The following is a 56,313-nucleotide window of genomic DNA, read 5'->3' on the forward strand; positions in this document are numbered from 1 at the left end:
TCTTTCCGTGTAGCGAGCCGCCCATCATAGCCGGCTTTTCCGTTTCGTCAACACCCTAATTTCAGGCTGTTTTCGAGCCCTTTGCGCTGGTTCCGCGTCTGCGGGGCCGTTGCTTCGGGGGAGGCGAATTATGGGCCGGTCGAACGCATTTGGGAAGGGGTTTGTGAAAAAAATTTCACTGATCCTTGCCGCGAGTTTGGAAGCGTGCGCGGGCGCACGTTGCTAGCCGCCTGACGCACGTCTCCTATCTATAGAGACTACCGATTTGATCAATTAGCTCATCAAACGCTGAGGCGCTGACGACGCTCTATATAGATAGCCGCGAGCGGCACAGATCAGTTGCCTGCATCATCCCTGTTCGACCCAGGCAACTCAGCTGGTTACCAACGCAACGCGGGCAAAGTTTCGCTTGCCCACCTGGATGACGCCCTCAAAGCCGGGGCCGAACTGGCGAGCGAGGTCGTCGACCACTTCGCCGTCGATCTTGACTGCCCGCTCCTTGAGCTTGCGGGTGGCTTCGGAGTTGCTGGGTGTCAGACCGGCCGCAGTCAGCAAGCTGGCGATCCGCAGGCCTTCCGCGGGAACGCTGACCTGCTGGAGCGGCAACACGCTGGTGTCGCCCTGCCCGGTTACTACGGCATGCCAGCCGGCGATGGCCTGCTCGGCAGTGGCTGCATCGTGGAACCGGGTCGCCAGCTCGCGCGCCAGGCGCAGTTTGACGTCGCGCGGATGCAGGTTGCCCGCGGCGACGTCTTCTTTGAGACGGGCAGCCTCGGCAACGCTGATGTCGAAGGAGAGCAGGTCGATCCAGCGCCAGGTCAGCGCATCGCCGATCTTCATGGTCTTGGTGACGATGTCGATGGCCGGTTCGTTGATGCCGATGTAGTTGCCCAGGGATTTGGACATCTTGGCGACGCCGTCCAGGCCTTCCAGCAGTGGCATGGTCAGCACGACCTGTGGCGCCTGACCGTAGTGCTCCTGCAGGCCACGCCCCATCAGCAGGTTGAATGTCTGGTCGGTGCCGCCGAGCTCGACGTCCGCCTTGAGGGCCACCGAGTCATAGCCCTGCACCAGCGGATACAGGAATTCGTGGATGGCGATCGGTTGCTGGCCGGCAAAGCGCTTGGCGAAGTCGTCACGCTCGAGCATGCGCGCCACGGTGTGCTGGGCGGACAGCTTGATCATGTCCGCCGCACTCATCTGGCCGAACCATTCGGAATTGAAGCGCACCTCGGTCCGCGTGCGGTCCAGGATCTTGAAGACCTGCTCTTCATAGGTCCGTGCATTGGCGAGCACGTCCTCACGGCTGAGCGGCTTGCGGGTGACGTTCTTGCCGCTCGGGTCGCCGATCATGCCGGTGAAGTCGCCGATCAGGAAAATCACCTGGTGCCCCAGCTCCTGGAACTGGCGCATCTTGTTGAGCAACACGGTGTGGCCGAGATGCAGATCCGGCGCGGTGGGATCAAAGCCAGCCTTCACCCGCAGCGGCACGCCGGAGGTCAGGCGCGCTTCGAGCTGCTCAAGCTTGAGGATCTCCTCGGCACCGCGGCCAATGAGCGCAAGGGATTCATCGATAGTGGCCAACCACAGACTCCAGCGGCGTTCGCCGTCAACAACATGAATTAAGTTAAACGCAGGTTAATACCGCGCCAAGTGAAAATAATGAACAGGCTCAATGGTTTGACGCGCTGTTGATCGCTGTCTATGGTACCGGCGTTTGGGCTCGCACTTCGAGCCGTCCCGGAGACTTCCAACGATGCAGAACTCAGAGCAGGGCCGTGCACGCAAGCGGCGCTTCCAAGAACGCCTCCACGTCCTCCACGACACTGCACTGCATCGCAAGCTCAAGGAACACCTGCCGGCGGCGTTCAATGACCGCTGGACGCGCCGCCACTGGATCCATGCCAGCCTGTTCGCGACGATCGGCGCGATGGTGGCGACGATCGTGCCGGGCTTTTCCAATGCCATCGATGCGCCGCTTTCCAGCCATGCCACCTTGGCACTGCCGCTGCCGCCGCTGGTACCCAGCCGCAAGGCACTGGGGCCGGGCACGGACTGGGAAATCCTCAAGGTCAAGTCCGGGCAGACGCTAAGCACCCTGTTCGGGGAGCTGGGCATTCCGACGACCGTGATGTACCAGGTGCTGGCGCATCCGGGGACCAAGGAGGCGCTGACCAAGCTGCGCCCCGGCACGGAAATCGCCTTCGACATGCCCACCCCCGGTGAGTTGCGGGCGCTGCGCTTCGATCGCGACGACAGTCACCGGGTGGAGCTGCGCCTGCTGGGCGACAGCGTGCGCGAGAACGTCACCGAGCGGGCGACCAGCACCCGCACGGTGGTGGCCAGCGGCGAGATCACCAGCTCGCTGTATGCCTCGGCCAGCAAATCCGGGCTATCCCCGGCGGCGGTCGCGGTGATGACCGACGATATCTTCAAGTACGACATCGACTTCGATAAGGATCTGCAGCCGGGCGACCGCTTCAGCGTGGTGATGGACGAGACCTGGCGCGAAGGCGAGCGAATCAGCACCGGCGACATCCTGGCGGCCACCTTCACCACCGGCGGCAAGACCTATACCGGCTTCCGCTTCGAGCGCGCAGGCAAGCCGGCGGAATATTTCGACATCACCGGGCGCCCGCTGAAGAAGAGCTTCATCCGCATGCCGGTGGCCTATAGCCGGATCAGCTCGACCTTTGGCGCACGCAAGCACCCGGTACTGGGCACGATGCGCATGCACAAGGGCGTGGACTACGCGGCCGCTTCCGGTACGCCGATCATGGCGGCGGGCGATGCGCGGGTGGTGTTCGTGGGCACCCAGCGCGGCTACGGCAACGTGGTGATCCTAGACCACGGCAAGAACTACAGCACGCTGTACGGCCATATGTCGCGGTTTGGCAAGGTCAAGGCCGGCCAGCGCATCAACCAGGGTACGGTGATCGGGTATGTCGGCATGACCGGCTTGGCGACCGGGCCGCATCTGCATTATGAATTCCGCGTTGGCGGGCAGCAGCGCAACCCGATGTCGGTGACGATGCCGCCGCCGGAGCCGCTGCAGGGCGCGGAGCTCGCAGCCTTCCGCGCGCAGACCGCGCCGGCGATGGCACGTATCGAAGGCATGGAAAAACTGATCTACGCCGACGCCGGCAAGCCTGCCAAGGGCAAGCCGCGGGGCTGAGGGCGGCCTGCCCTGGTGGCCGATTGATCAGCGCTCGCGGCGCGCTTTAGCTCCCGCGAGCGCGGTTGCCCAGCCGCAGACGGTGGTGCACGGCGGCCAGCACCTGGCCGCCAGACCCGAACCACCGCGCTTCGACCAACACCCGGTTGACGGCCCAGCTTGTGCTGCACAAGCTGCTTCACCGCTCCGTATCTGGCTCCGGCATGTCTGCTCCAACACACACGCACTCCCCGCTCTATCTCGGCTTGATGTCAGGCACCAGTGCTGACGGCATCGATGCGGCGTTGGTGCGCTTCGACGATGCCAGCCACCGGCGCTGCGAACTGGTCGCTGGGATCACGGTGGGCTGGGAGCCACAGTTGCGCGAAGCGTTGGTCGCGCTCAGCCAGGGCGCCGAGCAGATGGCGATCGACAGCTTGGGCCGCCTGGACGCGCAGGTTGGGCTGGCGTTTGCAGACGCGGCCAATCAGCTGATTGCCGAGGCCGGCGTGGCGCGCGAGCAGATCCGCGCGATCGGCTCGCACGGGCAGACCATCCGCCACCGGCCACAGGCCGACCCGGCCTTTACCTGGCAGATCGGCGACGCGAGCCGGATCGCCGAACACACAGGCATTACCACGGCGGCCGATTTCCGCCGGCGCGATGTGGCGGCTGGCGGCCAAGGTGCGCCGCTGATGCCGGCCTTCCACCTGGCGATGCTGGGTGCCAGCGACGAAGACCGTGCGGTGCTCAACCTGGGCGGCATCGGCAACCTGACGCTGATCCCGCGCGACGGCGCGGTGCGGGGATTTGACACCGGCCCGGCCAATGCCTTGCTCGATAGCTGGTGCCAGCAGCACCGAGGCACGCCGTTCGACGCCGACGGCGCGTTTGCAGCCAGCGGTCAGGTGGATGCAGCGTTGCTACACGCGCTGTTGGCCGACCCGTGGTTCGCACTGCCGCCACCCAAGAGCACCGGCCGTGAGCAATTTCACCTGGCGTGGGCACGGCAAGCTATGGGCACCGCGACGCTGCGCCCGGCCGATGTGCAGGCCACCTTGCTGGAATTGACGGCGGCCACGGTGGCCGATGCGTTGCTGCGCCACCAGCCGACAACCCGCCGCGTGCTGGTCTGCGGCGGCGGCGTGCGCAACCCGGTGCTGCTGGCGCGGTTGGCCGCGCGCCTGCCCGGCGTGGTGGTGGAGTCCAGTGCGCGCCACGGGCTGGATCCGGATTACCTGGAGGCGATGGGCTTTGCCTGGCTGGCCGCCGAGCTCCTGGCCGGACGGCCGGCCAATCTGCCATCGGTGACTGGTGCGGCAGGGCCGCGGCTGATGGGGGCCATTTATCCGGCCTGAGGGCCGTGCAGCCGGAATTGGCGTCGTGAGCGGAAGCAGCTGGGCGCGATACCGGTCTACTCGTCGAACCTCTAGCTGGATAGCTATGGCGCGACAGCACTGGCCACAGATTGCAGATATGCAGTCGCACCGCTTGCTGCTGATGCAGATGCGAGCAAGCAGCAATCTGGACGGTGCGCCTGGACGGTGTCCCCGCACTCAGTGCTCGCAGAAAAAAAGTCGTAAAGCAGCGTCCGCCTGCTATCAGGGGGTGTTGCCCGCCGGCAGCGCCTTGAGCGCGGCAATGGCTTCGGCCAGCGCATCGACTTCGGGATGTTGCAGGCCGCCGGTGACTTCGTACTCGCTGGCGAACAGGCCTTGTTCAAGCAGATGCATCACCGTCTGGTGCTGGGTCCAGCCCCGTGCGACGGAAATGCGGCGGATCCGGTCCACCAGCACCGGATCGATATCACGCAACACCAGATCGGTCATGCCTTGCCTCGTGCACTGCGCGGCCCCGCACGCATCATCGGCAACCTTGGCGGACGTTTCAATCCGGCCGCCTGTCATGCGCCAACAGCCGCGGCCACAGCCATGCCAGCAGTGCCAGGGTGGGGACGACGGTCAAGGCGCTCAGGATGAAGAAGGTGCTGTAGGAGGTGGCCTCCACCAGAAAGCCGGAGACACCGCCGGCGAACTTGCCCGGCAGGTTGGCCAGCGAGACCAGCAACGCGTACTGGGTGGCGGTGAAGTTACGGTCAGTCAGCGAAGACATGAAGGCCACCAGCACGGTGGCCGCGAAGCCCTGAAACAGGTTGTCAGCACTGAGCGCGGCGTAGAACGCCCACAGCTTGCCGGGGTTGTGCGCCATCAGCAAGAAGGCCAGGTTGGACAACGCCACGCCCAAGGCAGCGACCAGCAGCATGCGACGGAACCCGAATGCGGCCACTGCCGCGCCGCCGGCAAACGCGCCCACGATTCCCATCACGACGCCGAACAGTTTCGAGACGTTGCCGATGTCGGCCTTGGTGAAGCCCGAGTCCAGATAGAACGGCCCTGCCATGACGCCGATCACTTGGTCGGGGAACTTGTACAAACCAACGAACATCAGCAGCACGATGGCTAGTGCCAGCCCGTTGTTGGAAAAGAAGCTGTAAATCGGCTGCCAGAACGCGCCCGCAAAATCAACACGGCGCACCACCGTGGCTGCCGGGCGGTTGGGCTCGCGGCAAAACAAAGTCGTGGCGATCGGCAGCAGCATCAAAGCCGCCATGGTCACGTAGGCCCATATCCAACCCAGGTACTCAGCAATATTTAGCGCAACCGCGCCGCCCAAGATCAGGCCGATGCGATACCCCAACGTGTAGGTCGCCGCCAACGCGGCCTGCGCGGCATCCGGAGCTATTTCGATGCGATAGGCATCCACCACCGAGTCCTGGGTGGCGCCCCAAAACGATGTGAAAACAACCCAGCCAATCAAACCTGTCAGGCTTAGGTCCGGGCGGGAGAACGCCAGCGCAAACAGGCCTATGGTGACGCCAATCTGCGACACCAGCAGCCAAGAGCGACGACGCCCCAAAAACGCGGTGACCGGGAACGCATAGCGGTCGATCAATGGCGCCCACAAAAACTTGAGCTGATAACAAAAGCTGACCATGCTGATTAGACCAATGCTGCCTAGATCCAGGCCGACATCGCGCAATCGGACGGACAGGGTCTGCGAGGCGATCAGCAGAAACGGCAAACCGCTGCCGAAGCCCAACAAAGCCATGGTCCCCGCCGAGGGCGTGGCGAAGGCGCGCTGGATACCGCGCCAGCCTTTGTAGGTTTGGGTGGGTTCGGTCATGCGTCAAACCAGTGAGAACGAACGCCAGTGGCTGTGGCGGGCAAGGCGGACTGCGCCGCTGCATGCAGCGCGCCGTCGGAAACAAACATCGCCTCCGCAGTGATGCTTTCGACAGTGTGTGCGGCACCTCGACGACGCATGGCCGTCTCGTAGAAGAACGCATTGATCGGCATCGACTGGCTACGCAATGGCGACTGAAAGCCGCCGCGCGTGCTGCACGTTCCAAGACGTGGTCGGATGGCGATGTCGCCGCCAAGGTTCTCGCCCTGTTCTGCAAGACGCTGGCGCGATATTACTGAAACCACAGCTTGTGCCTGCCTCACTGCGCGTAATCCACGATGTAAGGTGCGTGGTCGGAGAAACGCTCTTCGCGGTAGATGGAACAGGCCTGCACCTTGTCGCGCAGCCCGGGGGTGACCAGTTGGTAGTCGATGCGCCATCCCACGTTGTTGGCGCGGGCAGCGCCGCGATTGCTCCACCAGGTGTAGTCCTCGCCCTGCGGATGCAGCACGCGGTAGCTGTCCACCCAGCCGCGCCCGTTGCTGGCATCTGCCTCGGCCAGCAGGTCGGCGCACAGGCCGTTGAGCCAGTCGCGCTCGGGCGGCAGGCAGCCGGAGTTCTTCTGGTTGGACTTCCAGTTCTTGATGTCCAGCGCCGAGCGCACGATGTTCCAGTCGCCGCACAGCACGTACTGCCGGCCGCTGGCCAGCCATTCGCTCAGGATCGGGCGCAGCCATTCCATGACCTGGAATTTGTAGCCCTGCCGCAACTCGCCCGAGGAGCCGGACGGGATATAGAACGACACCACGCTGAGGTTGCCGAAGCGGGCCTCGATGTAGCGGCCTTCTTCGTCGAACTCCGGCCAACCGAGCGCGGTGCGCACCTCGTCGGGTTCACGCTTGGCGTAGATCGCCACGCCGCTGTAGCCCTTCTTTGTGCTGGCATCGCGAAACCAGGCCTTGTAGCCGGCAGGCAGGAATTCCGGCCCGGCCAGCTGATGTTCCTGCGCCTTGGTCTCCTGGATGCACAGCACATCCGCGTCCTGGGTGGCGAACCACTCGAAGAACCCCTTGCTGGCGGCCGACCGCAGGCCATTGGCGTTGAAACTGATGATGCGCATGAATAAAGAGCCGGGATTTGGGAATGGGAATTGGGGATTCGTGAAAGCGTACCGCATCAGCGGATGCCGCAAGGTCTGACCCGCTATGCTTTCCAATCCCGAATCCCCACTCTCGAATCTCGTTGCCATGAACGATCACCGCACCCGTTTCCTGCAGCTGGCCCTGGATGCCGATGCCTTGCGCTTTGGCGATTTCACGCTCAAGTCCGGCCGGCTCAGCCCGTATTTCTTCAATGCGGGGCGCTTCGATTCGGGCGCAAAGACCGCCCAGCTGGCGCAGTGCTATGCCGATGCGATCGATGCGGCGGGGGTGGAGTTCGACCTACTGTTTGGGCCGGCCTACAAGGGCATTCCGCTGGCGACGGCGTTGGCCTGCGCCTATGCCGGGCGGGGCCGCGACCTGCCGCTGGCGTTCAACCGCAAGGAAGCCAAGGACCATGGCGAAGGCGGCACGCTGATCGGGGCGCCGCTGCAGGGCCGCAAGGTGCTGATCGTCGATGACGTGATCACCGCCGGCACCGCGATCCGCGAGGCCTTGGGCATCATCCGCGCCGCTGGCGGCACGCCGTCGGGCATCGTGGTGGCGTTGGACCGGCAGGAGATCGCCTCCGAGCAGGATCGCCGTTCGGCTGCGCAGGCGGTGGCGGCCGAGGCCGGCATTCCAGTGATCGCGGTGGCCAACCTCGCCGACCTGCTTGCATTCGCGGCAGGAAACGCCGACCTTGTGGGCTTCCGGGAACCGCTGCTGGCCTATCGTGGCCGCTACGGAACCGACACCACGGGCTGATAGCAGGCGACAGGGGGCTGCGCTGATGCCGATACACACACGTTTGGCGTTACTGGCCGCCGTTGCGGCCGCCGTGGTGGCCGCACCCGGCGTTGCGCAGGACAAGCCGGCTGCAAAGAAACTCTATTGCTGGAACCAGAACGGCGCCCGGGTCTGCAGCGATACGCTGCCGCCGGAGGCGGTGAACCAGGCGCGCGACGAATTCAACGTCAAAAGCGGCATGCGCAGCGCCGAGGTGCAGCGCGCGATGAGCAGCGACGAGCGCGCCGCCGCTGCGGCCAGCGAGCAACAACGCCAGGCCGACCTGGCCGCCGAACAGATGCGCAAGCGCACCGACCAGGCAATGCTGATGTCGTACCAGAGCGAGGACGACCTGCGCCGGGTGTTCAACGAGCGCATTGCCATTGTCGACAACAACATCCACACCGCGCGCTTCAACGTGACCAGCCTGCGCGAAGGCCTGGCCAGCATGCTGCGTGCCGCCGGTGACCGCGAGCTGGCCGGCCAGGCGGTGGCCGACAAGCTGGCCGGCGACATCCAGCAGCGCCATCGCGAGCTGATGGCGCAGTTGCGCCTGCAGGGCAGTTTCGAGCAGCAGCGCACTGCGCTGGACGGCGAAATCACCGACATCCTGCAACGCTACCGGGCCATGAAGGGCGCGCAGGACACCGCCACGCCGGCAGGCTGAGCCAGCCGGACGCCGCCCGCAGGGGTGGCGCAGCGCCGTCGGGGCGCATTTCCCGATCCGGCGCCCAGCCCGCATAATGGCCGGTCTTACTCCTTGCCCACGAGGCTCTCCCGCATGGCCCGGATCATCGCCATTGCCAACCAGAAAGGCGGCGTCGGCAAGACCACGACCGCGGTCAATCTGGCGGCCGGCCTGGCGCGCGCGCCCAAGCGTGTGTTGCTGGTGGATCTGGACTCGCAGGGCAACGCCACGATGGGCAGCGGCATCGACAAGCGCGAGGTCGCCGCCTCCACCTGCGACCTGCTGCTGGGCGAAAACACCGCCGCCGAGATCCGGGTCACCGCGCCGGAAGGCTTCGACCTGCTGCCGGGCAACATCGATCTGACTGCCGCCGAGATCCAGCTGATGGACCAGGGTGAGCGCGAACAGCGGCTCAAGCGCGCGTTGGCGCCGATCCGCGACGAATACGACTTCATCCTGATCGATTGCCCTCCGGCGTTGTCGCTGCTGACGCTCAACGCGCTGACCGCGGCAGATTCGATCATCGTGCCGATGCAGTGCGAGTACTACGCGCTGGAGGGGCTGACCGCGTTGCTGGAAACCATCGAAGCGCTGCGCGCCAACCTCAATCCGGCGCTGGAGATCGAAGGCGTGCTGCGCACGATGTTCGACATCCGCAACAACCTGGCCAATGCGGTGTCGGCGGAGCTGACCGAGCATTTTGGCGACAAGGTGTTCCGCACCATCGTGCCGCGCAACGTGCGCCTGGCCGAGGCGCCCAGTCACGGGCAGAGCATCGTGGGCTATGACCGCACCTCGCGCGGCGGGGTGGCCTACCTGGGCCTGGCCGGCGAGATCGTGCGCCGCCAGAACGACCGCAACAAGGCCGTCCGGCCCATGGAGACCGTCTGATGAGCAAGCCGACCCCTGCCAAGAAGCGTGGACTGGGCCGCGGCCTGGAAGCGCTGCTGGGACCCAAGGGCGCGGCAGCCGCAGCGGCACCGGCCGGCGCTGACGAAAGCGCCCTGCAGCCCGGCGATACCTTGCGCCAGTTGCCGGTCACCCAGCTGCAGCCGGGCAAGTACCAGCCACGCCGGGAGATGGACGAGGTCAAGCTGGCCGAGCTGGCGGAGTCGATCAAGGCGCAGGGCGTGATCCAGCCGATCGTGGCGCGCGAACTGGCGCCGGGGCAGTTCGAGATCGTCGCCGGCGAACGCCGTTGGCGCGCCTCGCAGCTGGCCGGGCTGACCGAGGTGCCGGTGGTGGTGCGCGAGCTCGACGACCGCACCGTCATCGCGATGGCGCTGATCGAGAACATCCAGCGCGAAGACCTCAACCCGCTGGAAGAAGCCCAGGCGCTGCAGCGCTTGATCGACGAATTCTCGCTGACGCATGCCGAGGCCGCCGAAGCGGTGGGCCGTTCGCGCGCGTCGGTATCCAACCTGCTGCGCCTGCTGGAATTGCCGGTGGCCATCCGCGTGCTGCTGGAAACCCGCCGCCTGGAAATGGGCCACGCGCGTGCGTTGCTCACCCTGGCGCCGGAACTGGCCAGCAAGCTGGCGCAGGAAGCGGCCGACCAGGGCTGGTCGGTGCGCGAGGTGGAACACCGCGCGCAGCAGTTCGCTGCCGGCAAGGTGCCCGGATCGCTGCGCAAGGGCAAACCGGCCGCGGTTGCGCCGCAGGCCGATATCGCCTCGCTGGAAACGGAACTGTCCGAGTCGCTGGGCACCAAGGTGGTGTTCAACCACGGCCGCGGCGGCAAGGGCAAGCTGGTGATTCACTACACCGATCTGGATACCCTGGACGGCGTGCTGGAACGCTTGCGCGCCCGCACGGGGTGATGCGGCCAGCGCAGGAGGATCAGCGATGCATCCCGCCAAAGTGGACCGCGCGCATCTGCTGCGCCTGACCGACCTGCCGAATGTGGGGCCGGCCTGCGAAAAGGACCTGCAGCAGATTGGCATCCGCATGCCGGCGCAGCTGCACGGCCGCGATGCCTACGATATGTACGCCCAGCTCTGCCTGCGCACCGGCGTCACCCATGACCCGTGCGTGATCGATGTGTTCCTGTCGCTGGTGCGCTTCATGCAGGGCGAGCCGGCACGCAATTGGTGGGATTTCAGCGCTGAGCGCAAGGCAACCCTGGAGGCCGAGCGCACGGGTACGCGGGCAACCGCGCCGCTGCCGGGGCGCCGTGTCGCCAACACCAGCACCGGCGCCAGCAGCGATGGCAAACACCGCCCATGAGCCACGCCGACGAGACGATCAGCCCATCCGGCAGCCCGATCCTGCATCACGCGCAGGCCAGGGGCTTCGAGCCGGCACGCGGCGAAGAATGCCTCGCGCAGATCAGCGCGCATATCGAGCAGCACCTGGGTCCGATTGCGAGTGTGTTCCACGAAATCCTCTCCGATACCGTGCATCTGGATGTGCACATCGTGCCGCCCAATGCGCACTCGCCGCATCTGCGCCTGGTCACCTCGGGCATGAGCGATCTGCCGATGACGCTGCCCGACGGGGTGGAGGCGCCGCGTTACATGGAGCTGATGCTGAGCCTGCCGGGCGATTGGCCGGTCGACCAGCGCGACTTCGACGACGAGCGCCACTACTGGCCCATTCGCCTGCTCAAGAACCTGGCGCGGCTGCCGCACAAGTTCGACACTTGGCTGGGTTTCGGCCATACCGTTCCCAATGGCAACCCGGCCGAGCCGTATGCGCCGGGTGTCGCCTTCGACGGCGCGATCGTGCTGCCGCCGGTGAGCACGCCGCAAGCATTTGCCCAGTTGCGCATCGATGTCGACAAGACCATCGCCTTCATGACGGTGGTGCCGTTGTATCCGGAAGAAATGGCGCTGAAGCTGAGCCAGGGCAGCGATGCACTGCTGGATCGCCTCGATGCCGGCAACATTCGGGACGACATCAACCTGCGCCGCCGCAACGTGGCGAAGAAGCGCTTTTTCGGGCTGTTCTGAGCGCTGTTGTCTCCTTCCCTTTGACGTTTTCAGGACCATTGCCATGACCATTCTCGTCACCGGCGCCGCCGGTTTCATCGGTGCCTACACCTGCCGCGCACTGGCTGCGCGCGGCGAGAACGTGGTGGGCCTGGACAACTACAACAGCTACTACGACCCGCAGCTCAAGCACGACCGCGTGGCCGCACTGTGCCCGCAGATCGACATCCGCACGCTGGATCTCACCGACCGCGAGGGCCTGACCGCGCTGTTCGACGAGATCCAGCCCACCCGCGTGGTGCACCTGGCTGCACAGGCCGGCGTGCGCTATTCGCTGGAAAATCCGCATGCCTATGTCGACAGCAACCTGGTCGGCTTCGTCAACGTGCTCGAGCTGTGCCGCCACCGCGGGGTGCAGCACCTGGTGTATGCGTCCAGCAGCTCGGTGTACGGCGATTCGGCCACCCCGCCGTTCTCCGAAGACCAGCGCGTGGACCAGCCACGCTCGCTGTATGCCGCCACCAAGGCGGCCAACGAGTTGATGGGCTACACCTATGCGCAGCTGTACGGCCTGCGCGCCACCGGGCTGCGCTTTTTCACCGTGTACGGGCCATGGGGCCGGCCGGACATGGCGCCGCTGATCTTCAGCCGCGCGGTGTTGGCCGGACGCCCGATCGACGTGTTCAACCACGGCAAGATGCAGCGCGACTTCACCTTCGTGGCCGACATCGTGGCCGGCGTGCTCGGCGCGCTGGACACCCCGAGCACCGAGCCGGTGCCGCACCGCGTGTTCAACCTGGGCAACCACACCCCGGTAGAGCTGGAATACTTCATCGACGTGATCGCCCAGGCAGCCGGCCGCCCGGCTGAGAAGGTATACCGGCCGATGCAGCCAGGCGACATGGTGCGCACCATGGCCGACACTTCGCGGGCGCAGGCGGCATTCGGCTTCGATCCGGCCACGCCGGTCGAGCTCGGTCTGCCACAGGTGGTGGAGTGGTGCCAACGTTATTTCGCCTCGCGCGCCTGAGCTTCATGCCCGGCTCAGATGGTCAGGGCACAATGCGCGATCTTTTTTGCTCCGCCTGCATCCGGGCCACCACGATCCCATGAGCCAACCTCAGCTTTCCGTCGTCGTCCCCGTGTTCAATGAGCGCGACAACGTGGCGCCCCTGGTCGGCGAGATCGTGGCCGCGTTGCGCGGCGTGGTCGCCTTCGAGATCGTCTATGTCGACGATCACTCGCGCGATGACACGCTGGCGGTGTTGCAGGAGCTGAAAACCCGCACCCCCGAACTGCGCGTGCTACACCACGTCACCCAGAGCGGGCAAAGCACGGCGGTGCGCAGCGGGGTCAAGGCCGCGCGGGCGAGCTGGATCGCCACGCTCGATGGCGATGGCCAGAACGACCCGGCCGACATCCCCAAACTGCTCATTGCGCGTGCCGAGGCCGAGCCGCAGGTCAAGCTGTTCGCTGGCTGGCGGGTCAATCGCCAGGATTCGGGCTCCAAGCGCTGGGCCAGCAAGTGGGCCAACGCGATCCGCTCGCGCATGCTGCAGGACAACACCCCCGATACCGGCTGCGGGATCAAACTGTTCGAGCGCGAGGCCTTCCTGGACCTGCCCTACTTCGACCACATGCACCGCTACCTGCCGGCGCTGATGCAGCGTGCCGGTTGGCGCACCATCAGCGTGCCGGTGCATCACCGCCACCGCACCGCCGGCGTGTCCAAGTACAACAATCTCAACCGGGCGCTGGTGGGCATCCGCGACCTGCGCGGCGTGGCGTGGCTGATCACCCGTAGCAAGCGCACCGCGGTGGAGGAGCGCTGATGGAGCTGCACTGGCTGGATCAACCGCTGACCTGGCTGTATTGGACCGGGCTGCACGTCACCGGCTGGAAGCTGATCGGCTATGTGGGCGCGCTGATGTTCGGCGGCCGCTGGCTGGTGCAGTTCGTGGCCTCCAAGCGCGCCGGCAAGCCGGTGATCCCGCGCATGTTCTGGTACATGAGCGTGGTCGGCAGCCTGATGACGCTGAGCTACTTCGTGTTTTCGGCCAAGCAGGACTCGGTGGGCGTGCTGCAGAACATGTTCCCGGCCTTTACCGCGTTCTACAGCCTGTACCTGGACATCAAGCACCGCGGCTGGAAGCGCGAGCGCGCCTCGCACTGAGTGCTGCACAGGTTTGCTGCGCCTGCTGACGCACCGCCAGCGCGCGCCTGAAACGGCGCCTCTTCGGACACTGCGCTGCCGGGTTTGCCTAATCGCGCGTGGGTGCCGCACTGATGCGCGGCGACGTTGCTGCCACGCAGGCTGTGGACATGCCCAGCGCCCAGCACCCGCCCGCTCTGCCTCTGCCGTCCAACGCTGCGCGGCATTGGCATCTACAGGTGCACACCCATCAGCAGGTAGCGTTGTTCGCTGACTGGCGCTGCGCACGCGCTGCAGCGGCGTGCCTGTCGCATAGCAGCCATTGGCATGGCACGCGATTGCTGTGCTGGGTGCTGCTGCCCGATCACTGGAGCGCGTTGTTGCAGGCGGATCAGCCGGCGCTGCTGCTGCACCGCGCCGGCAGCGCGTGCCAGGCGGCGGCAGAGGCGGTCAATCGCGCACGCGGACGCGGCGGTACGGTCTGGCAACCGCACCCCACCCTGACGCCGTTGGCTGCGCCCAACGACCATCGGCACTTCGCGCGTGCGCTGGTGGCCGCGCCGGTGCGCGCCGGGCTGGCCGCGCACGTGGGCGCCTATCCGTACTGGGATGCGGTCTGGCTGCCGCGTGAGGCCGGCACAGTGGTGCCCGGCATCACGGCGATGACGCGGCGTGCCGGGTGACTGTGCGATGCAAATCAGCGCGGCGTGGATCAGCGAATGTAAGAGGCCAGCGCTCGCGGGCCATGGTGCCCGGCAGCCCGGGCGGATGCTCTTCCCCATGCGTCTTGAGCTGCGGAATCAGCGCAAGTGCGCCGGGAAAGCCGCGCGCAACCACGTCAGTTCGTCGCCGCGGCGGGGTGGCTATTCCTCACCGCCGAGCAACGCACGCGCAGCCTCGCGCGCGGAGACTGCGGAGCAGAACGCGGCTTGGCCAGGACGCCACTGCGCTGGCCGCGGTCGATGCGGCCAGCGCAGTGGCTCGGCGGCTGCCGTGCTCAGAATGCGAGCGGGTGATCCGGCAGCAGCGCCTGCAGTTCGCTGCGGAACAGCGCGCGGATGCGTTCCAGCGCCACGGCGGTGTCGGCTTCGAAGCGCAGCACCAGGATCGGGGTGGTGTTGGACGCACGCACCAGGCCCCAGCCGTCGCCGAAATCCGCGCGCAGCCCGTCGATGGTGGACAACCGCGCGGCCTCGAACGGCGACTCCTCGCCGGCCTGCGCACGCTCCACGAACCGGGCCACCAGCGCGTGCGCATCGCCGTCCACCGGTACCTTGATCTCCGGCGTGGACACGCTTTCGGGCAGCTCGCCGAGCACGTCGGACGGGGTCTCTTCGCGCTGGGCGAGGATTTCCAGCAGGCGCGCAGCGGCATAAATGCCATCGTCGAAGCCGTACCAGCGCTCCTTGAAGAAGAAATGCCCGCTCATTTCACCGGCCAGTTCGGCATCGGTTTCGCGCATCTTCGCCTTGATCAGCGAATGCCCGGTCTTCCACATCAACGGGCTGCCGCCATTGCGCAACACGTAGTCGGACAGCTTGCCGGTGCACTTCACGTCGTAGATCACCAGCGCGCCGGGATTGCGTTGCAGCACATCGGCGGCAAACAGCATCAGCAGGCGGTCGGGGAAGACGATGGCGCCTTCCTTGGTGACCACGCCCAGGCGGTCGGCATCGCCATCGAAGGCCACGCCGATATCCGCATCGAAGCGCTGCACCATCTGCACCAGATCGCCGAGATTGTGCGGCTCGCTCGGGTCGGGATGGTGATTGGGAAAGGTGCCGTCGATATCGCAATACAGCGGCACTACTTCCGCACCGATGGCCTCCAGCAGACGCGGCGCGATCTCGCCAGCCGCGCCATTGCCGGCGTCCACCACCACCTTGATAGGGCGGTCCAGCTGCACGTCGTCGGCAATGCGCTGGATGTAGGCATCGCTGATGTCGCGCTGCTCCAGTTCGCCGGGGCTGGCTGCGGTATGCAGGCGGCCTTCGTTGATGCGCTGGTGCAGCTCGGTGATCGCCGCACCGGAGAGCGTCTCGCCCCCGATCACGATCTTGAAGCCGTTGTAGTCGGGCGGATTGTGGCTGCCGGTCACCGCCACGCAGCTGCCGGCGCGCAATTCGTAGGCGCCGAAGTACACCACCGGCGTCGGCGCCAGGCCGATGTCGGTGACGTTGCAACCGGCGCGGCGCAGACCTTCGATCAGGCCGTTGGTCAGTTCCGGGCCGGACAAACGTCCATCGCGGCCGACCACGATGTCGCGCAGGCCTTGCGCCTGCATCACGCTGCCGATGGCCTGGCCGATCAGCGCGGCGATGCCGGGGTTGAGATCCTTGCCCACCACGCCGCGGATGTCGTACGCGCGGAACATTTCTGCGGCGACCTGCACGGCCGGGACCAGCGCCGCGGGCGCCGGCGTGGCATCGTCCAGCGCGCGGGGCTCGCCGGCCACGCTGGCGTCCTGCTGCAGGCTCTGGCGGAAGGTCGGCTCGTCTGCGGCCGCATCACCGGCCACCCGACGGCGCGGCAAGGCCACCTGGCCCCGGCTGGCCAGCACCAACAGCACCGCGATCACCAGCAGCAATGCCGCCACGATCGCGCAGCCGAGCGCGCCCAGCCCCAGCGGGCCGCTGTCGCTTTGCGGCACCGCCGCAGCGATGCGCAGGCCACTGTCGCCCAACGGGCGGGCCAGGGTTTCGGCGGCGCCCGCCAGCGCGGTATCGCCCTGCTCCACCACATTGAAGCTGCCCTGGCGCAATGCCAGATAGGCCTGGCCGGGCACGGCAATGGCATCGAGCGGGCCGGTCAGGCGAAGCAACGGCAGCCGGGCGTAGGCCACCGCCGGCTGGCCGCCCAGGGCGACCGCGGCGGCCACGCCCAGCCGCACCTGCTTGGCGTCGCGCACCACGCGCACCTGGGCACGTTCGCCGACCAGCGCCGACTCGAGCAGGCTCAGCCGCGCGTAACCAAAGTCCTTCGGGTTGTCGTACGCCGCGCTGAGGTCGCCGCGCAGCACCTGCACATCCTCGGCGCCCTTGAAGCGCTCGCGGATCGCAGAGGCGGCGGCGAGTGCATCGCCGCCGGCCAGCGCGGCCACCACCTGAGGTTGCTTGAGCACGGCGTCCAGCTGGCCGGCCTGCGAGGTCATGGCCTGACGCACGTCCTGCACGGCGCGGTCGCGCGCCTGCTCAAGCGTCTGCGCGATCGCGTCCTCGCGCCATTGCGCGTAGCTGTTCCAGCCAAACCAGGCGGCCAACAGCAGCAGCATGCCGCCCAACACCGGTCCACTCGTCCGCACGCCCGACATCCCCTGCCTGCGCTCGTTCGCCTTGCTCATCGTCAAGCTCCCCTGTCAGCGCACGCCGGTGTGGCCGAATCCACCCGCTCCCCGCGCGCTATCCACGAAAGTATCCACCACTTGCAAGCTCACGCGCACGATCGGCAGGATCACCAACTGCGCGATGCGATCGCCCGGCTCGATGGTGAAGGCCTCGCGGCCGCGGTTCCAGGTGCTGATCAACAGCGGCCCTTGGTAATCGGCATCGATCAGACCGGTGCCGTTGCCCAGCACGATGCCGTGCCGGTGGCCCAGGCCGGAGCGCGGCAGGATCACCGCGCAGACCTGCGGGTCGTCCAGATGGATGGCGATGCCGCTGGGAATCAGCGCCGCATCGCCGGGCTCCAGCGTCATTGGCGCCTCCAGTGCCGCGCGCAGGTCCATTCCGGCGCTGGCCTCGGTGGCATAGGCCGGCAGCGGCCACAGGTCGCCGAAACGCGGGTCGAGCAACTTCACCTGCAAGGACTGGGTCATGCCTGCAATCTCTCCGCGATCAGGGCCAGCAGTTGCTCGGCCAGGTCCGTCTTGCTGCTGCTAGGAAACGCACGCTCGCCGCCCTGCCAATAGGCGGTGGCGGCATTGTTGTCGCTTTCAAAACCACCGCCGGCGATCCCCACCTGATTGGCGATGATCAGGTCCAGCCGTTTGGCCGCCAGCTTGCCACGGGCGTAATGCTCCACGTCGTGCGTTTCGGCAGCAAAACCGACCACCAGTTTGAGCGCACCGGTCTGCGCGGCGACCTCGGACAGGATGTCCGGCGTGCGCACCAGTTCCAGCGTGAGCGTCTCGCCGGTCTTCTTGATCTTCTGCGACACCACCCGCTTGGGCGTGTAGTCGGCCACTGCGGCCGCGCCAATGTAGATGTCGGCCGGGAACGCGCCCAGCACCGCATCGCGCATCTGCGCGGCCGAGCGCACATCCAGGCGCTGCACGCCGTCGGGCGTGGTCTGGTGCACCGGCCCGCTGACCAGCACCACATCGGCGCCCTGGCGTGCGCCCGCCGCTGCCAGCGCGTAGCCCATCTTGCCGCTGCTGCGGTTGCCGACGTAGCGCACCGGGTCCAGGTCCTCGAAAGTAGGCCCGGCGCTGATCACGATGCGCAGGCCTTCGAGTTGAGCACTACTGGGAATGAACACCGGCGGCGACGCGGCAGCAGCGTCTTGACGCAGATCGTCACCGGCCAGCGCCGCGATGATCGCGGCCGGCTCGGCCAAGCGGCCGGGACCGGATTCGCCCTCGGCCAACGGGCCGTCGTCCGGGCCGACCACCGCCACGCCGCGCGCGCGCAAGGTGGCGATATTGGCCTGGGTGGCCGGGTGCAGCCACATGCGGTGATTCATCGCTGGCGCCACGGTCAGTGGCGCGGTGGTGGCCAGGCACAGGGTGGTGACGAGGTCATCGGCCAGGCCGTGCGCCAAGCGCGCCAGCAGATCGGCGGTGGCCGGCGCGACGATCACGCGGTCGGCCCAACGCGCCAGTTCGATATGGCCCATGGCCTGCTCGGCAGCGCTGTCCCACAAGGTGGTGCGGGTGGGCTGGCCAGACAGCGCCTGGAAGCTGAGCGGGGTGACGAATTGCTGCGCGCCGCTGGTCATGGCGACCTGCACCTGCGCACCGGCGTCGCGCAGGCGACGGACCAGTTCGAGCGATTTGTAGGCGGCAATGCCTCCGCCGACGCACAGCAGCAAGCGCTGTCCGTCCAGGGGGCGGGCCTGAGTGGAGCCGGTCACGTCGGAGTCGTCCTACCGTTACAAGGACAACTAGATTAGCCGATGCCCCCGTTCGGCCTGATAGGCGTCGGCGATGAGCACCGGCAATCTGGTCATATGCACATCAACGACTGGCCCACCGACGAACGCCCGCGCGAGAAACTTCTGGCCCGCGGCGCCGCTGTTCTCTCCGACGCCGAGCTGCTGGCGATCTTTGTCGGCTCGGGGTTGCGCGGCCAGGACGCGGTGCGCACCGCGCGCGACCTGCTGCACCGGCACGGCCCGCTGCGCTGCCTGCTGGATCGCCCGGCCAAGGCGCTGGCCCGCCTGCCCGGACTGGGGCCGGCGTCGGCCTGCAAGCTGAGCGCTGCGCTGGAGCTGGCCAACCGGCACCTGCTCAGCGACCTGGAGCGCGGCGAGGCCTTGAGCGACCCCAGCAGCGTGGGGCGCTACTTCTCGCAGCGGCTGCGGGCGCGCAACTACGAAGTGTTCGCGGCACTGTTCCTGGACAACCGCCATCGCGCGATCGCCTTCGAGGAGTTGTTCACCGGCACCATCGACGCGGCCGAGATCCATCCGCGCGAAGTGGTGCGGCGAGCGCTACTGCACAACGCGGCGGCGGTGGTGGTGGGCCACAACCATCCCTCCGGCAATCCGGAGCCGTCCGAGGCCGACCGCGCGGTCACCCAGCGCCTGCTGCAGGCCTTGGGGCTGGTGGATATCCGGCTGCTCGACCACTTCGTGATCGGGGATGGCCGGCCGGTCTCGCTGGCCGAGCGCGGCTGGGTGCCGTGAGCCTGCGCGCCGGGACCTGAATCGTCACTCGGACCCGCGGCCGCGCGGTCGGGTAAAATCGCTGGTTTCGTTCCAAGCAGATCCCACGTGAAAGCCCAACTCCGCGCACTGATCGGCCAAGGCATCGAAGCCTTGCGCGCCAATGGCACCCTGCCCGCCGACACCCTGCCGCCGGATTTTGTGGTCGAGCGGCCCAAGACCCGCGAGCACGGCGATTTCGCCACCAATGCAGCGATGCTGCTGGCCAAGGCTGCGCGCAGCAACCCGCGTGCGCTGGCCCAGGCGCTGCTGGCCGCATTGCCGGCCAGTGACGATGTAGCGCGCGTGGAGATTGCCGGCCCGGGCTTCATCAATTTCCATCTCACCCCGGCCGCTTACCAGCGCGAAGTGATTCATGTGATCAAGCAGGGGCACGACTACGGCCGCGGGCTGGCCGGCAACGGCCGCTCGGTGGGCGTGGAATACGTCTCGGCCAACCCGACCGGCCCGCTGCATGTCGGCCACGGCCGCGCGGCGGCGATCGGTGACAGCCTGGCGCGCGTGCTCGATGCCAATGGCTGGAACGTCAAGCGCGAGTTCTACTACAACGATGCCGGCGTGCAGATCGAGAACCTGGCGTTGTCGGTGCAGGCGCGCGCGCAGGGCCTCACCCCGGACAGCGCCGGCTGGCCGGAAAACGGCTACCGCGGCGATTACATCGCCGATGTCGCAAAGGCCTACCTGGCGGGCGACACCGTCGACCTGGAAGGCCACCTGGTCACCGGCACCAAGGACCCGGCCGATCTCGAATCGATCCGCCGTTTTGCGGTGGCGTATCTGCGTAACGAGCAGAACCACGACCTGGCCGCATTCCGCGTCGATTTCGACATCTATTTCCTGGAAAGCTCGCTGTACAAGGACGGCAAGGTCGACGAAGCCGTGCAGAAGCTGATCGCCTCCGGCCACACCTACGAGGAAGGCGGTGCGCTGTGGTTGAAGTCCACCGACTTCGGCGACGACAAGGACCGGGTGATGCGCAAGTCCGACGGCACCTACACCTACTTCGTGCCGGACGTGGCCTATCACCTCACCAAGTGGCAGCGCGGCTACGAGCGCGCGATCACCGAACTGGGCGCCGACCACCACGGCTCGCTGACGCGCGTGCGCGCCGGCCTGCAGGCGATGGAGCTGGGCATCCCGCAGGGCTGGCCGGAATACGTGCTGCACCAGATGGTCACGGTGATGCGCGGCGGCGAGGAAGTGAAGCTTTCCAAGCGCGCCGGCAGCTACGTCACCTTGCGCGACCTGATCGAAGAAACCAGCGCCGATGCGGTGCGTTGGTTCCTGATTGCGCGCAAGCCCGATTCGCAGCTCACCTTCGATATCGACCTGGCGCGTGCGCAGAGCAACGACAACCCGGTGTTCTATGTGCAGTACGCGCATGCCCGCGTCTGCAGCGTGCTGCGCCAGGCGCAGGAAAAGGGCCTGAAGTACGACCAGGCCCACGGCATGGCCGAGCTTGCACGCCTGGACGACGAACATTCGCTGGCGCTGATGCTGGAGTTGTCGCGCTACGCCGAAGTGGTGGAATTGGCGGGCCAGACGCTGGAGCCGTACCAGATTGCGCAGTACCTGCGTGAATTGGCGCACGCCTTCCACACGTGGTATCACAACAGCAAGGTGCTGGTGGACGATGCCGCCGAGCGCGACGCCAAGCTCACCCTCGCGGTGGCCACCCAGCAAGTTCTCGCCAACGGCCTGGAACTGCTCGGCGTCAGCGCCCCAGAAAAGATGTAATCAGCGGCCGCATGGCCCGCAATGACGTGATTCGGAGAAGTGGTGAATGGCAGCACGACGCGGTAAGAGTCAGGCGCGACGCAATACCAGCAATGGCACACCGGGATGGGTCTGGTTGGTCGCCGGCGCAGCGATTGCGGCCGTGATCTTCCTGGCGGCCCCCAACCTGTTCAAGAAGGACGGCGACGGGTTCCTGCGCGTGGGCCCGCGACCCAATCCAGATGCGCAGCCCGCTCCGGTGGCCGACACCGATGTCGACACACCGGCCGAGTTGCCCAAGCCCAGCGCGCCGCCGGCCAAGCCGGCGGTCAAGCCCGGCGATGCGCAGACGCAGTACGACTTCTACACCCTGCTACCAGGCAAGGAAGTGCAGATGTCCGATGCCGAACTGGCCGCCAGCGCGCGTGCCGAAGAGGCTGCGCGTGCGCGCGCCGCGCTGGAAGGCAAGCCGGTGGCGCCAGCGGCCAGCGTCGCGGCCGCCACACCCACGACCAGCGTGCCGATGCCCTTGAACGAAACCGCCGCCAGCGCGCCAAAACCGTTGCCGGAAACCGCGCCCGCGCGGCCGGCCGCGACGCCGGCACCGGCCAGCACCGCTGCGGTCACCACGCCGGCAGCCGCAAGCGCCGCCAAACCGGCGGCCAGCGCGGCCGCTGCACCGGCCGTGGCCGACACCACCCGTTACATCCTGCAGGCCGGCTCGTTCGGCGCCTCGGGCGATGCGGAGTCGACCAAGGCCAAGCTGGCGATGATGGGCCTGGCCGCACGCGTGGAGTCGGCCGACATCGCTGGCAAGACGGTCTACCGTGTGCGCATGGGGCCGTATGGCAGTGCCGGCGAATTGGCCGAGGCCAAGCAGAAGCTCACCGGCAGTGGGCTGCCGGCCATCGCCATCAAGGCGCAGTAAACACCGGTGATGCGCCGGGTCGCCGCGCTGGTGCTGTGGGGGCTGATCGGCACGGCGCAGGCCACCGAGCAGATTCCGGACCGCATCCAGATCGATGGCCGCGATGCAGCGCTGCTGGCCGAACCGTTATCTGCGGTGCTCGACGACCAGGACACCTGGCAGCGTTTCGTCGCCCATGCGCGCCAGGCGCTGGGCGGTTGCAGCGCCAACTGGCGTGGTTACCAGGCCTATTGGCGACTGGACGGCGTGCGCCTGCTGCTGGATCGCGTGGTCATCGGCGCCTGTGCCGAAACACCGCCGAACTTGCCGCTGCAGGTGCTGTTTCCGCGGCGCCAAGCGCCGCTGTTGGCAGACTGGGTCGACGGCGAACTGCTGATCGCCCTGCCTGATGAGCACGCACACGACGCAGCGGCGGCTCCTGCGCAGGCCAGTTCGAAGTCGTTGCCGTATCTGCTGTTGCACGTCCAGCACGGCCAGGTCACCACACGCGAACCGCTCAGCGCGGCGATGTTGGAGGCGCGGCGCGCCGCCGCCACGCAACGTGCCGCTCCCCATCCCTGATCCATGTCCCCAGGAGTTCCCCCATGTCCAAGACCGTCCTGATCACCGGCGCCACCTCCGGATTCGGCAGTGCCGCCGTCCGCCGTTTTGCCGCAGCCGGCTGGAACGTCATCGCCACCGGCCGGCGTGCCGACCGCCTGCAGGCGCTGGCCGCTGAACTCCCCGCAGGCCAGGTGCACACCGCCGCCTTCGACATGCGCGATGCACAGGCCCTGGGCGCTGCCATCGACGCGCTGCCGGCGAACTTCGCCGACATCGACGTGCTGGTCAACAACGCCGGCCTGGCGCTGGGCACCGCACCGGCGCAGCAAGCCGACCTGAGCCAGTGGCAGCAGATGATCGACACCAATGTCACCGCGCTGGTGACGCTCACCCATCGCCTGCTGCCGGCGCTGATCGCGCGCCGCGGCGCCATCATCAACATCGCCTCGGTCGCGGCGACCTACCCCTACACCGGCGGCAACGTATACGGCGGCACCAAGGCGTTCGTGCAGCAATTTTCGCTGGGCCTGCGCTCGGATCTGCACGGCACCGGCGTGCGCGTGACTTCGATCGAACCGGGCATGGCCGAAACCGAATTCACCCTGGTGCGCACCGGCGGCAACCAGGCCGCCTCGGACACGCTGTACCGCGGTGCCACACCGATGACGGCCGAGGACATCGCCGAGCAGATCTTCTACGTGGCCAGCCTGCCGCCGCACTTGAACATCAACCGGCTGGAGATCATGCCGGTGACGCAGTCGTTTGCAGGCTTCCAGGTGGCACGCGACGCGCAGTGAGGCGGTGATGCGTGTGGGCAGGCGAGCGTGGTTTGCATGCCAAGCGCATTGCCGGTGATCACGCCGTTGCACTGCGCTGCGTGGGCAGGACGGACGCCGCGTTTGCGGGAGTGTTGAACCATGCCTGTGTGGCTGCACCTGCTCTCGTCCATGAACGCGACTGCTGAAGCCAGAAGGCCGCGCATTGCGCGGCTTTCTTCATTGGCGTCGATACGTCGAGAGATCGGTGGGTTGGTCGATCGGTAGCCGCTGCTTGTTGGCGCGATGTGGACAGACACAGCGCATGGCCGCGCGCCTGTTCGGCCAACAACGGTGTAGCGCATACCCAGCGCAGGAGCGCCAACGCCGAGCGCGCTACGCCGGCTCGGCCACCACGGCCAAACTGCGCCGGCGAAGCACCCTGCCGCGCAGGCGCAGGAACGGCCGCTCCACTGCGTAGTGCAACAACGCCCCGGCCAGCAGTGCGCAGACGCCGTAGACGGCGAACGCGAGGATGCCGCGCCCGTCCAGCGCCGCTCCCAGCCAGGTCTGGGTAACGTGGAACACCGCCTTGTGGGTCAGGTACAGGCTGTACGAAATGCCTGCCAGCCAGGCCGCGCCCGGTACATGCAGCCTGCCGAGCGCGCTGTTGGTGGCGGTACCGGCCAGCACCAGGCATGCCAGGCCCAGCGACAACACCGGCCAGCCCACTGCATTGCCGAGCAGGCCGGTTCGGTCGCGGAACAGCCACAGGGCCAGCGCCATGACCGCCACGCCGGCCAGCGCGAAGGCGTTGCCGCGCTGCTGCAGGCGCTGCCAGGTGTGCGGGCGGAACACCTTCACCACCGCCAGCACCACGCCAGCCAGCAGGCCGTCCAGACGATTCCACGTGGGGTAATAGATGTCTTCGATAAACCAGTTGCGTTGCAGCCCGGCGCCGGCCGCGTCCAGCGCGCTGTCATGCAGCCACACCCCCGCACGCAGCGCGATGCCTGCCGCGACCACCACGACGCACAGCACACCAAAGCGCAACGCCGACGGACGCCGCAGCATTACCGTGGCCAGCAGCGGAAATACCAGATAGAAATGTTCTTCCACGCACAACGACCACGCATGCGAAAACGCGGCGTCACGGCCGTAATCGACCAGCAGATTCAGCGTAAAGGTCACAAACATCCACCACGGCGCCAGGCCCGGCGACTCGCGGAATCCCGGCCAGGCCAGGTACACCGCCAGCACCACCAGGAAGGCCGGCAAGATGCGGAAAGCGCGGCGCAAGTAGAAGTCGGTGAAATCCAGACGCTGCCCACTGGCCAGCGGCATCAGCACCTGCGTGCCGATCAGAAACCCGCTCAGCACGAAGAACAGATCCACGCCCATCCAGCCGTAGCGCGACAGCCATGCCCATTCCGGCCCCAGACCACCGACCACGAACGCGTGGAACAGCATCACCCACACGATGGCGATACCACGCAACAGATCGAGAGCCGGATAGCGCATGCGGTCGGGGCGGTCGGGAGAACCCCGATTGTGCCCTAACCATCGCGGCATTACGGATGGGTGCGCGTGCATTGGCGCAGACGCCCGGGCACGCAGAGCAATGCACTACCGATGTCAGCAGCGCACGCGCATGTGGCAATGCGCCGCAAGCGCACGCATGTCTGGATCAGAGGAAGCCTGTGCACGCATGAAAGACACCCCAATGCGCACACCACGCTGCCAGCGTGCATCCGACTCTGGCGATCGCGCGCCAACTGGCGGCCCAGCATGACGGGCGAATGATGCAAAGCAACGCAGTGCCGATGTCAGCGGCGCACGTTTGCTTGGACACTGGTCGCGAGCGCATGCATGGAGCAGACGGCGGATACAGAAACGTACTCCGCCGCCGCATCACGCGGCCAATCATGAAGACGCAGCCAGTGGCCCGATGAACCCTGGTGGCTCGCAGTGCTCTCACGTTAGATGGCCTTGCCTGCGCATGGATCCAGCACGCAGCGCAGGCACTCTTCCCGCACCCAAAGAATAGGCCGCGTCACACGGCGGCCAGTTGATGCGTGCGCTATAGCCTTGCGCACAGCACCGGCGCTTCAGCGGCCAGACAAACGTGCCTGCTGCGGCAATGCATCGCCGCGCTGCTCACCTCAGCGCCGCCACATGCCAAACGCCATCGCGCCTCAGGCCATCGCCGGCTGCGTACTCCGCGCATCCACGCTGACGGGCGCGCCGGCCTCCAGTAACGCCCAGGCCTCCAGCTGGTCCACGGCACGGCGGATGCCGTCTTCGTCGCGAATGCGTTGACCCAGCGCAGCTGCGGCCGCACGCATGGCCGGCGTGCTGGCCTGGGCGATGGCATCGGCCAGGGTCTGCGGCAGCAAACCGTTACGTGACAACGCCGGCGGCGCCACACCGCGCTGGGCCAGGCAATGCGCCCAGAACGGTTGGTCGTAGCCGAACGGCAGCACCACCGACGGGATCCCCGCGGTCAGCGCCGCACCGGTGGTGCCGGCGCCGCCGTGATGCACGGCCACCGCCACGCGTGGGAACAACCAGTCGTGTGGCGCCTGCTCCAGATGGAAGAAGCGCGTGGCATCGTCATCGGCGTCTTCCCCGGCCGCCAACCCGCCCCAGCCGCTGGCCAGCAGCGCACGCTGGCCGGTCAGGCGCACCGCCGCCTTGACGGTGGCGGTGAGTTGCGCGGCATCGTTGCTGGTCATGCTGCCGAAGCCGATGTACAGCGGTGGCGGCCCGGCTTGCAGAAACGCCTGCAGCGCCGCCGGCGGTTGCCACTGCGGCTGCGGCAACTGCCAGAAGCCGCAAACCTGCGCGCTCTCCGGCCAGTCAGGCGGACGCGGACACAGGTGCGCGCTGTAGCCGTATAGCACCCGCAATGCACTGCGATCGGGCCCGCTCCACGGGTACGCCGGCAACCCCAATGCCGGGCGCACCACCTCGTTGAGCGCCGGGCGCATCAACTGCCAGCCGGCAAAGCGCACCACATGATGCAGCGCCACGCTCACCAGCCCGGGCAGGCGCACGGTGGGCATTACCATCAACGGCAGATGGCGCGAGGCGGTCAGCGGCTGCAACTGCGCGAACACCACCGGCAGGCCATACCGCTGGCCCAGGCTATGGGCCAGGAAACTGGCGCTGCCCACGCCAAGAATCAGGCCGGCATCGGCGCAGGCGGCGCGGCCTTGGTCGGCCCAATCGCGCGCCCACTCCATCAGCTGCGCACGCAATTTGCCCCAGATGCCACGCCAGCCGCCACGCATCTCGGCGATGTCCGGATGCCCCTGCAACAGCTTCTGGTGATCGCCGCTCAGCGGGTAGAACTCCAGCCCGTTGGCAAGAATCAACGCGGCAAAGTTGGCGCTGGTCAGCACCCGTACCCGATAACCACGCTGCTGCAGGCCACGGCCCAGCGCGATGATCGGGCGAACATCGCCATGCGTGCCCAGCGTGGCGATCACCACCGGGCGCTGGGATGACGCTGTGGAGGACTCAGGCATATTCGGCCACCCCGTCGCTGGCGGTGGTGATGCAGCCGTCGGTGCGCGCGGTTTTCGCGGTCGCCGCATGCAGCAGCGTGCTGAGCGTGGCCGAGTGCGCAGGCGACAGCATCGAGTGGTGATCGCTATCCAGGGTGTGCAGCTGCAGGGTGCGCACATACGGGCGCCATGCCTGCGGCCGGTAGTCCACCCAGAGCGCATCGTCACCACCGGAGGTCATGCGCACGCTGGCTTCGACGAACAGCACATCCTGCGCCAATGCACGCGGCTGGTAGCGCCGTGCCAGGTGCAGGTGATGCTGGGTCACCGCGCCCAGATCATCCAGCAGCGTGGGGCGTTGATCGAGCAGCTGGCGCACCGCCGGCACCGACATCAGCCCGTAGTGATCGCACAACAGGCTGGCGAGTTCGGCCACCGTGGTCGGCATGGGTTGTCCGGGCGCCAGATTCAGATTGAGCGCATGCACCGAGGCACGCACGCCTTCGGATTCCGGCAGCGCGGCGGCCTGCTGGCGATGCGGGTAACTGTCGAGCATGGCCAGCACCTCGACTTCCTCGCCAAGCGCATGCAGTTCGGCGGTGATGGCGTGGGCGATCAGCCCACCCAGCGACCAGCCCATCAGGCGATAGGGCCCGTGCGGCTGCACTGCGCGTAGCCGCGCCAGATAATCGCGCGCAATCGCCTCGATGCTGTCCGGGCGGTGCAGCGGGTCGCTCAGGCCAGGCGACTGCAGCGCATACACCGGCCACTGCGGATCGAGCTGCCCCAGCAAGGTGAGATACGACCAGCCAAGCCCCACCACCGGGTGGATGCAGAACAACGGCGTAACGCCTGCGGTGCCGGCACGCAGCGGCAGCAGCACGCCCAGTGGATCGTTCGGCGTGTGCGTGCTGCGGCGGACCACCTCGGCCAGCCCGGCAATGGTCGGCGCATGGAACAGCGTCCCCAGCGGCAGTTCCACCCCAAACAGCTGCGGAAAGCGTGCCGCCATTTCCGCAGCGCGCAGCGAGTCGCCGCCAAGCTCGAAGAAGTTGTCGTCCACGCCCACCACGGCAATGCCCAGCACGTCCTGCAGCATCGCTGCCAGCTGCTGTTCGAGTGCATCGCGCGGGGCCAGATGCGCACGCTGCGGCACAGCGCCAGGCGCCGGTAACGCGCGGCGATCGAGTTTGCCATTGGCCGTGAGTGGCAGCGCCTGCAACGGCATCCACAGCGTGGGAATCATCGATGCCGGCAGGCGCTGCTGCAGATGCGCGCGCAGCAGTTCGGTGGAAGGCGCGGTGCCGTGCTTGCCAACCACGTAGGCGAGCAGCTGCAACGCGTTGGCACCATCGTGATGCCCCACCACCACCGCCTGCGCCACCTGCGTATGCAGCAGCAGTGCGTTTTCGATTTCCGCCGGCTCCACGCGGTGACCACGGATCTTCAATTGCCCGTCCGCACGGCCGATGAATTCCAGCAGGCCGTCGCGGCGCTGACGCACGCGATCGCCGGTGCGGTACATGGTGCTGCCGTCATCGGCAAACGGGTCGTGCACAAACCGCTCGCTGGTGAGCTGCCGCTTGCCGCGATAGCCCTTGGCCACGCCCGCGCCCCCGATGTACAGCTCGCCGACCGCGCCGGTCGGCAACGGCTGCCGCTGCGCATCGAGCACGTACACGCGTGTATTGAGCAACGGCCGGCCGATGGGCGGCGCCGCCGCGTCGCTCAGCTGCAGCGGCATGATGGTCGACCAGATGGTGGTTTCGGTGGGCCCGTACAGCTGGGTCAAACGGCCCACGCGGCTCAGCAGTTGCGCGGCCAGTTCGGGCACCAGGGCCTCGCCGCCGACCAGCGCATGCACGCGGTCCAGCGCCAGCTCCTGGTTGGCCAGCAGGATGCGCCACAACGACGGCGTGGCCTGCACCACGCTGATCTGTTCGTTGGCGATCAGGCGCGAGAGGCTGCGTGGATCGTGCGTAATCCCCGCAGGTGCAATGACCACGCGCGCGCCGGTCAGCAGCGGCAAATACAGTTCCAGCCCGGCGATATCGAAGGTGATGGTGGTGACCGCCAGCACGCGATCGCGCGGGCGCAATGCCAGTTCCTGCTCCATCGCATGCAGGAAATTGGCCAGGTTGCGATGGCTGACTTCTACACCCTTGGGCACACCGGTCGAGCCGGAGGTGTACAGCACGTAGGCGGTGCCATCCGGCTGCGCCAGCGGGGCGATCGCGGCGGGCAAGACGGCCGGGCGCGGGTCAAGCCAGACCATGCCGCCGAGCAGATAGCGCTCGCACAACGCAGGCTCGCAGACCAGCGCGATGGCACCGGAATCGTTGAGCATCTGCCGGTTACGCGCGGCCGGGCTTTCCGGGTCCAGCGGCAGATACGCCGCCCCGCTCCACATCACCGCCAGCAATGCCACCAGCAACTGCTCGCTGCGTGGCAACGCGATGGCGACCACATCGCCCGGGCGCACACCATCGTCCACCCATTGCGCGGCGATGCGCGCGGCCAGCTCGCACAGCGTGGCGTAATCCAGCGTGCGGTTGTCGTACTGCACCACCACCGCAGCGGGCATCAGCTCGGCACGCTGCAGCATGCCGTGCAGCAAGGTGCTCGGCTGCGGCAATGGCGCGGCAGTGGCGTTCCAGGTGTGCAGCAGACGCTGGCGCTCGGCATCGCCCAGCACATCGACCTGACCAAGCGCGCACTCCGGATCGGCGAGCACGGCATCGGCCAGATGGGTCAGGCGGCGGCAATGTTCGGCCAGCTCGTCGCTGTCATACAACGCCGGGTTGGCATCCAGATCAAAGCGTAACGCTGCACCGTCGCCACGCTCGTAGCAGAAGATGGTCAGATCATCGGCCGGGCCATTGCACAGGTTATGCGGCACCGCGTAGGCCTCGCCAAAGCGCAGTGCATAGTCGAAGGCTTCGATATTCACGGCCAGGCGTGCGAACTTCTGCTCGATGCCGAACAGGCCCAAATCGCGGCGCACATCCTCGAAGCGATATTGCTGGTGCCGCAGTGCACTCCTGACCACGGAGGCCACCTGCGCGAACAGTGCATGCACCGGCTGCTGCGGATCCATCTTCAGACGCAGCGAAATGACATTGGCCACCAACCCGGCGGCCTGCCGGTAGCGTGCATTGATCCGGCCAGTCACCGGCATGGCCAGCACCAGGTCTTCTGCGCCGGTGCAGCGGTAGTAATACGTGGCAATCAGCGCAATCAGCATCTGCGGCAGGCTGGCACCGTAGTGCTTGCCCAGCGCACGCAACTGCACCACCTGCTGCGGGGAGAATTCCCCGGTGCCACGCAACAACCCGGTGGACAGGTGGTTGCCCGGGCGCGCCAGGGTCGCCGGCGGTGGCAGGTCGGCCAGCTGCTCCATCCAGTAATTGCGATCACGCTGAAAGCGATCAGAGTCGCGGTACTGCTGCTCCAGCTCGATCAACGACAGCGCGCTGCCGTACTCGGCGGGTGCCGGCTCGCACCCGGTGGCGTAGGCGGTATACAACACCGCCATGCGCTGCATCATGATCGAAGCGCAATAGCCGTCCATCACCAGATGGCTCACGCATTGCACCCACATGTGATGGTCTTCACCCAGACGGAAGACTGCACATCGCCACAACGGCCCGTTCTGCAGATCCTCCGGCTTGCGGATCTCCTCTTCCACCCAATGCTCGGCCGCATTCCGCGGCGCAGGATCGTCGCTGAAGTTGAAATAGTGAATCGGCGCGGTGTACTCGGGCATCACCACCTGTCTGGGCACGCCATCGTCTTCGACGATGCATAGCCGCAGCGTGTCGAACTCGCGCGTGAGCTGCAGGCTGGCCCGGAGCAACACTTCAGGGTCGAGCGGGCCGAACAACTCCAACGCTTCGGACAACATCAAGGTGTTGTCGGTATGCAACTTACTGGCCACCCACAGCCCGCGCTGCGCTCTGGTCAGGGGATACACCGGGGACGAGTCAGCGTGCATTGACGTGCATTCCTTGTTGTTGGCGCGCAGTGATCCAGCGCATCCTTACCGCCTTGCGGTATCAGGACGCGGGCAAGACCGAGCCGCCTTTTAAGAATCGTGGGGTAAGCAACACCACCGATCACCAGCATCTGCCGGCAATACGCGATGGAAACGCACAATAGAGACGCACACTGACGCGACGCACAGTCGCTCGCATGACAGCTGACTGATAAAGCCCCTTGCGTCGCTGCAAGTTAATAAACACTAACAATCTGCGCGCACAATGAACCGTGCAAAAATCACGATTTTCGCGTCGTGCGCAAATATTTTTACCGAAGCGTGATTTGAACTAGTGTTCTTGATGCATATGTAGCGCGCGCGCATATCGCGATGGCTGCTGCCGCAGAAGCGCTTGATAAAGGCCGCATTCGTGCATTTAAGCGTCCAAGCACACTCGGAATCTTCATCCATCGCAACGCATCGGATGGAGGCTCGAGTAAGACCACTTTGCGTAACGCTATTGGTATAACTGCGCCGCAGACCGAATCACTTACCGAAATCGGACGGGCTCCAGAGAGCGGCGAACGTTTTTAGCAAGCATGGCGTGTCCTCGCACGATCATCTGACAGTCGCCGAACTGTCATTGGCGGGCAGCAACCTTCGGGAACAACGCGCAGCGATTGCCTACGCCTTCTCGGCACACGCATGCGGCCAATGGCAGGCCTTACGCACAAGAAAGTGCGGCGTTGGTCACTCTAATCGGTCGATGCGCATGGCGCGGGCGTGCGCATGCATCACCCGGCTTAGAGAAGGCTAACAAGTGCACCCCGCGCCTTGGCAGGCATGCGCATACCACCCCCACTGCGCTGCGGCACCGGCCGCAGCGCAGCTGCCCATCAGCCCAACGGTTCGTCGGACAGATAGGTGTACCCGGTCAGGCCGGCTTCCAGGGCGTCATGCAATTCCTGCGCGCGCTCGGGTTGCAGCTGTGCCGCGGCGATACGTTCGGCATAGGTGGCCCGCAGGGTGTCCAGCTGATAGCCCACATAGTCGAGCATCACATCGGTGGTGTCGCCGCGACGCTGCTGCGCGATGCGGTAGCCGGTGCCGTCCACGGCCACTTCCACCGCATCGGTATCGCCGAACAAGTTATGGATGTCGCCCAGGATTTCCTGGTAGGCACCCACCAGGAAGAAGCCAATGCGATAGCTCTCGCCGGGGTTCAAGCCATGCAATGGCAGCGAGCTGTCCAGGCTTTCGTTCTCGACGTAGGTCTTGACCATGCCGTCGGAATCGCAGGTCATGTCGGCGATGATGCCGCGCCGCTGCGGCGCCTCGTTCAGGCGCTCGATCGGCACGATCGGGAAGACCTGATCAATCGCCCACACATCCGGAATGGATTCGAACACGCTGAAGTTGACGAAGTACTTGTCCACCAGCCGCTCGTTGAGCTCGTCCAGCACCGGGCGGTGGCTCTTTTCGTCGAAGCTCAGGCGCGCACGCACGCCGTGGGCGATGGCGTAGAACAGGTCGTCGATGCGCGCACGGTGGGTTAAATCGATCTGGCCCAGCGCGTAGGCGCTCAGCCCTTCGGCATGGAAGTGCTGCGCTTCCTGGAACAGTTCCACCGCCGGACGCACATCGAGCTCGTCGTGGATCTCGCGCAGGTGACGGATCGCCGCCGGCTCGTCGTCGTGCGCATCCGGCACCCGGCCTTCCGGCGCCTGCTCCACTTCCGAGACATTGGCGATCAACACTGCGTGGTGCGCGGTCATCGCGCGGCCGCATTCGGTGACGATGCGCGGCGGCGGCAGGCCGTGCTCTTCGCAGGCACTGGCCAGCGGCTGCACGATGTTGCTGGCGTACGAATGCAGGCCGTAATTGATCGAGCAATAGCTGCGCGAACGCGTGCCTTCGTAGTCGATGCCCAAGCCGCCGCCGACATCCACATGGCTGATCTTCGCGCCCAGGCGCGAGAGCTCCACGAAGTAACGGGTGGCCTCGCGCATGCCATTGGCGATGTCGCGCACGTTGGAAATCTGCGAGCCCATATGGAAATGCAGCAGGTTCAGGCTGTCTGCGTATTCGGTATCGCGCAGCGACTTCCACAGGTCCAGCACCTGGCGCGGCGACAGCCCAAACTTGGCCTTGTCGCCACCGCTGTTCTGCCACTTGCCCGCGCCCAGCGACGCCAGCCGCATGCGCACGCCCAGGCCCGGCTTGACGTCCAGCGCGCGCGCTTCTTCCAGCACCAGGTTCAGCTCGGAGGGCTTTTCAATGACGATGAAGGTCTGCAGGCCCAGCTTGCGCCCGATCAGCGCCAGGCGGATGTACTCGCGGTCCTTGTAGCCGTTGCACACGATCAGCCCACCCGGACGCGACAGTGCCAGCACCGCCATCAGCTCGGGCTTGCTGCCCGCTTCCAGGCCGAAGCCCTCGCCGTGGTGGCTGGCCAGCGTGCCGGCCACGCCGCGGTGCTGGTTGACCTTGATCGGGTACACCGCGGTGTAACCACCGGCGTAGTCCCAATCGGCCTGCGCCTGGGCAAAGGCTGCCTGCAGCTTGCCCAGGCGCTGGCCCAGGATGTCCGGGAAGCGCACCAGCAGCGGCAGCTTGGCGCCGGCCGCACGCGCGGCATCCACCACTTCGGGCAGCGACACCGCAGGGCCGTCGGCGGTCGGTCTGACCACCACATGGCCGGCGTCGTTCACATCGAAATACCCATCGGCCCAATGCGGGATCGAGTAGGTCTTGCGGGCTTGGTCGAGGGACCAATCGCTCATTTCGTTGTCTCGGCTGGGGCAAAAGGGCGTGAATTGTAACGCCTGGCATGCCGAGGGTCCGTTACAATCCGCGCCGATCTGACGCCCTGTTCCCGATGGAAACGGGGCTGACGAGGGCTCGGACCTGGCCGTCAGCCGCATGGCTGCACCAGGCTGCGCCCCGACCCTCACCTGGCGCCGTGCGCCACCTTCTCCCGCCGGGAGCAGGAACAGCCCGTTTCTTTTCGATTAGGACGTCCGCATGAGCACCAACGACAACTGGTACATCGAACACTTCCAGCCCACCGGCTCGGCCATCGGCTACCGCATCAGCGGCAAGCTGGACGAGGTGCAGTCCCCGTTCCAGAAGATCGAGATCTACCAGACCACCGATTGGGGCAAGCTGATGATCATCGACGGCGCGGTGATGCTCACCAGCCGCGACAACTTCTTCTATCACGAGATGATCAGCCACCCGGCGCTGTTCACCCATGCCGCCCCCAAGCGCGTGGTGATCATCGGTGGCGGCGACTGCGGCACGCTGCGCGAGGTGCTCAAGCACCCCGGCGTGGAAAGCGCCACCCAGTGCGACATCGACGAGCAGGTCACCCGCATGTCGGAGAAGTACTTCCCCGAACTGTGCGATTCCAATGAGGATGCGCGCGCCGAGCTGCTGTTCGACGACGGCGTGGCCTACATGGCCAATTGCCCGGCCGGCAGCGTGGATATCGTGATCGTGGATTCCACCGACCCGGTGGGCCCGGCCGAAGGCCTGTTCAACAAGTCCTTCTACGAGAGCTGCTTCAAGGCACTCAAGGACGACGGCATCCTGGTGCAGCAATCCGAATCGCCGCTGGCGCTGCTGGACCTGATCAAGGAAATGCGCACGGAAATGGGCAAGGCCGGCTTCCAGTCGTTCAAGACCCTGCCGTTCCCGCAGCCGTGCTACCCCACCGGCTGGTGGAGCGTGACCATGGCCAGCAAACAGGCCAACGCGGATTTCGCCTTCCGCCAGGCCGACGCGCAGGCCAAGGGCTTCGACACGCTGTACTACACCGCGCACCTGCACACCGGCGTGCTGGTGGCACCGCCGTTTGTGGCCAAGGCGCTGGGCGAGTAAGCGTGAGAAACGCCGGCAGTGGAGTACGCGCTTGCCGGCGTCGTGTGAAACGAGAACGGGGCGGATGTTGTCATCCGCCCCGTTGCCACATCTGCAGTTCCGACGCGCGTCTGATCAGAAGCGCACTTCGGCACCAACGTTCAGCACTTCTGCGCGATTGATGGTGATGTCTTCATCGGAGTAGTAGTAATCGTTGGCGTACACATAGTTCGTATAGAGCACGCTCAAGCTCGCGTGCCGGCCGAGGTCGACGCCAACGCCCGCACCGGCATAGCCGCCGGAAACGCGCTCGTTCGAGTCGCCTTGTGAATTAGCCGACCAGTATCCCAGCCGCGCGACGGCAAACAGTGGGCTGTCGCCGAAGTTGAAGCGCGCCATGCCGCCCAGGCTGCCGAATTCCACGCTGGGAACGTAGTAGCCGTCGTGGTCACTGATACGGGCCAGCTTTCCAACTGCGGCTTCGATGCCGATCAACGTCACCGGGCCTGCACGCCACCGATAACCGGCGTTGAGGCCAAGCATGTCCTGGTCGATGCTTTCGTACACCTTGCCCTGGCCGCCCTGCACACCGATAAACGCACCACTCTTCAGGCGTTGTTCTTCCTGGCGTGGTGGCGGTGGTGCATACGCTGGTGCTGGTGTCGTGTCCACGACCGGGTACGGCGCAGTGGCGGTAGTCATTCCATCGCTGGCGGTCCCGCTCGCATCGGCAGACTGCGCCGACGTGCCGCGTGTTTGCTGCGTACTTGAGGCAGGCGCCTCCGCACTCTGCGTACCGGCCTGCTGCTGCTTTTGCTGCTGGCGGTAGCTGTCCCAGCCGCGCGATAACGATTGCGCCGAGGCCTGTGCCGTGACGCCAAGCGCCGTGCAGGCCAACAGCAGTGTTGCGGTCCTTTTCATCGCATCCCCATGTGTGGAACTCCATCGTCTTCCGCATCCTTGCGCGCGCAGGCATGGCCCAACGGCGTCCGGAAGTGGCGCAGTTGCCGTCAGTAGCTGGAGGCGTTCCCCACATCACCGCATGGCACGCAGGGCGCACGCCTTGGCATGTGCACGCGCGCGCGGGTGATGCAGCCCCCTGACCGCAGCGGCACAGTGCCTGGAGTCTCATGCGCGGTCAAGACGTTAAGTGACCGGTTTCCGATGGACGGTTGAGCCGCGATGCCGGGTCCTTCCGGGCTGCCAGTCGTGCCTCGTCTCAACGTAGCCACTGTGCTGCGCCGCCTCGGCATCTACCTCCAGCAATCGCCTGCATCTGCGCGATCGCCCAAGTGCCTGATCTGGCGAAGCGTTCCACTTCCAGAACATTTCATTTTTTTAACAAATCCAATTTCAGAACTTGGAAGTTCTAAAATTGTCCGGTCCCGATCTAATGATCACCGTGGACCTGCAGACGCGTGACCACTCCCGCGCCCTCAGGGTCCGGAGAGCCGTCATGCACTACCAAGCGCTGGATACCGCCAGCCTGACCATCGCCACCCCCGTGCTGCTCAAGCAAGGCACCCGCCTGCTCGAGCCCACCGTCTACCGCACCCATCTGGATGGGCAGCTGGCGGTGGTCAAGGACTACAGCCGCTACCGGCGCACCCTGCTCGCGCCGATCGCGCGGCTGATGGTGCGCCACGAGGCCAACATGCTGCGGCGCCTGCAGGGCTGGAAGCATGCACCGGCCTTGCTCGGCACCTTGGGCGGCCTGGCGCTGGGCATGGAGTTCATTCCCGGCGACACGCTCAGCGCCAGCGCGGTGGTGGGGCAGGAAGTCTTTCAGCAGCTGCAGCACGCCTTGCGCCGCCTGCATGCGGTGGGCATCACCCATAACGACCTGCATGGCACCAATGTGGTGGTTAGCGCCGGGGTGCCGGTGCTGATCGATTTCACCTCGGCGTGGCGGTTCCCGCGCTGGTTACGCCGCAGCACGCTGTCGCGGCAGCTGCAGCGCAGCGATGTGGCGAACTTCCAGAAGATGCGTCGGCGCCTGGTCGGCATCGCGCCCAGCGACGCCGAAGCAGCGCTCACCGCCGAACCGGGCTGGGTGCGCGGCGTGCGTAACGGCTGGAAGCGGCTGTATCGGCGGCTGAAGGGCGGCGCTGTCTGAGATCCGGCAGGGGTGGCCTTGCGGTGCGTTGTTGATCGCAGGCTGGTGGGATCCACAGGATTGGCTGCGGACTGCGGACTGCGGACTGCGGACTGCGGACTGCGGACTGCGATAAGTCTGTGCCCGTAGTAAGTCGGGCTGCTGCGGTCGTCCGCCGACGATCAGATCCAGATGCACGTGCATGCGTGCATGGCAGCGTCGTCGATCACGTCGTGGCGAGGTCCACCAGCGCCTCTACCCACTGCTCAGCACCAAGCACTACCTGGGAGCGTGGCATTCGCCCCACGGACGAACGTGCCTTACAGCGCGTCGCCGTCCAGTTCGCCGGTGCGGATGCGCACCACGCTGCCCAGATCGTAGACGAACACCTTGCCATCGCCGATCTTGCCGGTGCCGGCCGCCTTGACGATGGCTTCCACCACCTGCTCGGCCTGGTCGTCGGTCACCGCCACTTCGATCTTCACCTTGGGCAGGAAGTCGACCACGTATTCGGCGCCGCGATACAACTCGGTGTGGCCCTTCTGGCGCCCGAATCCCTTGACCTCGGTCACCGTGATGCCCGCGACGCCGCAGCCGGCGAGTGCTTCGCGCACGTCGTCCAGCTTGAACGGTTTGACGATGGCCATGATCATTTTCATCGGGGGCAAGTCCCAGGAATGACGGGCGCGCAGCATACCGTGGACCGCCGCAACACTCATCCCATCCAATGGCAGGGGCCGCCACGGCCGACAGCCGAATGGGACTATCCTTACCACCTGCCGACTGCCCTGCCGATGTCCCGTCTGTCCGGCCTGCACTAGGCTTCCTACGGACCTGCGGAGAACTGCCATGATCGATTTCAACCAACTCGACGACCTTGCCCGCCGCCTCAGCGACCTGGTGCCGCCGGGCCTGCGCCAGTCGCGCGAAGAACTGCAGAGCACCTTCAAGGGTGCGCTGCAGGCCGGCCTGGGCAAGCTGGACCTGGTCACCCGCGAAGAGTTCGATGTGCAGCGTGCGGTGCTGCTGCGCACACGCGAAAAACTCGACGCGCTTGAGCAGACGGTCGCAGCGCTGGAAGCGCGCAGCGGCACCGCGCCGCCCACCTCCCCAACCCCCTGACCCAAGGCCGCCCCCATGAGTCTGGCGCTGGTGCACAGCCGTGCCCGCGTGGGAGTGCATGCGCCTGAAGTCCGGGTGGAAGTGCATCTCTCCGGCGGCCTGCCTTCCACCCAGATCGTGGGCCTGCCCGAGGCCGCGGTGCGCGAGTCACGCGAACGGGTCCGTGCCGCCTTGCTGTGCGCACAGTTCGAATTCCCCGCACGCCGCATCACCATTAACCTTGCGCCGGCGGATCTACCCAAGGACGGCGGGCGCTTCGACCTGCCGATCGCGCTCGGCATCCTTGCGGCCAGCGGGCAGATCGACCGCCAGGCCCTGGCCGACTACGAATTCCTCGGCGAACTGGCCCTCACCGGCGAGCTGCGCGGCATCGATGGGGTGCTGCCTGCGGCCCTGGCCGCCGCGCAGGCCGGGCGGCGCCTGATCGTGCCGCTGGCCAACGGCGCCGAGGCGGCCATCGCCGGACACGTGCAGGCCTTTACCGCGCGCACCTTGCTGGAAGTGTGCGCCGCACTCAACGGCACCCAGCCACCACCGGCCGCCGAACTGGCGATCGTGGCGCTCGGCGCACGCGCACTACCGGACATGGCCGACGTGCGCGGGCAGCCGCATGCGCGCCGCGCCCTGGAGATCGCCGCGGCCGGCGGCCATCACCTGCTGCTGGTCGGCAGCCCTGGCTGCGGCAAGACCTTGCTGGCCTCACGCCTGCCCAGTCTGTTGCCGGACGCCAGCGAGGCCGAGGCGCTGGAAACCGCCGCCATCACCTCCATCAGCGGACGCGGCCTGGACCTAGCCCGCTGGCGGCAACGCCCGTATCGCGCCCCGCACCACACCGCCAGCGCGGTGGCGCTGGTGGGCGGTGGCACCCATCCGCGCCCGGGCGAGATCTCATTGGCGCACAACGGAGTGCTGTTCCTGGACGAGCTGCCCGAGTGGCAGCGGCAGACCCTGGAAGTGCTGCGCGAGCCGCTGGAGTCCGGCGTGGTCACCATCTCGCGGGCCGCGCGCAGCATGGACTTCCCGGCGCGGTTCCAGCTGGTCGCCGCAATGAATCCCTGCCCGTGCGGCTGGGCCGGCGATGCCAGCGGGCGATGCCGCTGCAGTGGTGACGCGATCCGCCGGTATCGCAGCCGCATCTCCGGGCCGCTGCTGGATCGCATCGACCTGCACGTCGACGTGCCGCGCCTGCCGCCGCAGGCGCTGCGCAGCGGTGCGACCGGCGAGGACAGTGCCAGCGTGCGTGCACGCGTCGCCGCCGCACGCGAACGCCAGCAGGCACGTGCGCAGGTGCCCAATGCCCGCATGGACCAGGCCGCCACCGACCGCCACTGCCGGTTGGGCAATGACGATCAGCTGCTGCTGGAACGCGCCATCGAACACCTGCAGCTGTCCGCACGGTCGATGCATCGCATCCTGCGCGTCTCGCGCACCATCGCCGATCTCGACGACAGCGCCGACATCGCCACCCGTCACCTCACCGAAGCCATCGGCTACCGCAAACTCGACCGCGCTCTCGATACCTCCAGCGCCGCATGACGTGTCTTGATGGATGGCTCTGGCAACGCGACCGGCGGCAGACGCATGCGGGTTCGTGGTGAAGGAAAGACGCGTGGCCACTGCGGTGACGCCGCTGGGTGTGTCGCCAGGCTGCTCTGCGCTGCTCGATCAACACACTGCGTGTGCCGTGCGCTGCGTGGCCGCACGCCTGCGTTGCACCTGGCTGCGCTGATCTGCTCGGCACGCGCACTGCGCGGCGCCTGCTCGAAAACAGCCCGCTGCGGTCAATCGCAGGAGCCCGCAACCAGCGCGTAACGCCACCCCGCACCACATGCCGACACCCGATTCATGGCAGTGCGCGTACAACTGCGGCGATCCCACTGCACAGAGGCCGCCATGAGCCGACATCCCGACCTGTCCACCGTCGCATCGTTGGACCTGAGCCGTTATCTCGGCACCTGGTACGAGATCGCCCGCCTGCCGATCCGTTTCGAGGATGCCGATTGCACCGATGTGTCTGCGCATTATTCGCTGGACGCCGACGGCGGCATCCGCGTGCAGAACCGCTGCTTCACCGCCAAGGGGGAGCTCGAGGAAGCGGTTGGGCAGGCACGCGCGATCGATGAAACGGGCGCACGCCTTGAAGTCACCTTTTTGCCGGAAGGCTTGCGCTGGATTCCCTTCACCAAAGGCGACTACTGGGTGATGCGCATCGATAGCGACTACACCGCTGCGCTGGTTGGCAGCCCGGATCGCAAATACCTGTGGCTGCTGGCGCGCTTGCCGCAGCTGGACGAAAACATCGCGCAGACCTATCTGGCCCATGCACGCGAGCAGGGCTTCGATCTGGCGCCGCTGATCCACACCCCGCATACGGGGCGGCTGACCGAGCAGCCGCTCCCGTAGCGCGGCACCGCTAGTTGTTGAGGGTGCCCAGGTCCTTGGCGGCGGCCTGCGCGCCCTCCAGGCTGTCGAAGGCGACGCCGGTGTCGCCCACCACGTACTTGGTCACCTCGCCGTCGCGGGTGGCCTCCTGCATCTTGAAGATCGGCACTGCATCGGTGCCGCCGACGCGTTCTTTCTGTTGGGTCATGGGTCGTTCTCCATCGAGGGCGCCAGCATGGCGCCGAGGTGTCGGATCAGTGCAGCACTGCCGACGACCTGACCCTACCCGCTGCCCCGACGCGGGTGCGTGAACCCAACAGGGCCGGACCTTTCAACACCGGCACAAGCGGCCGCGAGCATAAAAACGCGACCGCTTCGCCGAAACGCTGCCCGCAATGCACGTGTGTGTCGTACATTCGTGACGTGCAGCCTCATCTGTCACCGCCGCCCGCCATCTCCGCCCCCATGCGGCGGTGTTGCGTGGCCGAACATCCGCCACAGCGCAAACCACTCTCGAGCGCGCCGCGCGTGGCTGCCCACCCTGCCATCGGCCAGCCGGCAATGCTGGCCACCCATGTCAGGATCTGAAGTGAAGCGGCACCGCATCATCAGCGTCACCGTGCTGCTTGCCCTGCTGTGTGCAGCGCTCCCCACCGGCGTGTCGTATTACCTGGCGTGGCGGTTGGCGCTCACGCGCGAGCAGGCCGAGTTGAGCCGGCTGGCCGAATTGTCGATCCGCCGCACCGACACCGCCTTCGACGAGGCGCATGGCGCGCTGCTGAGCATGGCCGCATCGACCCTGCCCTCCTGTTCGCCCGCGCACCTGGCGCAGATGCGCGCGCTGGTGCTGAGCAGCCACCACATCGTCGAACTCGGCCATTTCCAGCAAGGTCAGCTGCGCTGCACCTCGTGGGGCACGCTGGACGCGGCAGTGCCACAGACGCCTGCGGACTTCACGGTCGCGCGCGGGATCGCCGTAACCACCCGCCTGCTCCCGCTGGCCAGCCCGCAGCACCCGGTGATGGCCCTGCACCTGGGCGACTACAACGTCCTGATCAACCCCTCCACGCTCACCGACATCAACGTCCCACCCGGCCTGCAGTTGGCGATCGGCACGCCGGCCGGGCAGATCCTCAGCAGCACCGGCACCGCCGCCGAACAGTTGCTGCAAGGGCAGGCGCTGGCGGCCACCTCGCATGCCGCGCCGGCCTCGGAAGTGCTGTCCGGGCGGGCGCGGCGCGGCGATTGGGTGGCCGTGGTCACCGAGCCGGCCGCCTATCTGCGCGGGCCGCTGGCGGCCTTGCGCCTGCAGCTGCTGCCGGTCGGCATCCTGGTGGCGCTGTTGCTGGTGGGCGCGGTGGTGTGGGTGTCGCGGCGGCGCCTGTCCCCGCTGGCGCGGCTGGAGATCGCCGTGCAGCGTGGCGAGTTCGTGGTGCATTACCAACCGATCATCGCGCTGGACAGCGGCGACTGCGTGGGCGCCGAGGCCCTGGTGCGCTGGCAGCAGCCCGGCGGCGCACTGGTGCCGCCGGATGACTTCATCCCGTTGGCCGAGCACAGTGGGTTGATCCTGCCGATCACCGACCTGGTGGTGGCCGAAGTCATCCGCGACCTCGGCCCGATGCTGGCGGCCGACCGCTCCCTGCACGTGGCCATCAATGTCTCGGCCGGCGATATCAAGAGCGGCCGCGTGCAGAGCGTGCTGGCCGATGCATTGGCCGGCACCGGCGTGGACAGCGGGCAACTGTGGGTAGAAGCGACCGAGCGCAGCCTCATGGATATCGATGCGGCGCGCACCACGATCATGCATCTGCGCGGCGCCGGCCACACCGTGTCCATCGACGACTTCGGCACCGGCTATTCGAGCCTGCAATACCTGCAGGGGTTGCCGCTGGACGCGTTGAAGATCGACAAATCCTTCGTGGATACCATCGGTACGCACTCGGCCACCAGCGCGGTGACCTCGCACATCATCGAAATGGCCAAGACCCTGCAGTTGCGCACCATTGCCGAAGGCGTGGAGCGGCAGGAGCAACTGGATTATCTGCGCGCCCACGGCGTGGACCTGGCACAGGGCTGGCTGTTCTCGCGCGCCTTGCCGGCGGCGGGATTCATCGCCTATCGCAATGCGCTGCGGCGGACTGGCTGAGCGTCGGATCGCTGATCTGCTAGTTGAGTCGTTGAGTCGTTGAGTCGTTGGGTCGCTGGGTCGCTGGGTCGCTGGGTCGCCAATCAGCAGACAGGCTGCGCGCTGCAAAACTACCTCGTGCGTCTCATTCACTTGCATGCGCTCCGCAAGCATCGGTTCGTGCCTCGCCATACCCATCACGCCGTCGCTTCCAGCCAGTCACCAGATGACGGTGACGGCGCAGGGCTGGCTGTTCGCGCGCGCATTGCCGGCGGCGGATTCATTGCCTACCGCAATGCACTGCAGCGGACTGGCTGATCGCTGTAGCGCTAATCGGCTATTCGGCTAGTTGGATCGTTGGATCGTTAGGTCGCGATCAGCGGGCATGCTGCGCGCTGAAATAGCGACGCGACAGTTGTTACGCATTACCGCATGCACTCCAACGCAACCGCCCCTTCCGTTCCGGCGACATCGCATCACATCGCGGTTCCAGCAACGCCAACAGCGATGGCGTAGGCGCTGTCCATACCCGCTTCCGTTGCACGTGCCAGCGAGCGCAGCTGCTCGTCAATATAGGCAGCCAAGCAGTTACGCACCCCACAAACACAATCGGCCTGCCGCACGCGCGACAGGCCGATCATTTGCATCAGGTCGCAAGCCTCAGGCGCGTTGCAGTGCGCCGTCGTTCTGCCGCACCGGTGCCGGGCGGCTCGGGAAGGCGTGCCGCACGATCCGCCACATCACCTGGCCGAACTGACGCGGCAGCGAGCCGGTGTTGTAGTGCTGGCCGTAGCGCGCGCAGATCTGCTTCACTTCGACCGCGATCTGCGCATAGCGATTGGCCGGCAGGTCGGGATAGAAGTGGTGTTCGATCTGATGGCTCAAGTTGCCCGACAGCACATTCATCAGCTTGCCGCCGGTAAGGTTGGACGAACCACGCAGCTGACGCAGATACCAGTGACCACGCGACTCGTTGCGGATCGATTCCTTCGGGAACACTTCCGCATCGGCGGTGAAGTGGCCGCAGAAGATGATCACGAAGGTCCAGATGCTGCGCAGCATGTTCGCGGCCAGGTTGCCCAGCAGCACGGTCAGGAAGAACGGGCCGGCCAGCAACGGAAACACGATGTAGTCCTTGAGCATCTGGCGGCCCATCTTGCGGCCGACCGGCAGGAACGACGCGCGCAATTCGGCGGCCTTCATCTTGCCGGCGAACCAGCGGCCCAGGCGCAGGTCCTGGATCGCCACGCCCCATTCGAACAGCAGCGCGAACACCACTGCGATGAACGGCTGCAGCAGGTAGAACGGGCGCCAACGCTGCTCGGGGAAGATGCGCAACAGGCCGTAGCCGATGTCGTCATCCATGCCGCGCACGTTGGTATAGGTGTGGTGCTTGAAGTTGTGGGTCTTGCGCCAGTTGTCGCCGGTGGCAACGATGTCCCACTCGTAGGTGTTGCCGTTGAGCTGCGGGTCGCCCATCCAGTCGTACTGGCCGTGCATGACGTTGTGGCCCAACTCCATGTTCTCCAGGATCTTGGACAGGGTCAGCAGCACCACGCCGGCGATCCACGCCGGGATCAGCACGCTGTGCACGAAGGCGCCCAGGAACAGCAGTGCACGGCCGGCCACGCCGGTCCAGCGCACGGCCGCGACGATGCGGCGGATGTAGCGCGCGTCGGCGGCGCCGACCTGGGTCAGCACGCGGGCACGGACGGCATCGAGCTCGTCGCCGAAGGACTGCAATTCGGCGGCGGACAGGGCGCGGTTATGGACTCGGCTCATGAGGGTTCCTTACAGATCCAGGATCAGGTCGGTGCTGGCGGCGCTGATGCACAGGCGTACCTGTGCGGTGGGTTCGCTGCTGCGCTCGCCGGTCAGCAGGTGCCGTGTGGTGCCGGACTGGCGCGCACACGCGCAGCTGTTGCAGATGCCCATGCGGCAGCCGTGTTTGGGACGCAGGCCCTGGGCTTCCAGCCCTTCCAGCAGCGACTGGCCGCGCGGCAGGGTCAGCGTACGGCCGCGGCGTGACAGCTGGACCTGCACCTGGCCGGCTTCGCCGTCGTCCAGTACCGGCACGCTGAAGGCTTCGGCCTGGAACCGGGCAACACGGTCCTGCAAGCGCGCGCGCGCGGCCTGCACGAAACCGCCCGGCCCGCAGGCCATCACATGCCGGTCCTGCAGGGCGGTGACCTGCTCCAGCGGGAAGCTGTCGATGCGCGGCGCAGGCGCGGCGCCTTCGCGGGTGGTGAGCAGTTGCACGCGCAGGCGCGGATGCGCGGCCGCCAGTGCTTCGAATTCGTCCAGAAAGCAGGCTTCGTCGCGCTGGCGCACCCAGTACAGCAGGTCCACGTCCATCGGCATGCCTGCCGCAGCGGCGGCCTGCAGCAGCGCGCGCATCGGCGTGATGCCGCTGCCGGCCGCCAACAGCAACAAAGGTGCGGGCGTTGTGGGCAGCAGCATGTCGCCGAAGGCCGGATCCAGCGAGACCACCGCACCCAGCGGCGCCTCACTGGCCAGATACGTGCTGACCAGCCCGCCAGTGATCGCCTTGACGGTGATCGCCAGGCGGCCGTCGGCCAGCACCGTGGGGCTGTAGCTGCGTAGCAGGCGGCGGCCGTCGATTTCCACGCCGATGCTGACGTGCTGGCCGGCGTGCAGGCCCTGCCAATGCCCATTGGGCTGGAACAGCAAGGTCACTGCATCCCGGCTGGCCGGCGTGCGTGCGACCAGCCGCGCCATCGGGCGCTCCAGGGTCCACAACGGGTTAATCCGAGTCGCCCAGAAGTCGAACAGCTGGGGCGACACCAGCCGGCGCGCCAGGCGCGTGGGCAGCGGGGACTTGGGCATGTGAGCAGGAGCCGAGTTCATGGGGTGCACTATACGCACGCATGCACAGACGTGTATACAGTTGTATATCGACCAGAGGGGCTATGATTCAGGCCCACGCCCGGCTGCCGCCTCATGACCTCCATCGCCCTGCCATCCCACGACGCGCCGCCGTCACGCAAGCCGGCGATTTCACGCGAGGACCTGATCGCCGCGGCACTGTCGTTGATTGGCCCACACCGCAGCCTGTCCACACTGAGCCTGCGCGAAGTGGCCCGTGAGGCCGGCATCGCGCCGAACAGCTTCTACCGCCAGTTCCGCGACATGGACGAGCTCGCCGTGGCGCTGATCGATCTGGCCGGGCGCTCGCTGCGCACCATCATCGGCCAGGCACGGCGGCGGGCCACGTCCACAGACCGCAGCGTGATCCGGGTGTCGGTGGAGACCTTCATGGAACAGCTGCGCGCCGACGACAAGCTGCTGCATGTGCTGCTGCGCGAGGGTGCGGTGGGCTCGGATGCCTTCAAACAGGCGGTGGAACGCGAGCTCAGCTATTTCGAAGACGAGCTGCGCGTGGACCTGATCCGCCTGGCCGCTGCCGACGGCGCCACGCTGCATGCGCCGGCACTGGTCTCCAAGGCGATCACCCGGCTGGTGTTTGCGATGGGCGCCACGGCGATGGACCTGCCGCCGGAGAAAGATCCCGAGCTGGTCGAACAGATCTCGCAGATGCTGCGCATGATCCTCACCGGCGCCCGCACGCTGGGCTCGCACGGCCACTGAGTGTTGCGGGACGGCCGGTGGTTCCTTGTCGGCACCGCTGGATTGCGTGCGCCATTGCCGCTGTGGTGCGCCACCGGTATCCCTGCGCGAATGCGTGCTTAGTCGCCTACAAACCGTTGGATGCGTCCCGGTGCATGCACTCAAGCGGCGCGGCGGTGCGTTGCCCACAGTGCGACCGTCTGTCGCGATTGGGCTGCGTTGAGAGCGCGCCCAGCGCGTCTCCCGCATGCCTGCCAAGGCCGCCGTTGCAGCAATGGCCGAACACGCACGCGCACCGTCACCACCCAGTGAGCATGTCGGCGCGCACCACTGCGTGATTCACGGCGTCTCGGCGGGCCGCGCCCTAGCGTCGGCTACCCGCTTGCCTTGCCGCTGCCCATGCCTGCGCACCGCATCCCTTCTGCGCCCACCACTCCATTGGCCAAGCCGGTGGACACCGTGCCCAGCGGCACCTTGCCCGCGCTGCGAGCGCAGGCACAGCACTGCCGTCGCTGCGATCTCTGGAAGCCGGCCACCCAGGTTGTATTTGGCGCCGGCCCTGCCCGCGCGCCGTTGATGATCATTGGCGAACAGCCCGGGGACCAGGAAGACCAGCAGGGCCGCCCGTTCGTGGGCCCGGCCGGCCAGTTGCTGGGCACGCTGATGGCCGACGCGGGCCTGGATCCGGCGATGGCCTACGTCACCAACACGGTCAAGCATTTCAAGTTCGTCCCGCGCGGCAAAGGCCGGCTGCATCAGTGCGCCACTGCCGGCGAACAGGCCGCGTGCCGGCCGTGGTTGGCCGCCGAACTGTTACGGGTGCGCCCACGCATTGTGCTGGCGCTGGGCGCGATGGCAGCGCAGACCCTGTTCGGCAACGCGTTTCGATTGACCACCGAACGCGGGCAATGGCGCGCGCTGAATGGCCGCACCACTGCGCTGGCAAGCTGGCACCCGTCCGCCATCCTGCGCATGCGTGAGCCCGAGCGCACCGCCACGCACGCGCTGCTTCGTGAGGATCTGGCCCAGGTCGCGGCCGCACTGGATTACCTCCGATGATGCCCGGAGATAATCGGCCCGATTATTTTTTTTGCATAAAGTCCTTGCACAAGAAAAACAACGCGAGTAATGTTCGCGCCCTCGGCAGGTACGCCCTGCACTTTTTGGATTCCCGCGCAGATGACCATTCATCTCCCCAGCAAACAGGACCGACTGCAACGCGCCAACCGCGTTCCGCAGACGCGTGTCGCCGTGCTGGCAGCGCGGATGCACACCTTCGATTGATCTTCAGCCACAGGAGATCGGTCACCCGATCTCCGAGGCTTGCGAACGCCCTCGGATGCTGCATCCGGGGGCGTTTTCGTTATGCGTTCGCTCAACAGGTTGGTGCGGCTGATCGCCGAAGACACCCGGGCAGGGAACGCCCGGCAACACGGAAGTTGCAGTGCTGCGAGGCGCGCAAGTGCTGTGCCCAGGTGTCGGGCACGGGCGGCAGACGATCATGCGTACACATGGATTATCGTTCCTAAAGAACGGTAATCAGAAACGATGCAGAAAGGTTTCCAGCGGTTTTGAGTTTATTCCAGCTGGTGTGCGCGGCGTGCCGTGGCATATACCGGAAACCCCGATGCAGTTTCTGACATCGGATGTCGGCTCCTGGTGGGAGCGGTGGCGTCAGCCACAGGGTCGGTTCGATTCCGGCACATCCACCACTGGATAGCTCAGTTGGGTAGAGCAGCGGAGTCACCTCCGTGAGTCGCGGGTTCGAATCCCGCTCCACCATGACCTTCCACGTCATGCACCACGGGACGCATGTCCCAACTCCAGGAAACGCCCTTGCCTGGTGTAAGCGCACACCCGTGCGCGGCCACCAGACAGCGGCGCTGTCGCCGGGCCTGTGGCCTGACGCTGCCTTCCCTGCAGTGCGCCTGGCCGTGCGGTTCGCCGTGTTGGTCATGTGCGGTGCGGCGGCAGCGCCAACCCACCGTGCTCCGCCACCGCGCTGTGTCGGGCGTTTCCTTCTCTTTCTCGCTTGCGCCGCGTTGCGTCGGCAATGGCTTCGTCCCGGTTCCGATCCGGGGGACGAGGCGTGCGTGTGTGCCCGGATCGGATCACCAGAGCCAACCCAAGGAGACATGCCATGTTCTGGACCAAGAAGGTCGTGATCGGTGACGGCGAACGCGGCCTGGTGTATCGCGACCGGCGCTTTACGCGCCTGCTCATGCCCGGCGTCTATCGCCTGTTCGATCCGTTGCATCGCCTGACCATCACGCTGCATGCGGTGGGCAATGGCGCCCCGGTAGGGGCCGAGGCCGAGCGGCTGATCGAGGCGCTGGGCCCGCAGCTGGAGACGCACTGTGTGCTCGCCGACATCGGTGCGCATCAGGTCGGCCTGCTGCTGCGCAACGGCGTCCTCGACGGCGTACTGCCGCCGGGCTCGCGCACGCTGTACTGGCGTGGGGCCACCCCCCTGTCCGTGCAGGTGCTGCCGCTCAGCGATGGGCTGCAGGTGCCAACGGATGTGCAGCGCCGGCTGCGCCAGCTCGGCACGCTGTCGAAGGTAGCCAGCTGCGTTGAGGTGCCGGCCGATTCGGTCGGCCTGGTCTCGGTGGATGGCACGCTCGCACCACCGCTGCCACCCGGGGCATATGCGTTCTGGAATTTCCAGAACACCGTGGTGACCGAAGTGGTCGACCTGCGCGTGCAATCGGTCGAAGTCTCCGGCCAGGAGCTGCTGACCCGCGACAAGGTGTCGTTGCGGGTCAACCTGGCTGCCAGCATGCGTATCACCGATGCGGTGGCGATGCGCACCCGCGTGGCCAAGGCCGGTGATTTGCTGTATCGCGAACTGCAGTACGGGCTGCGCCGTGCGGTGGCCAGCAAGACGCTGGACGAGTTGCTGGGCGACAAGGCATCGCTGGACGCCGACATCGTGGCGCATGTGCGTAGCAGCGTGCACGGCTTCGGCATCGAGGTGCTGGGCGTCGGCGTCAAGGACGTGATTCTGCCCGGCGAGATGCGCGCCATCCTCAATGCCGTGGTGCAGGCAGAAAAGCAGGCGCAAGCCAATGTGATCCGCCGGCGCGAAGAAGCCAATGCCACGCGTTCACTGCTCAACACTGCAAAGTTGATCGAGGAAAGCAGCGTGCTGATGCGGCTGAAGGAACTGGAGGCCCTGGAAAAGGTCACCGAAAAGATCGACACGCTCACCGTGTTCGGCGGCCTGGATGGCGTGCTGAAGCAGCTGGTGACGCTGCGCTGATGATCGCCGTGTGCGGTGGACGGATCCGCCACGCACGGCCCCAAAGGAATGAGAACAATGAACACACATACCTACGAATTACTGCATGCCGAAGGCACCTCCACGCCGATCAAGGGCTGGGTGCGCGGCGTACCGCTGGAAGAACAGGCGCATGCACAGCTGCGCAACATCGCCGCCGTACCCTTTGTCGGGCCGTGGGTGGCGGTGATGCCCGACGTGCACCTGGGCAAGGGCGCAACCGTGGGCTCGGTGATCCCGACCCGCGGCGCCATCATCCCGGCTGCGGTCGGGGTGGACATCGGCTGTGGCATGGCCGCAGTGCGCACCACGCTGCGTGCCAACGATTTGCCCGACAACCTGGCCCAGCTGCGCTCCAGCATCGAGCGCAGCGTGCCGGTGGGCAATGGCCGTGGTGGCGAACACCGTAAGCTCCCGGACAGCATCGCCACGCGCATTGCACAGTCCGGGCTGGTGCCGCGCCTGGAGGCGATCAAGCAGACCCATCGGCGCATCCGTACCGACAAGCTGGAGTGCCAGATCGGCACGTTGGGCGGCGGCAATCACTTCATCGAGATCTGCCTGGACGAAACCGATGCGGTCTGGGTGATGCTGCACAGCGGCTCGCGCGGCACCGGCAACCTGATCGGCACCTATTTCATCGAGCGGGCGCGTGAGCAGCTGGCGCACCGCGTGCTGGGCTTTCATTTGCCCGACAAGGACCTGGCCTTCTTCATGCAGGGCGAGCCGTTGTTCGATGAGTACGTGGAAGCGGTGTCGTGGGCGCAGGATTACGCCCGCGAAAATCGCGAGGCGATGATGGCGCGGGTATTGGCGGAAATGCGCCACCGCCTGCCGAAGTTCCAGCTGGAAAAGCTGGCGGTGAACTGTCACCACAACTACGTGCAGAAGGAAACGCACGGCGGCGAGGAACTGTTGATCACCCGCAAGGGCGCGGTCAGTGCGCGCACCGGCGAGTTGGGCATCATTCCCGGCAGCATGGGCACGCATAGCTACATCGTGCGCGGGCTCGGCAACGCGGAGAGCTTCCACAGCTGCAGCCATGGTGCGGGCCGGGTCATGAGCCGGACCGCCGCGCGTCAGCAGATCACGCTGGCGCAGCACCCCGAAGCCACTGCGCACGTGGAATGCCGCAAGGATGCGGCGGTCATCGACGAATCGCCGGCGGCGTACAAGTCGATCGACGCCGTGATGGCCGCGCAGCAGGATCTGGTGGAAGTGCTGCACACGCTGCGCCAGGTGGTGTGCATCAAGGGGTGAGCGAGGGCCGCGCAAGCGGCCCTTTTTCATTGCGCGCGCGAATCGACGAACTCATCTGTAGTTGCAGGTGCACAGTTCAGTCATGTCGCGGCCGCACTCACATCCACGCACACACGTTTCACTCCTGCGACGCCATCGTGACGCCACGTTCGCGGACCTGCACTGTCAGGACGCGTCCTTGAAGCACCCCGGAGGCGACATGACCAGCTACGACAAGCACGAACGCAAGACAGAAGCGCAAGACCTCAACCGCGACCCGATCTCCGGTACGCCCGGCTCCCATCCGGTGGGCGTGGGCGTGGGCGGCATTGCCGGTGGTGCGGCCGCAGGCGCGCTAGCGGGCACGGTATTTGGCCCGTTGGGCACGCTGATCGGCGCTGCGGCAGGTGTGGTGGCTGGCGCTGCCGCCGGCAAGGGCGTCGCCGAGCGACTGGACCCCACGGTGGAAACCGAATACTGGCGCCAGGAGCATCGCAACCGCCCGTACTACAAGGAAGGCACCGACTACGATCGCGACTACGCCACCGTTTACGGATTCGGCCTGCAGGCGCGCGAAACCCGCCCCACCAGCACCTGGGAAGAGACCGAAGCCACGCTGGCAGGCGAATGGCCGCGCAACCGTGGTGAATCGCGCCTGGAGTGGGACGAAGCCCGCCTCGCCGCGCGTGATGCCTGGGACCGTGCGGATCGCACTCACACCGTGTATCGCGACAGCGACACCCACTACCAGAGCCGCTTCGACAACGTGGGTTACCGCGAAGCCGATTACTCCTACGATGACTATCGCCCTGCGTACCGCTATGGCATGCAGGCGCGCCAGCAGCATGCCGGCCGCCAATGGGATGACCATCTGGAGCGCGACCTGGGCGACGGCTGGGACCGCTTCAAGGCCGATTCGCGCCTGAGCTGGGAAAAAGCTAAGCATGCCGTGCGCGAGGCCTTTGATTCGGACCGTCACGATGGCTCGGTGCGCCGCACCGATGACACCCGTCTTTAAAGGAGCGCGCTACGTGCAGCGCAATGCGTTGCACGTGGATGTCTAACAACAACGGGCCCCGTGGGCCCGTTGTTGTTTTCAACGTCTTGCGAGACTGTCTTGCTGCACGGCAACGTGCGTGTTTTGAACCGCCTCGGCAAGTGCAACTTAGAGCGGCTAACAAAACGTAGCGAGCAGTCGTCAGGTGGGTGCGGACGGCGCGGAGGAACCGGAATGTACCTGGGTACATGCCGATTCCGAGCACCGGCCGCGCCCGCCTGGCGGCTGCGCAGTCGTTTTGATAGCTGCTCTTATCCCGACGTCTTTTCCACCGCACGGATGTCGCCACGAAATTCGCGCGAACCCTGCCCCGGCAACGACACCGCGTCGCCCTGCTGTTCCTTGAGCAACTGCTTGCGTGCGGCCACCACTTCCTTGGCCAGTGCGATGCGACGCCCCACCACCATCTCGGTCAGCCAATCGATCAATGCACGGGTGTATTCCTGCTGATGCTCTTTCACGCTCAACGCGTGATCGGCACCGGCAATGACACGCGAGGTCAGCGAGCGCGCATTGGTGAAAGCATCTGCATAGTTGCGCATCACAGGATGCGGCACGATCACATCGTTCTCGGCCTCCACCAGCAGCACATCGCCCTTGTACTGCGCGCACGCGGCAAGCGCCAGATTGTCGCTTGGCGCCAGTGCACGCCGGCGATAGTCCATCAAGTCCGGGTCGGCATTCAGGCTCACTTTCGGCTGATCCCAATGCGCATCCTTGTAGAGCGCAGGCGAGCGCAGCGCCAGCCATTCCACCGGGCGCTCGCGCGTCAGCAATGCCGAGAGATAGCCCCCATAGCTCAGGCCCACCACCGCAATCGATTGCGCATCCACATACGGCAGGCTTGCCAGCTGATCGTAGGCGGCCTTGATATCGTCCAGGTTCTGCGCACGTGTCACGCTCTGGCGCATCGAGGCATAGCCTTCGTGGCCGCGCAAATCGAAAGTCATGCAGATGCAGCCCAGGCCCACGGCTTCGCGCGCGCGCACCAGGCTGTGATGCTGGCTGCCACCCCACCCGTGCACGAACAACACGCCAGGCATGCCGGTCGGCGTGAGCAAGGTGCCACTGAGTTCATCCTGGCCAACGGGGATTTCGATGCTGGATAGTTTGGCTTCCATCAGTCCGTAGACACCCTCCGGTATTTGACGCGCGGCCCGGGCCCGGGCCGCTGCGCGCGGTAGTAGATCTGTGCGTCGTCCGGCGCATCGCCCTCATACAGTTCATGCGTGGAGGCGGTCACCCACTGCAGCGCCGGGTCCTGCTGAAAGCTGGCAATGGCAGCGAGCTCTGCCGGCGTGGCACCACCGACGCGCCAGGATTGCTCCAGCACACCACAGACCGGGCCGGCCTGCGCGTCCTGTCCACTCACCACATCGTAATTGCGACGCGAGATCTGCAACGCAGGATACGCGGCAGTGATGAATCGATCGTACATGCAGGCCTGCGCGACCACCTGTTTTTCAAGCGGGGGCAACGCGCTGGCGGCAAGCGCTTCGAGCGAGCCGCGGTAGACGCGCAAGCTGGAACCGCCATACACCTCTGCACCATTGCCATCGCGCACGCTGCATTGAGTGCCGTAGTAGGCGATCTGGATGCCGCCGATGCACAGCTCGCCCACGCTATGGGTGTGCGGCTGCACCACGTTGCGCTCCAGCACCGCGCCATGGGTGGCGAGATACGCAGGCGGCAAGGCGTCCAATGCGGCATCCAGCTGCGCGGCATCGTCGATCCGCCACTGGCCATTGCCACCCACACCGGTGGGAAGTTTCAATCGCACGCCACCGCCTGCACGCAACGCCGCTGCTGCCTGCGTGGCATCTGCACGCGAGAACACCGTGTACCCCGGCAACGTGGCGGGCATCAAGGCCGTGGCCAGGGCTTGATTCCAACCGTCCACACGCTGCGCCGCCTCGGTAATCAACGGATGGCCGATGACCTTGGTGGCCAGAAAGGCGTAAGGCACCACGCCGCCCAACACGTCACGCGTGTCCTGGATGCCCAGCGTGCGTGCTTGTGCAATGGTCAGGGTTTCGTCGGGGATATGCAGCGTGTGCGCTGCCGCGCCGCCATCGTGTTGAACGCGCTCATTGCTGTCGGCGTGCATGGTGCGCACGCCCAGCAGGCGCGCCACTTCTGCGCACACCCAGGCATGGGTGGCACGCTCGTGACCATCGTCAGGTACGTCGCGCAGCGTGTGCCCCAGCACCTGCCGGTAGTGCGTGTGTTGCATGGCGTTCCCCTCATGGCAGGTTGTCACTGGCGTGATGCACGCATCGCATGCCATGCCCGCTGTCTACCGCGCCGTGTCAGCTACTTCAGCAACAGGTAGAACCCGAACACGATCAGCAGGACAACGACCAGGCTGACCAACATGCGGCCGCCACGTAGCTCCAACAGGGCGTGCCACCAGACGCGTGCTTCGGGGGTGCCGCTTGCGTGATGCGGCTTTGAACTGCGGTTATTGCTGTCCTGCATCCTGACTGCTCTCTCCATCGCTCCAAGCGTCCACCTTAACGATCAGACGTTACACAGGTGTGGAGCGGTTCAGAATCTTCCGTGAAATGACGCAGTGCGCGCGCTATTTCGCGCAATCAATGCAGGCGACGCGACGCTGTTGCTCCACCGCGCGCAGTGCGTAGTTGAGCGATGCGCCGTAACGTGGCTGCAATTGGCACTGAAAGCCGCAGTGCCTGGTGGCTGGTGCGGCACATGTGCACGCAAGGTGTTCGCACATGAGTTGCGTTGGCACGCTGTGCAGGCGCGGCGCAAAAAGCTGACCAATTAAGCAAACCCTGGCAAACGCCGCGCTGAATTGTCGCGTTCGATGATCATTTGTTGACATACCTGCAGCTACTCTGCGCGTCAAGTTTGTTTAACCCGGAACATGCAGGTCATGAGCAGAGATCCCTCCGTCATCGATGTACAAGCCGAAATCGCGCATTGGCAGGCGCGGCATGCCCAAGGCAATCTCGGCGCCGGCAAGTTCAGCGAATTGTCGCCGGTTGTGAAGATGGCCTGCGACATCTATCTGCAGGCACCGCGTTCCAGCGACCAGGAACGTTTGAGGCTGTTTCGCGACCGTCTGGAACATCACTTCATTTCGTCGAGCACGCAGTCGAACTACGAACAGTTGGCCACTGACTGCTGGCAGCGTCTGGGCAATCGCACAAGTTGATCGCAATCGTTGAGCAAGACCTGTAATCCAATGGAGATCGTCATGAAAACCCCGTATCAAGTGCAGCAGGAGCTGGAACGACTGGAGCGGCTGGTGCCGCACATCATCAGCGACCAGGGCGACCGCGCGGAGGAGATCCTTGGCTTCCATGTAGCCAGTTTGTTGGGCAGCGCACCGGCAAGCGAACACGCGCTGATCCGTGAGCGCACCGCGCACATGGCGCGGATGTGCCGGACCGGGCAGGCTGCAGCACGTGCACCTGTACGACCTCTGGGCATGCAACCCGTTGCCCAGCCGCAGTGGGCCTGATCCATGCGACACCGGAGCCGCTCAGCGGCTCCTTTGCATTTACAGGCCCGTTGACGGCCGCCGCCATTCCCCCGTTCCCAGGACTTTCATGAAACTCACGCTTATTGCTGCTTCGTTGTTGGCTATGCTTTCCCTCAGTGCCTGTGATCGCCCCGGTGGCGACGCCTCGCGGACCGCGCCGGCTGTCTCTCCCGAACCCACGGCTGCCCCGGTGAGCGGCACTGGCGCAACCGAGTTGGCCAAGGGCGACGGCGGCGCGCTGGGCGTGCTTGCGGCGATCGACGAGAACGAAATCGCATTGGCCAAGCAGGCCATCGCACAGGATCTGGGCGGCGCCAACGACGAATTCGCCAAGCAGATGCTGCACGACCACGAGGCCAATCTGGAAAAGACCAAGGCCCTGGGCGCAACCGATTCACCGCGCGCCGATGCGATGCGTGCCAAAGGCAAGGCTGCGGTGGACGCACTGGAAAAGACGCTCACCCTGCCGGACGGCAAGGACGCGTACCGCAACGCCTTCATGCGCACGATGGTCACCGACCACGCCGACACCATCAAGATCCTGGATGCGGAGCTGATCCCGGCCGCGGAGACCGACCCGGTCAAGGCGCATCTGGAAGAAACCCGCCGCGTGGTTTCGGCGCATTTCGAGCGGGCACATTCGGTGTCGTCTTCGCGCTGACGCGCCAGGCGGTACCTGCATCACGACGCGCCGGCTTGTCCGGCGCG

General features: G+C 66.2%; 51 protein-coding genes, 1 other RNA gene and 1 pseudogene. 31 read left to right on the plus strand and 22 right to left on the minus strand.

Annotation, left to right across the window (positions count from 1 at the left end):
- Positions 1–372: 372 nt before the first annotated feature.
- Entirely contained in the window at positions 373–1,584 is a 1,212-nt protein-coding gene (tyrS, locus tag QRM60_RS13915; protein WP_042595577.1) for a tyrosine--tRNA ligase, read from the minus strand.
- A 172-nt stretch (positions 1,585–1,756) separates the two neighbouring features.
- Between tyrS and QRM60_RS13920 the strand changes: the two genes are divergently transcribed.
- Positions 1,757–3,175, plus strand: a complete 1,419-nt coding sequence (locus QRM60_RS13920) for a M23 family metallopeptidase (RefSeq protein WP_014506310.1) — start codon at positions 1,757–1,759, stop codon at positions 3,173–3,175.
- Between the two features lie 203 nt (positions 3,176–3,378).
- Entirely contained in the window at positions 3,379–4,512 is a 1,134-nt protein-coding gene (locus QRM60_RS13925; RefSeq protein WP_285446410.1) for an anhydro-N-acetylmuramic acid kinase, read from the plus strand.
- A gap of 243 nt (positions 4,513–4,755) precedes the next feature.
- Here QRM60_RS13925 and QRM60_RS13930 read toward each other — a convergent pair whose 3' ends face one another.
- From QRM60_RS13930 to QRM60_RS13945, 4 genes are read right to left on the minus strand one after another with little or no spacing between them, the layout of a single operon-like run.
- Positions 4,756–4,983, minus strand: coding sequence for a hypothetical protein (locus QRM60_RS13930; RefSeq protein ID WP_011038919.1), 228 nt, complete (start codon positions 4,981–4,983; stop codon positions 4,756–4,758).
- A gap of 58 nt (positions 4,984–5,041) precedes the next feature.
- Positions 5,042–6,337 carry an MFS transporter gene (locus tag QRM60_RS13935; RefSeq protein WP_228419920.1) on the minus strand — a complete coding sequence of 432 codons (1,296 nt, stop codon included), beginning with the start codon at positions 6,335–6,337 and terminating at the stop codon, positions 5,042–5,044.
- Complete coding sequence (locus QRM60_RS13940; protein WP_139328024.1) at positions 6,334–6,660, minus strand: hypothetical protein; 327 nt, start codon at positions 6,658–6,660, stop codon at positions 6,334–6,336. The genes QRM60_RS13935 and QRM60_RS13940 overlap by 4 nt, the downstream gene beginning before the upstream one ends.
- Entirely contained in the window at positions 6,657–7,457 is an 801-nt protein-coding gene (locus QRM60_RS13945; protein WP_228419916.1) for an exodeoxyribonuclease III, read from the minus strand. The genes QRM60_RS13940 and QRM60_RS13945 overlap by 4 nt, the downstream gene beginning before the upstream one ends.
- A 127-nt stretch (positions 7,458–7,584) precedes the next feature.
- Here QRM60_RS13945 and pyrE point away from each other — a divergent pair, with 127 nt between their 5' ends.
- The 10 genes and pseudogenes from pyrE (at position 7,585) to QRM60_RS13995 (ending at position 14,718) form a co-directional block, all read left to right on the plus strand.
- Positions 7,585–8,244 carry an orotate phosphoribosyltransferase gene (gene pyrE, locus QRM60_RS13950; RefSeq protein ID WP_285446411.1) on the plus strand — a complete coding sequence of 220 codons (660 nt, stop codon included), beginning with the start codon at positions 7,585–7,587 and terminating at the stop codon, positions 8,242–8,244.
- 25 nt (positions 8,245–8,269) lie between these two features.
- Positions 8,270–8,932: a hypothetical protein gene (locus tag QRM60_RS13955; protein WP_012439447.1), complete on the plus strand. Its 663-nt coding sequence runs from the start codon at positions 8,270–8,272 to the stop codon at positions 8,930–8,932.
- A 114-nt stretch (positions 8,933–9,046) separates the two neighbouring features.
- Complete coding sequence (locus QRM60_RS13960) at positions 9,047–9,844, plus strand: AAA family ATPase (RefSeq protein ID WP_012439448.1); 798 nt, start codon at positions 9,047–9,049, stop codon at positions 9,842–9,844.
- Positions 9,844–10,773, plus strand: a complete 930-nt coding sequence (locus QRM60_RS13965) for a ParB/RepB/Spo0J family partition protein (RefSeq protein ID WP_014506303.1) — start codon at positions 9,844–9,846, stop codon at positions 10,771–10,773. Before QRM60_RS13960 ends, QRM60_RS13965 begins: the two co-directional genes overlap by 1 nt.
- 25 nt (positions 10,774–10,798) lie before the next feature.
- Positions 10,799–11,086: pseudogene (locus QRM60_RS13970) on the plus strand (helix-hairpin-helix domain-containing protein); the annotation flags it as partial.
- Positions 11,087–11,175: 89 nt separating this feature from the next.
- The gene (locus QRM60_RS13975) at positions 11,176–11,904 is read left to right on the plus strand and encodes a suppressor of fused domain protein (RefSeq protein ID WP_285446412.1); all 729 of its coding nucleotides are present in this window, start codon (positions 11,176–11,178) and stop codon (positions 11,902–11,904) included.
- 43 nt (positions 11,905–11,947) lie between these two features.
- Positions 11,948–12,913 carry an SDR family NAD(P)-dependent oxidoreductase gene (locus QRM60_RS13980; RefSeq protein ID WP_285446413.1) on the plus strand — a complete coding sequence of 322 codons (966 nt, stop codon included), beginning with the start codon at positions 11,948–11,950 and terminating at the stop codon, positions 12,911–12,913.
- Between the two features lie 79 nt (positions 12,914–12,992).
- Positions 12,993–13,715, plus strand: a complete 723-nt coding sequence (locus QRM60_RS13985) for a glycosyltransferase family 2 protein (protein ID WP_116890329.1) — start codon at positions 12,993–12,995, stop codon at positions 13,713–13,715.
- On the plus strand, positions 13,715–14,056 hold the full coding sequence (locus QRM60_RS13990; protein WP_011038930.1) for a lipid-A-disaccharide synthase N-terminal domain-containing protein: 342 nt from the start codon (positions 13,715–13,717) through the stop codon (positions 14,054–14,056). The genes QRM60_RS13985 and QRM60_RS13990 overlap by 1 nt, the downstream gene beginning before the upstream one ends.
- A gap of 218 nt (positions 14,057–14,274) precedes the next feature.
- Positions 14,275–14,718, plus strand: a complete 444-nt coding sequence (locus tag QRM60_RS13995) for a hypothetical protein (protein WP_115557605.1) — start codon at positions 14,275–14,277, stop codon at positions 14,716–14,718.
- Between the two features lie 314 nt (positions 14,719–15,032).
- Here QRM60_RS13995 and QRM60_RS14000 read toward each other — a convergent pair whose 3' ends face one another.
- Genes QRM60_RS14000 through coaBC form a run of 3 tightly spaced genes read right to left on the minus strand, consistent with a single transcriptional unit; the run spans position 15,033 to position 19,105 of the window.
- Positions 15,033–17,375, minus strand: coding sequence for a phosphomannomutase/phosphoglucomutase (locus QRM60_RS14000; RefSeq protein ID WP_161962925.1), 2,343 nt, complete (start codon positions 17,373–17,375; stop codon positions 15,033–15,035).
- A gap of 15 nt (positions 17,376–17,390) precedes the next feature.
- Complete coding sequence (gene dut, locus QRM60_RS14005) at positions 17,391–17,858, minus strand: dUTP diphosphatase (RefSeq protein ID WP_029217103.1); 468 nt, start codon at positions 17,856–17,858, stop codon at positions 17,391–17,393.
- Entirely contained in the window at positions 17,846–19,105 is a 1,260-nt protein-coding gene (gene coaBC, locus QRM60_RS14010) for a bifunctional phosphopantothenoylcysteine decarboxylase/phosphopantothenate--cysteine ligase CoaBC (RefSeq protein WP_115557381.1), read from the minus strand. Before coaBC ends, dut begins: the two co-directional genes overlap by 13 nt.
- A gap of 96 nt (positions 19,106–19,201) precedes the next feature.
- Between coaBC and radC the strand changes: the two genes are divergently transcribed.
- The 5 genes from radC to QRM60_RS14035 all read left to right on the plus strand — a co-directional run bounded on the left by radC (position 19,202) and on the right by QRM60_RS14035 (position 23,902).
- Positions 19,202–19,879: a DNA repair protein RadC gene (gene radC, locus QRM60_RS14015; RefSeq protein WP_042595589.1), complete on the plus strand. Its 678-nt coding sequence runs from the start codon at positions 19,202–19,204 to the stop codon at positions 19,877–19,879.
- An 87-nt stretch (positions 19,880–19,966) separates the two neighbouring features.
- Complete coding sequence (gene argS, locus QRM60_RS14020) at positions 19,967–21,655, plus strand: arginine--tRNA ligase (protein ID WP_285446415.1); 1,689 nt, start codon at positions 19,967–19,969, stop codon at positions 21,653–21,655.
- 46 nt (positions 21,656–21,701) lie between these two features.
- A complete protein-coding gene (locus QRM60_RS14025; protein WP_011038937.1) occupies positions 21,702–22,562 on the plus strand; it encodes an SPOR domain-containing protein in 861 nt (286 codons plus the stop codon).
- A gap of 6 nt (positions 22,563–22,568) precedes the next feature.
- On the plus strand, positions 22,569–23,123 hold the full coding sequence (locus QRM60_RS14030) for a hypothetical protein (RefSeq protein ID WP_285446416.1): 555 nt from the start codon (positions 22,569–22,571) through the stop codon (positions 23,121–23,123).
- A gap of 23 nt (positions 23,124–23,146) precedes the next feature.
- Positions 23,147–23,902 (plus strand): SDR family NAD(P)-dependent oxidoreductase, encoded by a 756-nt coding sequence (locus tag QRM60_RS14035; protein WP_115541652.1) that lies wholly within the window; start codon positions 23,147–23,149, stop codon positions 23,900–23,902.
- Between the two features lie 354 nt (positions 23,903–24,256).
- On the opposite strand, the gene QRM60_RS14040 is transcribed toward QRM60_RS14035, so the two are convergent.
- From QRM60_RS14040 to speA, 4 genes are all read right to left on the minus strand, one after another.
- Entirely contained in the window at positions 24,257–25,381 is a 1,125-nt protein-coding gene (locus tag QRM60_RS14040) for an acyltransferase (RefSeq protein WP_285446417.1), read from the minus strand.
- Positions 25,382–26,055: 674 nt separating this feature from the next.
- Positions 26,056–27,390 (minus strand): glycosyltransferase, encoded by a 1,335-nt coding sequence (locus tag QRM60_RS14045; protein ID WP_285446418.1) that lies wholly within the window; start codon positions 27,388–27,390, stop codon positions 26,056–26,058.
- Entirely contained in the window at positions 27,383–31,363 is a 3,981-nt protein-coding gene (locus QRM60_RS14050; protein ID WP_285446419.1) for an amino acid adenylation domain-containing protein, read from the minus strand. Before QRM60_RS14050 ends, QRM60_RS14045 begins: the two co-directional genes overlap by 8 nt.
- A gap of 878 nt (positions 31,364–32,241) precedes the next feature.
- Positions 32,242–34,128: an arginine decarboxylase gene (speA, locus tag QRM60_RS14055; RefSeq protein WP_285446420.1), complete on the minus strand. Its 1,887-nt coding sequence runs from the start codon at positions 34,126–34,128 to the stop codon at positions 32,242–32,244.
- A 241-nt stretch (positions 34,129–34,369) separates the two neighbouring features.
- Here speA and speE point away from each other — a divergent pair, with 241 nt between their 5' ends.
- Positions 34,370–35,227: a polyamine aminopropyltransferase gene (speE, locus tag QRM60_RS14060; protein ID WP_050912490.1), complete on the plus strand. Its 858-nt coding sequence runs from the start codon at positions 34,370–34,372 to the stop codon at positions 35,225–35,227.
- A gap of 114 nt (positions 35,228–35,341) precedes the next feature.
- Here speE and QRM60_RS14065 read toward each other — a convergent pair whose 3' ends face one another.
- Positions 35,342–36,127 (minus strand): hypothetical protein, encoded by a 786-nt coding sequence (locus QRM60_RS14065; RefSeq protein ID WP_285446421.1) that lies wholly within the window; start codon positions 36,125–36,127, stop codon positions 35,342–35,344.
- Between the two features lie 535 nt (positions 36,128–36,662).
- Here QRM60_RS14065 and QRM60_RS14070 point away from each other — a divergent pair.
- Complete coding sequence (locus QRM60_RS14070) at positions 36,663–37,322, plus strand: RIO1 family regulatory kinase/ATPase (RefSeq protein ID WP_161960961.1); 660 nt, start codon at positions 36,663–36,665, stop codon at positions 37,320–37,322.
- Between the two features lie 299 nt (positions 37,323–37,621).
- Here QRM60_RS14070 and QRM60_RS14075 read toward each other — a convergent pair whose 3' ends face one another.
- Positions 37,622–37,996 (minus strand): P-II family nitrogen regulator, encoded by a 375-nt coding sequence (locus QRM60_RS14075; RefSeq protein WP_200900803.1) that lies wholly within the window; start codon positions 37,994–37,996, stop codon positions 37,622–37,624.
- 154 nt (positions 37,997–38,150) lie between these two features.
- On the opposite strand from QRM60_RS14075, the gene QRM60_RS14080 reads away from it, so the two are divergent.
- From QRM60_RS14080 to QRM60_RS14090, 3 genes are all read left to right on the plus strand, one after another.
- Positions 38,151–38,423: an accessory factor UbiK family protein gene (locus QRM60_RS14080; RefSeq protein WP_040941985.1), complete on the plus strand. Its 273-nt coding sequence runs from the start codon at positions 38,151–38,153 to the stop codon at positions 38,421–38,423.
- 15 nt (positions 38,424–38,438) lie between these two features.
- Positions 38,439–39,959: a YifB family Mg chelatase-like AAA ATPase gene (locus QRM60_RS14085; RefSeq protein ID WP_115557369.1), complete on the plus strand. Its 1,521-nt coding sequence runs from the start codon at positions 38,439–38,441 to the stop codon at positions 39,957–39,959.
- Between the two features lie 357 nt (positions 39,960–40,316).
- Positions 40,317–40,826, plus strand: a complete 510-nt coding sequence (locus QRM60_RS14090; RefSeq protein ID WP_019238055.1) for a lipocalin family protein — start codon at positions 40,317–40,319, stop codon at positions 40,824–40,826.
- A gap of 10 nt (positions 40,827–40,836) precedes the next feature.
- On the opposite strand, the gene QRM60_RS14095 is transcribed toward QRM60_RS14090, so the two are convergent.
- On the minus strand, positions 40,837–41,013 hold the full coding sequence (locus tag QRM60_RS14095; RefSeq protein WP_012439469.1) for a hypothetical protein: 177 nt from the start codon (positions 41,011–41,013) through the stop codon (positions 40,837–40,839).
- A gap of 381 nt (positions 41,014–41,394) precedes the next feature.
- Between QRM60_RS14095 and QRM60_RS14100 the strand changes: the two genes are divergently transcribed.
- Positions 41,395–42,954, plus strand: coding sequence for an EAL domain-containing protein (locus QRM60_RS14100; protein WP_012439470.1), 1,560 nt, complete (start codon positions 41,395–41,397; stop codon positions 42,952–42,954).
- Positions 42,955–43,409: 455 nt separating this feature from the next.
- Here QRM60_RS14100 and QRM60_RS14105 read toward each other — a convergent pair whose 3' ends face one another.
- From QRM60_RS14105 to QRM60_RS14115, 3 genes are read right to left on the minus strand one after another with little or no spacing between them, the layout of a single operon-like run.
- Positions 43,410–43,580, minus strand: coding sequence for a hypothetical protein (locus tag QRM60_RS14105; RefSeq protein WP_161960441.1), 171 nt, complete (start codon positions 43,578–43,580; stop codon positions 43,410–43,412).
- A 13-nt stretch (positions 43,581–43,593) separates the two neighbouring features.
- Entirely contained in the window at positions 43,594–44,715 is a 1,122-nt protein-coding gene (locus QRM60_RS14110; RefSeq protein WP_115557367.1) for an acyl-CoA desaturase, read from the minus strand.
- Positions 44,716–44,724: 9 nt separating this feature from the next.
- The gene (locus QRM60_RS14115) at positions 44,725–45,801 is read right to left on the minus strand and encodes a ferredoxin reductase (protein ID WP_193589204.1); all 1,077 of its coding nucleotides are present in this window, start codon (positions 45,799–45,801) and stop codon (positions 44,725–44,727) included.
- Positions 45,802–45,894: 93 nt separating this feature from the next.
- Between QRM60_RS14115 and fabR the strand changes: the two genes are divergently transcribed.
- From fabR to QRM60_RS14140, 5 genes are all read left to right on the plus strand, one after another.
- Complete coding sequence (gene fabR, locus QRM60_RS14120; RefSeq protein WP_011038955.1) at positions 45,895–46,542, plus strand: HTH-type transcriptional repressor FabR; 648 nt, start codon at positions 45,895–45,897, stop codon at positions 46,540–46,542.
- 378 nt (positions 46,543–46,920) lie between these two features.
- Positions 46,921–47,580 carry a UdgX family uracil-DNA binding protein gene (locus tag QRM60_RS14125; protein WP_285446422.1) on the plus strand — a complete coding sequence of 220 codons (660 nt, stop codon included), beginning with the start codon at positions 46,921–46,923 and terminating at the stop codon, positions 47,578–47,580.
- 1,081 nt (positions 47,581–48,661) lie between these two features.
- Positions 48,662–49,783, plus strand: a complete 1,122-nt coding sequence (locus QRM60_RS14130) for a slipin family protein (RefSeq protein ID WP_115007513.1) — start codon at positions 48,662–48,664, stop codon at positions 49,781–49,783.
- 57 nt (positions 49,784–49,840) lie between these two features.
- Positions 49,841–51,061 (plus strand): RtcB family protein, encoded by a 1,221-nt coding sequence (locus QRM60_RS14135; RefSeq protein ID WP_285446423.1) that lies wholly within the window; start codon positions 49,841–49,843, stop codon positions 51,059–51,061.
- Between the two features lie 199 nt (positions 51,062–51,260).
- Positions 51,261–52,058: a hypothetical protein gene (locus QRM60_RS14140; RefSeq protein WP_285446424.1), complete on the plus strand. Its 798-nt coding sequence runs from the start codon at positions 51,261–51,263 to the stop codon at positions 52,056–52,058.
- 154 nt (positions 52,059–52,212) lie between these two features.
- On the opposite strand, the gene QRM60_RS14145 is transcribed toward QRM60_RS14140, so the two are convergent.
- The 4 genes from QRM60_RS14145 to QRM60_RS14160 form a co-directional block, all read right to left on the minus strand.
- Positions 52,213–52,287: non-coding RNA, sX9 sRNA (locus QRM60_RS14145), on the minus strand.
- A 61-nt stretch (positions 52,288–52,348) separates the two neighbouring features.
- Complete coding sequence (locus QRM60_RS14150; RefSeq protein ID WP_285446425.1) at positions 52,349–53,218, minus strand: alpha/beta fold hydrolase; 870 nt, start codon at positions 53,216–53,218, stop codon at positions 52,349–52,351.
- Positions 53,218–54,330, minus strand: coding sequence for a DUF3182 family protein (locus QRM60_RS14155; RefSeq protein ID WP_285446426.1), 1,113 nt, complete (start codon positions 54,328–54,330; stop codon positions 53,218–53,220). The genes QRM60_RS14150 and QRM60_RS14155 overlap by 1 nt, the downstream gene beginning before the upstream one ends.
- 80 nt (positions 54,331–54,410) lie before the next feature.
- Entirely contained in the window at positions 54,411–54,575 is a 165-nt protein-coding gene (locus QRM60_RS14160) for a hypothetical protein (RefSeq protein ID WP_014506264.1), read from the minus strand.
- A 418-nt stretch (positions 54,576–54,993) separates the two neighbouring features.
- Between QRM60_RS14160 and QRM60_RS14165 the strand changes: the two genes are divergently transcribed.
- The 3 genes from QRM60_RS14165 (at position 54,994) to QRM60_RS14175 (ending at position 56,266) form a co-directional block, all read left to right on the plus strand.
- Positions 54,994–55,275 (plus strand): hypothetical protein, encoded by a 282-nt coding sequence (locus QRM60_RS14165; protein WP_014506262.1) that lies wholly within the window; start codon positions 54,994–54,996, stop codon positions 55,273–55,275.
- A 42-nt stretch (positions 55,276–55,317) separates the two neighbouring features.
- Positions 55,318–55,584 (plus strand): hypothetical protein, encoded by a 267-nt coding sequence (locus tag QRM60_RS14170; protein ID WP_029217015.1) that lies wholly within the window; start codon positions 55,318–55,320, stop codon positions 55,582–55,584.
- A gap of 88 nt (positions 55,585–55,672) precedes the next feature.
- A complete protein-coding gene (locus tag QRM60_RS14175; RefSeq protein WP_011038964.1) occupies positions 55,673–56,266 on the plus strand; it encodes a DUF4142 domain-containing protein in 594 nt (197 codons plus the stop codon).
- Positions 56,267–56,313 lie beyond the last annotated feature (47 nt).

This window comes from Xanthomonas sp. fls2-241-TYG-148, from assembly GCF_030208815.1.
In the GTDB taxonomy this organism is placed as follows: Bacteria; Pseudomonadota; Gammaproteobacteria; order Xanthomonadales; family Xanthomonadaceae; genus Xanthomonas; species Xanthomonas campestris.

Excerpts from the sequence above, each read along its gene's own strand:
- QRM60_RS13920 (WP_014506310.1), top strand. The coding sequence starts at position 1,757 with ATGCAGAACTCAGAGCAGGGCCGTGCACGCAAGCGGCGCTTCCAAGAA.
- QRM60_RS13925 (WP_285446410.1), top strand. The coding sequence starts at position 3,379 with ATGTCTGCTCCAACACACACGCACTCCCCGCTCTATCTCGGCTTGATG.
- QRM60_RS13930 (WP_011038919.1), bottom strand. The coding sequence starts at position 4,983 with ATGACCGATCTGGTGTTGCGTGATATCGATCCGGTGCTGGTGGACCGG.
- QRM60_RS13935 (WP_228419920.1), bottom strand. The coding sequence starts at position 6,337 with ATGACCGAACCCACCCAAACCTACAAAGGCTGGCGCGGTATCCAGCGC.
- QRM60_RS13945 (WP_228419916.1), bottom strand. The coding sequence starts at position 7,457 with ATGCGCATCATCAGTTTCAACGCCAATGGCCTGCGGTCGGCCGCCAGC.
- pyrE (WP_285446411.1), top strand. The coding sequence starts at position 7,585 with ATGAACGATCACCGCACCCGTTTCCTGCAGCTGGCCCTGGATGCCGAT.
- QRM60_RS13955 (WP_012439447.1), top strand. The coding sequence starts at position 8,270 with ATGCCGATACACACACGTTTGGCGTTACTGGCCGCCGTTGCGGCCGCC.
- QRM60_RS13960 (WP_012439448.1), top strand. The coding sequence starts at position 9,047 with ATGGCCCGGATCATCGCCATTGCCAACCAGAAAGGCGGCGTCGGCAAG.
- QRM60_RS13965 (WP_014506303.1), top strand. The coding sequence starts at position 9,844 with ATGAGCAAGCCGACCCCTGCCAAGAAGCGTGGACTGGGCCGCGGCCTG.
- QRM60_RS13975 (WP_285446412.1), top strand. The coding sequence starts at position 11,176 with ATGAGCCACGCCGACGAGACGATCAGCCCATCCGGCAGCCCGATCCTG.
- QRM60_RS13980 (WP_285446413.1), top strand. The coding sequence starts at position 11,948 with ATGACCATTCTCGTCACCGGCGCCGCCGGTTTCATCGGTGCCTACACC.
- QRM60_RS13985 (WP_116890329.1), top strand. The coding sequence starts at position 12,993 with ATGAGCCAACCTCAGCTTTCCGTCGTCGTCCCCGTGTTCAATGAGCGC.
- QRM60_RS13990 (WP_011038930.1), top strand. The coding sequence starts at position 13,715 with ATGGAGCTGCACTGGCTGGATCAACCGCTGACCTGGCTGTATTGGACC.
- QRM60_RS14000 (WP_161962925.1), bottom strand. The coding sequence starts at position 17,375 with ATGAGCAAGGCGAACGAGCGCAGGCAGGGGATGTCGGGCGTGCGGACG.
- radC (WP_042595589.1), top strand. The coding sequence starts at position 19,202 with ATGCACATCAACGACTGGCCCACCGACGAACGCCCGCGCGAGAAACTT.
- QRM60_RS14025 (WP_011038937.1), top strand. The coding sequence starts at position 21,702 with ATGGCAGCACGACGCGGTAAGAGTCAGGCGCGACGCAATACCAGCAAT.
- QRM60_RS14035 (WP_115541652.1), top strand. The coding sequence starts at position 23,147 with ATGTCCAAGACCGTCCTGATCACCGGCGCCACCTCCGGATTCGGCAGT.
- QRM60_RS14040 (WP_285446417.1), bottom strand. The coding sequence starts at position 25,381 with ATGCGCTATCCGGCTCTCGATCTGTTGCGTGGTATCGCCATCGTGTGG.
- QRM60_RS14045 (WP_285446418.1), bottom strand. The coding sequence starts at position 27,390 with ATGCCTGAGTCCTCCACAGCGTCATCCCAGCGCCCGGTGGTGATCGCC.
- QRM60_RS14050 (WP_285446419.1), bottom strand. The coding sequence starts at position 31,363 with ATGCACGCTGACTCGTCCCCGGTGTATCCCCTGACCAGAGCGCAGCGC.
- speA (WP_285446420.1), bottom strand. The coding sequence starts at position 34,128 with ATGAGCGATTGGTCCCTCGACCAAGCCCGCAAGACCTACTCGATCCCG.
- speE (WP_050912490.1), top strand. The coding sequence starts at position 34,370 with ATGAGCACCAACGACAACTGGTACATCGAACACTTCCAGCCCACCGGC.
- QRM60_RS14065 (WP_285446421.1), bottom strand. The coding sequence starts at position 36,127 with ATGAAAAGGACCGCAACACTGCTGTTGGCCTGCACGGCGCTTGGCGTC.
- QRM60_RS14070 (WP_161960961.1), top strand. The coding sequence starts at position 36,663 with ATGCACTACCAAGCGCTGGATACCGCCAGCCTGACCATCGCCACCCCC.
- QRM60_RS14075 (WP_200900803.1), bottom strand. The coding sequence starts at position 37,996 with ATGCTGCGCGCCCGTCATTCCTGGGACTTGCCCCCGATGAAAATGATC.
- QRM60_RS14080 (WP_040941985.1), top strand. The coding sequence starts at position 38,151 with ATGATCGATTTCAACCAACTCGACGACCTTGCCCGCCGCCTCAGCGAC.
- QRM60_RS14085 (WP_115557369.1), top strand. The coding sequence starts at position 38,439 with ATGAGTCTGGCGCTGGTGCACAGCCGTGCCCGCGTGGGAGTGCATGCG.
- QRM60_RS14090 (WP_019238055.1), top strand. The coding sequence starts at position 40,317 with ATGAGCCGACATCCCGACCTGTCCACCGTCGCATCGTTGGACCTGAGC.
- QRM60_RS14095 (WP_012439469.1), bottom strand. The coding sequence starts at position 41,013 with ATGACCCAACAGAAAGAACGCGTCGGCGGCACCGATGCAGTGCCGATC.
- QRM60_RS14105 (WP_161960441.1), bottom strand. The coding sequence starts at position 43,580 with ATGCAAATGATCGGCCTGTCGCGCGTGCGGCAGGCCGATTGTGTTTGT.
- QRM60_RS14110 (WP_115557367.1), bottom strand. The coding sequence starts at position 44,715 with ATGAGCCGAGTCCATAACCGCGCCCTGTCCGCCGCCGAATTGCAGTCC.
- QRM60_RS14115 (WP_193589204.1), bottom strand. The coding sequence starts at position 45,801 with ATGAACTCGGCTCCTGCTCACATGCCCAAGTCCCCGCTGCCCACGCGC.
- fabR (WP_011038955.1), top strand. The coding sequence starts at position 45,895 with ATGACCTCCATCGCCCTGCCATCCCACGACGCGCCGCCGTCACGCAAG.
- QRM60_RS14125 (WP_285446422.1), top strand. The coding sequence starts at position 46,921 with ATGCCTGCGCACCGCATCCCTTCTGCGCCCACCACTCCATTGGCCAAG.
- QRM60_RS14130 (WP_115007513.1), top strand. The coding sequence starts at position 48,662 with ATGTTCTGGACCAAGAAGGTCGTGATCGGTGACGGCGAACGCGGCCTG.
- QRM60_RS14135 (WP_285446423.1), top strand. The coding sequence starts at position 49,841 with ATGAACACACATACCTACGAATTACTGCATGCCGAAGGCACCTCCACG.
- QRM60_RS14140 (WP_285446424.1), top strand. The coding sequence starts at position 51,261 with ATGACCAGCTACGACAAGCACGAACGCAAGACAGAAGCGCAAGACCTC.
- QRM60_RS14150 (WP_285446425.1), bottom strand. The coding sequence starts at position 53,218 with ATGGAAGCCAAACTATCCAGCATCGAAATCCCCGTTGGCCAGGATGAA.
- QRM60_RS14155 (WP_285446426.1), bottom strand. The coding sequence starts at position 54,330 with ATGCAACACACGCACTACCGGCAGGTGCTGGGGCACACGCTGCGCGAC.
- QRM60_RS14160 (WP_014506264.1), bottom strand. The coding sequence starts at position 54,575 with ATGCAGGACAGCAATAACCGCAGTTCAAAGCCGCATCACGCAAGCGGC.
- QRM60_RS14165 (WP_014506262.1), top strand. The coding sequence starts at position 54,994 with ATGAGCAGAGATCCCTCCGTCATCGATGTACAAGCCGAAATCGCGCAT.
- QRM60_RS14170 (WP_029217015.1), top strand. The coding sequence starts at position 55,318 with ATGAAAACCCCGTATCAAGTGCAGCAGGAGCTGGAACGACTGGAGCGG.
- QRM60_RS14175 (WP_011038964.1), top strand. The coding sequence starts at position 55,673 with ATGAAACTCACGCTTATTGCTGCTTCGTTGTTGGCTATGCTTTCCCTC.